49 protein-coding genes (1 of these 49 running past the window's edge) are annotated in these 57,671 nt (G+C 66.2%); 17 read left to right on the forward strand and 32 right to left on the reverse strand.

The features are described from left to right. Positions 1-106 precede the first annotated feature (106 nt). From HLH36_RS05125 to xdhA, 9 genes are all read right to left on the reverse strand, one after another. Complete coding sequence (locus tag HLH36_RS05125) at positions 107-1,405, reverse strand: allantoate amidohydrolase (protein WP_182985396.1); 1,299 nt, start codon at positions 1,403-1,405, stop codon at positions 107-109. Continuing rightward, a complete protein-coding gene (locus HLH36_RS05130) occupies positions 1,399-2,991 on the reverse strand; it encodes a gamma-glutamyltransferase family protein (RefSeq protein WP_182985397.1) in 1,593 nt (530 codons plus the stop codon). Before HLH36_RS05130 ends, HLH36_RS05125 begins: the two co-directional genes overlap by 7 nt. After that, on the reverse strand, positions 2,985-4,349 hold the full coding sequence (locus HLH36_RS05135; protein ID WP_182985737.1) for an AtzE family amidohydrolase: 1,365 nt from the start codon (positions 4,347-4,349) through the stop codon (positions 2,985-2,987). The genes HLH36_RS05130 and HLH36_RS05135 overlap by 7 nt, the downstream gene beginning before the upstream one ends. An 11-nt stretch (positions 4,350-4,360) precedes the next feature. Beyond that, entirely contained in the window at positions 4,361-4,579 is a 219-nt protein-coding gene (locus tag HLH36_RS05140) for a DUF4089 domain-containing protein (RefSeq protein ID WP_182985398.1), read from the reverse strand. A gap of 57 nt (positions 4,580-4,636) precedes the next feature. After that, positions 4,637-6,103, reverse strand: coding sequence for a SidA/IucD/PvdA family monooxygenase (locus HLH36_RS05145; protein ID WP_182985399.1), 1,467 nt, complete (start codon positions 6,101-6,103; stop codon positions 4,637-4,639). Between the two features lie 230 nt (positions 6,104-6,333). Beyond that, a complete protein-coding gene (locus HLH36_RS05150) occupies positions 6,334-7,305 on the reverse strand; it encodes a LysR substrate-binding domain-containing protein (protein ID WP_182985400.1) in 972 nt (323 codons plus the stop codon). A gap of 10 nt (positions 7,306-7,315) precedes the next feature. Continuing rightward, a complete protein-coding gene (xdhC, locus tag HLH36_RS05155; protein ID WP_182985401.1) occupies positions 7,316-8,149 on the reverse strand; it encodes a xanthine dehydrogenase accessory protein XdhC in 834 nt (277 codons plus the stop codon). A 14-nt stretch (positions 8,150-8,163) separates the two neighbouring features. Further along, positions 8,164-10,449 carry a xanthine dehydrogenase molybdopterin binding subunit gene (gene xdhB / locus HLH36_RS05160; protein ID WP_246376531.1) on the reverse strand — a complete coding sequence of 762 codons (2,286 nt, stop codon included), beginning with the start codon at positions 10,447-10,449 and terminating at the stop codon, positions 8,164-8,166. A gap of 133 nt (positions 10,450-10,582) precedes the next feature. Continuing rightward, entirely contained in the window at positions 10,583-12,058 is a 1,476-nt protein-coding gene (xdhA, locus tag HLH36_RS05165; RefSeq protein ID WP_182985402.1) for a xanthine dehydrogenase small subunit, read from the reverse strand. 361 nt (positions 12,059-12,419) lie between these two features. On the opposite strand from xdhA, the gene HLH36_RS05170 reads away from it, so the two are divergent. From HLH36_RS05170 to HLH36_RS05185, 4 genes are all read left to right on the forward strand, one after another. After that, positions 12,420-13,088 (forward strand): TetR/AcrR family transcriptional regulator, encoded by a 669-nt coding sequence (locus HLH36_RS05170; RefSeq protein WP_182985403.1) that lies wholly within the window; start codon positions 12,420-12,422, stop codon positions 13,086-13,088. 179 nt (positions 13,089-13,267) lie between these two features. After that, complete coding sequence (locus HLH36_RS05175) at positions 13,268-14,536, forward strand: M20 family metallo-hydrolase (protein WP_182985404.1); 1,269 nt, start codon at positions 13,268-13,270, stop codon at positions 14,534-14,536. 141 nt (positions 14,537-14,677) lie between these two features. Next, positions 14,678-15,991 carry an aspartate aminotransferase family protein gene (locus HLH36_RS05180; protein WP_182985405.1) on the forward strand — a complete coding sequence of 438 codons (1,314 nt, stop codon included), beginning with the start codon at positions 14,678-14,680 and terminating at the stop codon, positions 15,989-15,991. A 132-nt stretch (positions 15,992-16,123) separates the two neighbouring features. Beyond that, on the forward strand, positions 16,124-17,572 hold the full coding sequence (locus HLH36_RS05185; RefSeq protein ID WP_182985406.1) for an NCS1 family nucleobase:cation symporter-1: 1,449 nt from the start codon (positions 16,124-16,126) through the stop codon (positions 17,570-17,572). 16 nt (positions 17,573-17,588) lie between these two features. Here HLH36_RS05185 and HLH36_RS05190 read toward each other — a convergent pair whose 3' ends face one another. The 4 genes from HLH36_RS05190 to HLH36_RS05205 all read right to left on the reverse strand — a co-directional run bounded on the left by HLH36_RS05190 (position 17,589) and on the right by HLH36_RS05205 (position 23,080). Further along, positions 17,589-18,404, reverse strand: a complete 816-nt coding sequence (locus tag HLH36_RS05190) for a CDP-diacylglycerol diphosphatase (protein WP_182985407.1) — start codon at positions 18,402-18,404, stop codon at positions 17,589-17,591. Next, positions 18,401-19,891 carry a Ppx/GppA family phosphatase gene (locus HLH36_RS05195; protein ID WP_182985408.1) on the reverse strand — a complete coding sequence of 497 codons (1,491 nt, stop codon included), beginning with the start codon at positions 19,889-19,891 and terminating at the stop codon, positions 18,401-18,403. The genes HLH36_RS05190 and HLH36_RS05195 overlap by 4 nt, the downstream gene beginning before the upstream one ends. Before the next feature lie 66 nt (positions 19,892-19,957). Beyond that, complete coding sequence (locus HLH36_RS05200; RefSeq protein WP_246376533.1) at positions 19,958-22,102, reverse strand: RNA degradosome polyphosphate kinase; 2,145 nt, start codon at positions 22,100-22,102, stop codon at positions 19,958-19,960. 204 nt (positions 22,103-22,306) lie between these two features. Continuing rightward, complete coding sequence (locus HLH36_RS05205) at positions 22,307-23,080, reverse strand: P-loop NTPase family protein (protein WP_182985410.1); 774 nt, start codon at positions 23,078-23,080, stop codon at positions 22,307-22,309. Positions 23,081-23,208: 128 nt separating this feature from the next. On the opposite strand from HLH36_RS05205, the gene purM reads away from it, so the two are divergent. Both purM and purN read left to right on the forward strand, forming a co-directional pair. Further along, complete coding sequence (purM, locus tag HLH36_RS05210; RefSeq protein ID WP_182985411.1) at positions 23,209-24,300, forward strand: phosphoribosylformylglycinamidine cyclo-ligase; 1,092 nt, start codon at positions 23,209-23,211, stop codon at positions 24,298-24,300. Between the two features lie 6 nt (positions 24,301-24,306). After that, positions 24,307-24,945 carry a phosphoribosylglycinamide formyltransferase gene (gene purN / locus HLH36_RS05215; RefSeq protein WP_182985412.1) on the forward strand — a complete coding sequence of 213 codons (639 nt, stop codon included), beginning with the start codon at positions 24,307-24,309 and terminating at the stop codon, positions 24,943-24,945. A 42-nt stretch (positions 24,946-24,987) separates the two neighbouring features. Here the strand turns inward: purN and ndk are convergent, their stop codons facing one another. Then, entirely contained in the window at positions 24,988-25,410 is a 423-nt protein-coding gene (ndk, locus tag HLH36_RS05220) for a nucleoside-diphosphate kinase (protein WP_182965653.1), read from the reverse strand. Between the two features lie 171 nt (positions 25,411-25,581). Here ndk and HLH36_RS05225 point away from each other — a divergent pair, with 171 nt between their 5' ends. Together HLH36_RS05225 and HLH36_RS05230 are read left to right on the forward strand one after the other, a co-directional pair. Next, positions 25,582-27,465, forward strand: a complete 1,884-nt coding sequence (locus tag HLH36_RS05225) for an ATP-binding cassette domain-containing protein (RefSeq protein WP_182985413.1) — start codon at positions 25,582-25,584, stop codon at positions 27,463-27,465. A gap of 198 nt (positions 27,466-27,663) precedes the next feature. Continuing rightward, positions 27,664-28,797: an AI-2E family transporter gene (locus HLH36_RS05230; protein WP_182985414.1), complete on the forward strand. Its 1,134-nt coding sequence runs from the start codon at positions 27,664-27,666 to the stop codon at positions 28,795-28,797. Positions 28,798-28,812: 15 nt separating this feature from the next. Here the strand turns inward: HLH36_RS05230 and HLH36_RS05235 are convergent, their stop codons facing one another. From HLH36_RS05235 to HLH36_RS05250, 4 genes are read right to left on the reverse strand one after another with little or no spacing between them, the layout of a single operon-like run. Continuing rightward, on the reverse strand, positions 28,813-29,415 hold the full coding sequence (locus tag HLH36_RS05235) for an HAD-IA family hydrolase (protein ID WP_182985415.1): 603 nt from the start codon (positions 29,413-29,415) through the stop codon (positions 28,813-28,815). Further along, positions 29,412-29,894 carry a hypothetical protein gene (locus tag HLH36_RS05240; protein ID WP_182985416.1) on the reverse strand — a complete coding sequence of 161 codons (483 nt, stop codon included), beginning with the start codon at positions 29,892-29,894 and terminating at the stop codon, positions 29,412-29,414. The genes HLH36_RS05235 and HLH36_RS05240 overlap by 4 nt, the downstream gene beginning before the upstream one ends. A 17-nt stretch (positions 29,895-29,911) precedes the next feature. Then, positions 29,912-31,057, reverse strand: a complete 1,146-nt coding sequence (locus tag HLH36_RS05245; RefSeq protein ID WP_182985417.1) for a DegT/DnrJ/EryC1/StrS family aminotransferase — start codon at positions 31,055-31,057, stop codon at positions 29,912-29,914. Further along, complete coding sequence (locus HLH36_RS05250) at positions 31,054-33,045, reverse strand: polysaccharide biosynthesis protein (protein WP_246376493.1); 1,992 nt, start codon at positions 33,043-33,045, stop codon at positions 31,054-31,056. The genes HLH36_RS05245 and HLH36_RS05250 overlap by 4 nt, the downstream gene beginning before the upstream one ends. A gap of 73 nt (positions 33,046-33,118) precedes the next feature. Here HLH36_RS05250 and HLH36_RS05255 point away from each other — a divergent pair, with 73 nt between their 5' ends. Continuing rightward, the gene (locus HLH36_RS05255) at positions 33,119-34,135 is read left to right on the forward strand and encodes a glycosyltransferase family 4 protein (RefSeq protein ID WP_338030396.1); all 1,017 of its coding nucleotides are present in this window, start codon (positions 33,119-33,121) and stop codon (positions 34,133-34,135) included. 31 nt (positions 34,136-34,166) lie between these two features. On the opposite strand, the gene HLH36_RS05260 is transcribed toward HLH36_RS05255, so the two are convergent. From HLH36_RS05260 to HLH36_RS05270, 3 genes are all read right to left on the reverse strand, one after another. After that, positions 34,167-34,625, reverse strand: coding sequence for a hypothetical protein (locus HLH36_RS05260; RefSeq protein ID WP_408871853.1), 459 nt, complete (start codon positions 34,623-34,625; stop codon positions 34,167-34,169). A 198-nt stretch (positions 34,626-34,823) separates the two neighbouring features. Beyond that, entirely contained in the window at positions 34,824-35,231 is a 408-nt protein-coding gene (locus tag HLH36_RS05265; RefSeq protein ID WP_182985420.1) for a MarR family transcriptional regulator, read from the reverse strand. A 160-nt stretch (positions 35,232-35,391) separates the two neighbouring features. Then, positions 35,392-36,816 (reverse strand): leucyl aminopeptidase family protein, encoded by a 1,425-nt coding sequence (locus HLH36_RS05270; RefSeq protein WP_182985421.1) that lies wholly within the window; start codon positions 36,814-36,816, stop codon positions 35,392-35,394. A gap of 133 nt (positions 36,817-36,949) precedes the next feature. On the opposite strand from HLH36_RS05270, the gene HLH36_RS05275 reads away from it, so the two are divergent. The 3 genes from HLH36_RS05275 to fdxA all read left to right on the forward strand — a co-directional run bounded on the left by HLH36_RS05275 (position 36,950) and on the right by fdxA (position 40,417). After that, complete coding sequence (locus HLH36_RS05275; RefSeq protein ID WP_182985422.1) at positions 36,950-39,595, forward strand: helicase-related protein; 2,646 nt, start codon at positions 36,950-36,952, stop codon at positions 39,593-39,595. Further along, positions 39,592-39,909, forward strand: a complete 318-nt coding sequence (locus HLH36_RS05280) for an RNA-binding S4 domain-containing protein (protein ID WP_182985423.1) — start codon at positions 39,592-39,594, stop codon at positions 39,907-39,909. The genes HLH36_RS05275 and HLH36_RS05280 overlap by 4 nt, the downstream gene beginning before the upstream one ends. A 175-nt stretch (positions 39,910-40,084) precedes the next feature. After that, on the forward strand, positions 40,085-40,417 hold the full coding sequence (gene fdxA, locus HLH36_RS05285; protein ID WP_182985424.1) for a ferredoxin FdxA: 333 nt from the start codon (positions 40,085-40,087) through the stop codon (positions 40,415-40,417). A gap of 398 nt (positions 40,418-40,815) precedes the next feature. Here the strand turns inward: fdxA and HLH36_RS05290 are convergent, their stop codons facing one another. From HLH36_RS05290 to HLH36_RS05325, 8 genes are all read right to left on the reverse strand, one after another. Beyond that, the gene (locus tag HLH36_RS05290) at positions 40,816-41,340 is read right to left on the reverse strand and encodes a DUF5384 family protein (protein WP_182985425.1); all 525 of its coding nucleotides are present in this window, start codon (positions 41,338-41,340) and stop codon (positions 40,816-40,818) included. A gap of 14 nt (positions 41,341-41,354) precedes the next feature. Continuing rightward, a complete protein-coding gene (locus HLH36_RS05295) occupies positions 41,355-41,909 on the reverse strand; it encodes a hypothetical protein (protein WP_182985426.1) in 555 nt (184 codons plus the stop codon). A gap of 127 nt (positions 41,910-42,036) precedes the next feature. Then, the gene (locus tag HLH36_RS05300; protein ID WP_182985427.1) at positions 42,037-42,297 is read right to left on the reverse strand and encodes a hypothetical protein; all 261 of its coding nucleotides are present in this window, start codon (positions 42,295-42,297) and stop codon (positions 42,037-42,039) included. Positions 42,298-42,348: 51 nt separating this feature from the next. Continuing rightward, positions 42,349-42,681 (reverse strand): cytochrome o ubiquinol oxidase subunit IV, encoded by a 333-nt coding sequence (gene cyoD, locus HLH36_RS05305; protein ID WP_182985428.1) that lies wholly within the window; start codon positions 42,679-42,681, stop codon positions 42,349-42,351. After that, complete coding sequence (gene cyoC, locus HLH36_RS05310) at positions 42,681-43,286, reverse strand: cytochrome o ubiquinol oxidase subunit III (RefSeq protein ID WP_182965623.1); 606 nt, start codon at positions 43,284-43,286, stop codon at positions 42,681-42,683. The genes cyoD and cyoC overlap by 1 nt, the downstream gene beginning before the upstream one ends. Beyond that, entirely contained in the window at positions 43,286-45,280 is a 1,995-nt protein-coding gene (gene cyoB, locus HLH36_RS05315; RefSeq protein ID WP_182985429.1) for a cytochrome o ubiquinol oxidase subunit I, read from the reverse strand. The genes cyoC and cyoB overlap by 1 nt, the downstream gene beginning before the upstream one ends. 5 nt (positions 45,281-45,285) lie before the next feature. Further along, on the reverse strand, positions 45,286-46,209 hold the full coding sequence (gene cyoA / locus HLH36_RS05320) for a ubiquinol oxidase subunit II (protein ID WP_182985430.1): 924 nt from the start codon (positions 46,207-46,209) through the stop codon (positions 45,286-45,288). A gap of 659 nt (positions 46,210-46,868) precedes the next feature. Then, entirely contained in the window at positions 46,869-47,648 is a 780-nt protein-coding gene (locus HLH36_RS05325) for a Bax inhibitor-1/YccA family protein (protein ID WP_182985431.1), read from the reverse strand. 188 nt (positions 47,649-47,836) lie between these two features. Here HLH36_RS05325 and thpR point away from each other — a divergent pair, with 188 nt between their 5' ends. The 5 genes from thpR to HLH36_RS05350 all read left to right on the forward strand — a co-directional run bounded on the left by thpR (position 47,837) and on the right by HLH36_RS05350 (position 53,820). Further along, entirely contained in the window at positions 47,837-48,376 is a 540-nt protein-coding gene (gene thpR, locus HLH36_RS05330) for an RNA 2',3'-cyclic phosphodiesterase (protein WP_182985432.1), read from the forward strand. Positions 48,377-48,742: 366 nt separating this feature from the next. Further along, positions 48,743-50,950 (forward strand): PQQ-dependent dehydrogenase, methanol/ethanol family, encoded by a 2,208-nt coding sequence (locus tag HLH36_RS05335; RefSeq protein ID WP_182985433.1) that lies wholly within the window; start codon positions 48,743-48,745, stop codon positions 50,948-50,950. A 57-nt stretch (positions 50,951-51,007) separates the two neighbouring features. After that, the gene (locus HLH36_RS05340; protein ID WP_182985434.1) at positions 51,008-52,405 is read left to right on the forward strand and encodes a cytochrome c; all 1,398 of its coding nucleotides are present in this window, start codon (positions 51,008-51,010) and stop codon (positions 52,403-52,405) included. A gap of 90 nt (positions 52,406-52,495) precedes the next feature. Continuing rightward, positions 52,496-53,218: an NAD-dependent deacylase gene (locus tag HLH36_RS05345; protein WP_182985435.1), complete on the forward strand. Its 723-nt coding sequence runs from the start codon at positions 52,496-52,498 to the stop codon at positions 53,216-53,218. Further along, complete coding sequence (locus tag HLH36_RS05350) at positions 53,215-53,820, forward strand: uracil-DNA glycosylase family protein (RefSeq protein WP_182985436.1); 606 nt, start codon at positions 53,215-53,217, stop codon at positions 53,818-53,820. The genes HLH36_RS05345 and HLH36_RS05350 overlap by 4 nt, the downstream gene beginning before the upstream one ends. Before the next feature lies 1 nt (position 53,821). Here the strand turns inward: HLH36_RS05350 and HLH36_RS05355 are convergent, their stop codons facing one another. The 3 genes from HLH36_RS05355 to HLH36_RS05365 form a co-directional block, all read right to left on the reverse strand. After that, positions 53,822-54,553 (reverse strand): MarC family protein, encoded by a 732-nt coding sequence (locus tag HLH36_RS05355; protein WP_182985437.1) that lies wholly within the window; start codon positions 54,551-54,553, stop codon positions 53,822-53,824. 94 nt (positions 54,554-54,647) lie between these two features. Then, entirely contained in the window at positions 54,648-56,711 is a 2,064-nt protein-coding gene (locus HLH36_RS05360) for a lysylphosphatidylglycerol synthase domain-containing protein (protein ID WP_182985438.1), read from the reverse strand. A 42-nt stretch (positions 56,712-56,753) separates the two neighbouring features. Further along, a protein-coding gene (locus HLH36_RS05365) for a lysine--tRNA ligase (RefSeq protein WP_182985439.1) crosses the window boundary here: on the reverse strand, positions 56,754-57,671 show its 3' portion. 702 nt of this gene lie beyond the right edge of the window; only the last 918 of its 1,620 coding nucleotides appear in the window; its start codon lies off the right edge, out of view — the gene reads right to left on this strand; the stop codon is at positions 56,754-56,756.

Genomic DNA, 57,671 nt, shown 5'->3' on the forward strand with positions numbered 1-57,671 from the left:
TGACCCAGCATGTCCGCCGACATCGCCCGCAGCACCCGCGGAGGCACGTTCACCGGCCCAGGCCCCATCAACAGCCGCTGCGGCGGGTCGATCTGTCCAAACACCTCTATTTCTCCTCTTCCGTCAACACCGTCCCGGCATCTGACCATGTGTGTTCGAAACGAGTGACGAACGCCGTCATCGCCTCCAGCGCGGTCTGGACATCATCCACTTCCACCGCCTCGGCGGGATGGTGACTGACGCCGCCGCGACAGCGCAGGAACAGCATCGCGACGGGCGCCAGACGCGCCATCACCATCGCATCATGCCCCGCCCCGCTGACCAGAATGCGCGGCTCGGCGCCGGTAACATCCTGCACCGCTTCCGCCATCAACCGGCTCAATACGCTGTCGCATGGCGTCGCCGGCAGGTCCTGCTGCAACGTCAGGTCCAACCCCACGGTCCGACGGGCAGCGATATCCGCCAGCGCCACGCGGATTTCGTCCGCCGCGCGGTCACGCACCGCGCCCACGCCCGCACGGACATCGATGCTGAATGTCACGGCACCAGGCACCACATTCGGCACCCCCGGCCCCACCTCCATCCGCCCGACCGTCGCCACCAGGTCCTCAGGACCCATACCGCCGATCCGCTCCACCGCCAGCACCATCTCGGCGGCGGCAGCCAGCGCGTCACGGCGCAGGTGCATCGCCATGGTACCGGCATGACCCGCCACACCCGTCACCACGGCACGAAAGCGATACTGGGCCGCGATGGCGCTGACGACGCCCAACGCATGGCCCTCGGCCTCCAGCACCGGCCCCTGTTCGATATGGGCCTCGACATAGGCCAGAACGTCCTCCCGATGCCGGGCGGCATCGACGAAGCGCGCCAGTTCGAGCCCAAACCCATCCAGCGCCTCGGCCAGCCCAACGCCCGCCGCATCGGCCAGCGCCAGATCCTGGTCGCCCAGTACCCCCGCCACGGCGCGACTGGTCAGCATCGAGACCGGGAAGCGCGATCCTTCCTCATCCCCGAACCCGATCACCTCGATCGCGAAGGGAAAGCGATGGCCGCGTTCGGCAAACCACGCCACCGTTTCGATCCCCAGCATCACGCCCAGCATGCCGTCATAGCGCCCGCCATCACGCACGCTGTCGACATGCGATCCGATCAGCAGCGCCGGCGCGTCGGGATGCCGCCCTTCATAGCGGCCGACAATATTGCCGGCGGCGTCGACCCGCGCCGTCATCCCCGCTTCGGTCATCCACGCGGCGATCCGGTCCAGCGTCGCCGCATGTCCCGCGCCGAGATAGGGGCGAAACAGATGATCGTCGGCATCCGAATAGGGGGCGACGCCCAGATCATCGCACCGCGCAACCGCACGCAGGCCCGATGCCGTCTCGCGGGCGGGCATCCTCACCATGCCGCCACCATCCCGTCGCTGCGCGGATCGGTTGCCCCCTCGATCAGGCCCGACGGGTGCAGCACCAGCGCGCCCGCGTGCCCCATCGTCGAGGTAAAGGCCGGCATGGGTTCCAGCACATGTCCCGCCGCCGCCATCCGGGCGATCACGTCGGGCGCGAACCGGTCCTCGTATTTCAGGCTGGTGCTGCTCTCGCCCCAGGTGCGGCCCAGCAGCCAGCGCGGAGCCGTCACCGCCTGCTGCAACGGCACGCCATAGCGCGCATAGCGCGTGAAGACGGCCGCCTGGGTCTGGGGCTGCCCCTCGCCACCCATGGTACCATAGACCATGGTGCGCCCGTCGGCGAAGCGCGCGCCAGCCGGGTTGAGCGTATGGAACGGCTTGCGTCCCGGACGCAGCGCATTCCAGCCGTCCTCGGCCAGCCGGAAGCTGGCGCCGCGATTCTGCCACACGATGCCGCTGCGCGGCAGGACGACGCCCGACCCATATTCGAAATAGACACTCTGGATCATGCTGACCGCGATACCGTCAGCATCGACTGCGCCCATCCACACCGTATCGCCAGCCTGCGACGGATGCGGCCAGGGGGCCGCGATCTCGGGGTCTATGTCCAGCGCCATGCGATCCAGCGCCAGCGCGTCGTCCAGAACTTCCTGGGCCGCCACCGACATGAAGGCCGGATCGCCCACATGCGTATCGCGATAACGGAAAGCCTGTTTCGTCGCTTCAACCAGCCCGTGGAAATAATCGAACCCGTCCACCTCCTCGGCCCGCAGCCGGTCGAACAGCGCCAGGATCAGCAGCGATGCAACGCCCTGCGTCGGCGGCGCCATGTTGAACAGCCGCGCCCCCCCGATATCGACATGCAGCGGCGGCCGCGCCTGGGCATGGTGGGTATTCAGGTCCGCCAAATCCAGCGGGCTGCCCAACTGGCGCAGATCCTCGGCCAGATCCCGCGCCAGCGCCCCGCGATAGAACGAGTCCAGCCCATCCCCCGCCAGCCGGCGCAGCGTATGCGCCAGGGCCTGATTATGCAGGACATCGCCGGCACGCGGCGCATGGCCGCCCGGCAGGAAAACCTGACGGAAACCGGGGACCGCCGCCAGTTCGTCCATCTTGGCTGCCGTCAGCGCGGCACCGCCCTCGGTGATCGGCACCCCCTGTTCGGCATAATAGATCGCATCGCGCAGCAGCCGATGCAGACCCAGCCCCGGCTGCATCGCCTGGCTCCACTCCAGGGCAAGGTCCCAGCCGGACACGGTACCGGCAACCGTATTGGCCGCCAGCGGTCCGCGCCAGGGAATCGTGTCGCAGCCGGCGGCGCGATAGAATTCCAGGTCCGCGCGCCGCGCCGCCGCCCCGCACGCCTCGATCGTCTCGGTCCTGCCGTCCGGCCACATCACCAGCCAGAACGCATCGCCGCCGATACCAGTCATGTGCGGATAGACGACGGCCAGCGCCGCCGCCGTCGCCACGACCGCCTCGATCGCCGTACCACCGTCGCGCAGCACGTCCAGCCCGGCCTGACTGGCCAGATGATGGGGGGATGTCACCATCCCGCGCAAGGAACGGGGAGTGTTCAGCATGGCTTAACGTCCTTCGATGCGGGCAGCGGCACCCTGCCGACCAGCCCAGCTTGCGCCAGCGCGCCGGCAAGGGCGAACAACGCGGCCTCGCGCCCCGGTGCCGCGATCAGTTGCAGGCCCAGCGGCAGCCCGCCCGTCCCCAGCAGCGGCGCGCTGAGGATCGGCAACCCCGCCAGGCTGAGCGGCTGCGTATAGAGGCCCAGATTCGCCCGGGCGGAGACGAGCTGCCCATCCACCACGATCGTCGGCTGGTCGATCAGCGGCGCCTCGCCCACCGTCGCCGGAGCGATCAGCACATCCGCCGAACGGAACAGAGCATGGACCTGTTCACGGAACCAATTGCGGAAACGATGCGCCTGGACCAGCGTGGCGGATGGCAGCATCGCACCGGCGATCAGCCGGTCACGCGTCGCGGGATCATAGCGCAGCGCATGCCTGCGCAGGCGGGGCAGATGCAGCGTCCCCCCCTCCGCCGCCGTGATCAGGAACGACGCGGCGCGGGCCCGCGGGATTTCGGGCAGTTCCAGCGTCTCCAGCCCACCCAGATGCGCGGTCACCGCCTCGATGGCCTGCGCCATCGGCTCCGACAGGTTCGCCCCGAACCAGCCGCCCAGCCGCACCACCCGCAGGTCAGAGACCGCCGGCAGTTCCGGCATCGGGCTGCCCGCCATGACCTCATACGCCACGCGCAGGCCATCCAGCGTGCCGGCAAAGGGCCCCACCACGTCCAGGCTGGCGGCAAAGGGATAGGCCCCCTCGCGCGGCACACCGCCAAAAGTGGGTTTCAGCCCCCATATTCCGCACAGCGAGGCCGGCACGCGGATCGAGCCGTTGGTGTCCGACCCCAGGGTCAGCGGCAACAGCCCCGCCGCCACGGCGGCCGCCGACCCGCCCGACGAGCCACCGGCCAACCGCGACGGGTCATGCGGATTGCGGGTGATGCCGTAATGGGCGTTGTCGGTGGCGAACCCGTACGCGAATTCGTCCATGTTCAGGCTGGCAACCGGGATCGCGCCCGCCGCCCGCAGGCGCGCGACAACCGTGGCATCGTGCGTCGCGGGCGGCGATTCCCGCAACACCACCGACCCCGCCGTCGTGACCTCGCCGGCTATGTCGAACAGATCCTTCACCCCGAACGGCACGCCGGCCAGCGGCCCCGGATCATCGCCGGCGGCAATGCGGCGGTCGATCCGCTCGGCCTCAGCCACCGCGCGCGGCCCGAAGATGCGGGTCACGCTGTTGATGGATGTATCCCGCACCTCGATCGCGGCAATCGTGGCGGTCATCACGGAAACGGCGCTTCGCCGCCCCTGGCGGATGTCGGCGGCAATGGCCAGCGCGTCGGACAGATCGGTCATGGCGGGCGCGGTCATGGACGGTATTCGAAGGCCGGTTCGCACATATCCGGCAGGGCAAAGCCATGGACCAGGTCGGCATAGCGCCGCAGCAGCGACCGGTTGGCCACCACCCCCGGCAGGCACGATCCGTCGACGGTCAGGCCGATATCGCGGGCCGTCGCGATAATGATCGCCTCATCGGGCACTGCTTCCGGCACGCGCAATGCGCTGCCATCAGGATGTTCGCTCATGGGCTTGTCCTCCCTCCCTGGTCTGCCATGCCGCCACGCCGGCAGAGTCACGAGAGATCATGCATCCGGAGGATCGAGGCTGACCAGTTCCGGCGTGACATAATTCAGCAACTGATCGAGATGCCACGCACCATCGGCCACAAACAGGTCGCGCCCCAGCCCTCGCGCCAGCCGCTCCACCCCAAAGCGCATGCCGCTGATCGACGCCCCCGACAGGCCCATGCTGGGTGTCGCACTGAAGGTGAAATTATGGATGTTCGCCAGCATCGGCGCCAGCGGATCGGCCGCATCGCGCGGCAGGAACTGGTAGGAGTCGCCCAGATAGGGATGCGCCGCCAGCACGCTACTGTCCTCGCCCTCGGGCGGGGTAAAGCGATCGCGCCACAGCGCCACCGATCCGGCAAAGGATGCGGTTTCCGGTCGCAGCGCCATGTCGACGGCGAAGCCGGTGCCGATGATCACGAAATCGAACCGCATCTCGCCATCCGGAGTCTGAACGACGATTTCATCGCCCTCCATCCGCGCGCCCGTCCAGCCGCAGCCGGTATGATAGCTGAAGGTCGGGTGGCGGCGGCAGCGCCAGAACGTGTCCTGCGGCGGCGGCTGGTTCAGTTCGTAGATATGGCGCATGAACCGCCAGCGCAGCGTGTCGGACAGCGCGGAGAAATGCGCCAGGAACCCGGCATTCTCCATCCAGCGATATGGATTGACCGAGGGAATGACCCGCCGGCGCAGGCAGAGCGCGACCGAGGCCACCCCTTCCTCCAGTGCCGTCGCCGCATTGTCGAAGGCCGAAGCCCCCGCCCCCAGCACGCCGATCCGCTTGCCGCGCAGCGCGGCGAAATCGATGGGCTCCGACGTATGCGCATAGCGCGCGCGCGGTAGGGCCTGGCGGATGAATTCGGGCACATGCCACCGACCACCGCCATCGATGCCGGTGGCCAGCACCAGCTTGCGCGCCAGATGGCGATATTCCCGCCCTTCTGCGTCCCGTAAGGTCAGCCGCAGCAGCCCGTCTTCCCACTCTACATGTACGAACGACCGGTCATTCTCCACCGGCAGGTCGAGCACGGCACGATACCAGCCCAGATAGGCCTGCCAGTCGCCACGGGGGATCTTGTCCAGACTCTCCCAGGCACCCGCACCGTATCGGGCCTCGTACCAGGCACGCGGCGTCAGGTTGGGAATCCCCAGATCGGGGCCGGTCACATATTTCGGCGTCCGCAGCGTGATCATGCGGGCAAACGTCACCCATGGCCCCTCACCGCCGCGTGACGCGCGGTCGAAGATCCGGACGTTGGTAATATTGCCGCGCTTGAGCGCGAAAGCCGTGGCCAAGCCGCCCTGGCCGGCACCGATAATGGCCACATCCAGCACCGGTTCGCCGTCGCGCGTCAGGCGCGGCGTCCAGTCGTGGCGCGGATAGTCGATAACGGCCAGATCCCGCCTGACCCGGGCGTCGAGCGCCGCAAGCCGGTCTTCCGGCGTTACGCCCGGTCGATAATGATCGCTATCGACGGCCATCTTTGCCTCCTTCGCTGGTCCAACAGGTCCATCCCGGACGGCGTGGGTCCGTGTCCCCCGACACGGACCCGGGTTCCCCAACCCGCACCATCACGACACCGAAACTAACCGAATGAAAGGGTGTTCCGTCCAGTAGAATAAAATGACCAATCCGTTGCCAATCCAACAACGGACCGCGTTCACACACCAAACATAGATATCATTATAGTCTATTGTTTTTAAATAAATATCTACCTTATCGCCACAGGCTCGCACCGCCGAACATGCCCCTCTTCTTCCTGTTCCCGCAGCGCTTCTCGCACCTCGACAATCAACCGTTCCAGCGCCGGCGGCAGCCAGCGCGCCTCGCGGACATAGACACCCAGATCCGTCACGGCCCGGGGATCGTCCAGCGGCACATGCGCCAGCGCGCCCCGGCTGATATCGAATTCCAGTGCCAGGCGGGACTGAAAGGCCAGGCCCACACCGGCCGCGACCATGCGGTTCGTCAGTTCGATCGAACCCGTTTCCAGCACCACGTCCAGCCGGTCGCGCCAGGGATGCAGCATAGGTTCCATGACCTGATGCAGCGACAGCGATTCACTCGGCAGGATCAGGCGATAGCCCAGACACTCCTCGATCCGCACACTCTGCCGGCCCGCCAGGGGATGATCGGCCGGCATCACCACCCCCACCGGAAAGCGCGCCACCGCGACCCGACGCAGATCGTCCGGCGCATCCAGCGAGAAGGCAATGCCAAGATCGGTCGTGCCGCCGCTAAGCGCGGCCACGATCCGCGCGGGCGATCCGGTATCCGCCTGCAGGTCGATCCCCGGCCAGGTCCGCGTCATGCGCGTCAGCAGCCGCGCCATCAGGTCGCCGGCAATCCCCTCGACCGTCATCAGGCTGATGCGCCCGCCCCGCATGCCGGCCAGCGCCGCGATCTGCTCGTCGGTACGCACGGCATCCTGCATGACGGTGACGATATGCCGGGCCACGATCTCGCCCACGGCGGTCAGCACCATGCCGCCGGGCAGGCGATCGAACAGCGGAGCGCCGATTTCGTCCTCCATCTGGGCAATCTGCCGCGTCAGCGCCGAGGGCGTAACGTTCAGTTGCCGCGCCGCCTCGCGGATCGAGCCATGGTCGCGCACCGCGTTGAAATACAGGATACAGCGCGCATGCAGTCTCATCATGTGCTGGCTTCGGACCGGTCCCCTCATTTCCTGTTCCTCATGCATGCCGCTCCGGCATCGCATCATCGCCGTGCAGCAGGCGTTCGACAATTTCCGCCGCCACCAGCGCCGCGATAATTTCCGGCCGCTTGTCGCGAATGCCGCGATCCCCGATCGGACAGACCAGGGTCGCGATCCGGTCGGCCCCCAGCCCCACGGCGCGGAACCCGGCCTCAAACCCCCGCCGCTTCGTCTTCGACCCGATCAGCCCGACATAGCGGAAATCCCCCCGCTCCAATGCGGCGCCCACGATCAGCGCATCCAGCCTGTGGCTGGGGGTCAGGACCAGAATGCCGGAGCCCGCCGGCGCGGCGGCCAGCACGCCCTCCCAATCTTCGGTCATCCGCACCGCAACCCCTTCGGGCACCGATCCAAATTCCTCGGCGCGCGGATCGATCCACAGCAGGCGCACCGGCAGGGGCGCCAGCGCCCGGGCCAGCGCACGCCCGACATGCCCGGCCCCGAACAGCAGCAGATGCGGCTGCCCGGCCCGCGCGCGCTCCGCCTCCCGCACGATCGAATCCAGAAGCACCTCGTCCGCGCGCTCGATTCGCACGCGCACCCGGCCGCCGCAGCACTGGCCGAGTTCCGGCCCAAGCGGGATTTCCAGTTCCCCGCCCTCTCCGGTGCCGGCCAGCAGCGCCCGCGCCCGCGCCACGCAATCCCATTCCAGCCGCCCGCCACCAATCGTGCCGACCAGCGCGTCCGGCGCCACCAGCATGAAAGACCCTGCCTCGCGCGGGGTGGACCCCATGGCGGCCCGAATGCTGACACGGACAACAGGCCAGCCGGCCCGCCGCCATTCCGCCAGCACGGAGACGATGTCGTCCATGGTCTGGGCGACCGTCAGCCCATGGACGCCGTGCCGGTCCGGGCGGCGGCGCGGGCGCGCATCCGCTCGGCCGCGCGCAGGATCGCCTCGGGCGTTGCCGGCGCATCCAGCCCGGGGCAGGACCGATAGCCATCCAGACTGGCCAGCGCGTCGGAGATCGCGTGCAGCACCGCCACACCATGCACAAAGGGCGGCTCGCCTACCGCCTTGGAGCGGAAGATCGTCTCCTCGCGATTGGGCGCCCGCTCCAGCAGCGCGACATTGAAGAGACGCGGCCGATCGGAACAGGCCGGGATCTTGTAGGTGCTGGGGGCATGCGTGCGCAGCCGGCCCGTCTCGTCCCACACCAGTTCCTCGGTGGTCAGCCATCCGGCCCCCTGCACGAAGGCCCCTTCGACCTGCCCGATATCGATCGCCGGATTCAGCGATTGCCCGGCATCGTGCAGGATATCGACACGCTCGATCCGCATCTCGCCGGTCAGCAGGTCGATGGCGACCTCCGCGCAGGCGGCGCCGTAGGCGAAATAGAAGAACGGCCGCCCCCGTCCGGTGTCCGGGTTCCACGAGATCTTCGGCGTCTTGTAGAACCCGCTGGAGGACATCGACACGCGGGCGAAATAGGCGGCCTTCGTCAGGTCCGGAAAGGGCACGACCGTCTCGCCGACATGCACGCCGTCGGCCCGGAAATGGATATCGGCCGCCCCGACGCCCCACTGCGCGGCGGCGAAGGCGACCAGCCGCTCCTTGATCCTGCGCACCGCATCCAGCACCGCCATGCCGTTCAGGTCGGCGCCGCTGGAGGCGGCGGTGGCCGACGTATTGGGCACCTTGCCCGTGGTGGTGGCGGTGATGCGCACCCGGTCGGCCGTCAGGCCGAATTCCCGCATCGCGATCTGCACCATCTTGGTGTGCAGCCCCTGCCCCATCTCGGTGCCGCCATGGTTCACCTGCACCGACCCGTCGGTATAGACATGCACCAGCGCGCCCGCCTGATTGTAATGGGTGGCGGTAAAGGAAATGCCGAATTTCACCGGTGTCAGCGCGATGCCGCGCCTGATATGCGGGCTGCCCCCATTGGCGGCGCGGATCGCGGCACGCCGCGCCCGATAGGCACAGCTTTCCGCCAGCTCCGTCATGATCTCCGCCGCGATCGAATCCTCGACCGTCATGTGGTACGGCGTCAGGTCCCGCGTGCCGGTGCCGTAGACATTGCGCAGCCGCACATCCAGCGGGTCCAGCCCGGTGGCGAAGGCGATCTCCTCGATCACCCGTTCGGCCGCCACGATGCCCTGCGGGCCGCCGAAACCGCGATAGGCGGTATTGGACTGGGTATTAGTCTTCAGCGGTTCCGACCGCAGCCGCACATCGGGATAGTAATAGGCATTGTCGGCATGAAACAGCGCGCGATCGGTCACCGGGCCCGACAGATCGGCCGACCAGCCGCAGCGCGCGGCCAGCACCATGTCCACCGCCCGGATGCGGCCCTCATCGTCGAAGCCGACATCGTACTCCACGGCGAAATCATGCCGCTTGCCGGTCATCACCATGTCGTCGTCGCGATCCAGCCGCATCTTGGCCGCGCGTCCGGTCAGTTCGGCCGCCAGCGCCGCCAGGCAGGCCGGACCATTCGCCTGTGTCTCCTTGCCGCCGAACCCGCCGCCCATGCGCCGGATCTCGGTCGTCACCAGATTGCTCGGCCGGCCCAGCACATGCGCCACCATGTGCTGGGTCTCGGTCGGATGCTGGGTCGAGGACCAGACCCGCATCTCCCCCTCCTCGCCCGGCTGCGCCAATGCCGCCTGCCCTTCGAGGTAGAAATGCTCCTGCCCGCCCATCACGATGCGGCCCGACAGGCGGCGCGGCGAGGCCGCCAATCCCCGCTCCGCGTCCCCACGCCGCATCGTCAGCGGCCGCCAGACCATGGTGCTGCCCGCAGCGCGCGCCTGGTCGATATCCAGCACCGCCGGCAGGTCCTCATAGACAATCCGCGCCAGGCGCGCCGCCCGGCGCCCCTGCCCGCGCGTTTCGGCGACCACGGCAAAGATCGGCTGGCCGTGGAAGGACACGATGTCCGACGCCAGCAGCGGCTCGTCCTCCTTCCCCACCGGGCTGATCTGGTTGTGGCCGGGAATATCCGCCGCCGTCAGCACCCGCACCACGCCGGGCGCGGCTCGGACGGCGTCCAGATCCATCGACACGATCCGGGCATGGGCCCGTGTGCTCAGCCCCGGCACCACATGCAGCAAGCCCTTCGGCTCCGGCATGTCGTCGATATAGGCGGCGGAACCCGAGACATGCATCGCCGCACTCTCATGCCGCAGGCTCTGCGACGCCCCGCCGGCAACGACGCCTTCCAGACCCGTCCCCCGCCCGGCGCCCCCGGAAGCATCGCGGGCAAGCGGGCGGTCCATGTGCGCATCGGTAATCATCGGATCAGACATGGGCGGCCTCCATCCGGCCGGCCAGCCGGGTTTCGGGACGCGGGCCATCGGGGGCGGTTTCGGCGAATAGCCGGGTCAGCAGGTTCGCGGCCACCGTGCGGCGATACCAGTCACTGGCCCGCATGTCGGAAATCGGCGCGAAATCGGTTGCGATGGCCGCCCGCCCGGCTTCCAGCGCCATCTCGTCCCACGCCCGCCCGATCAGGGCCGCCTCGGTCGCGTGCGCACGTTTCGGGGTCGCCGCCATGCCGCCGAAGGCGATCCGCGCGGCGGTGATGACCCCATCGGCGTCCAGCGTCAGCGCAAACGCCCCCAGCACCGCCGAGATATCCTGGTCGAACCGTTTGGATATCTTGTAGGCGCGAAACAGCGTCCCCTCCGCCGGGCGGGGAATGCTCACAGCCTCGACGAACTCGCCCGGCTGGCGGTCCTGCCTGCCATAGGCGATGAAATACGCCTCCAGCGGAATGGCGCGTCTGATCCCGCCGCGCCGCAGGTGCAGCGTGGCCCCCGCCGCGATGAACACCGGCGGTCCATCGCCGATCGGCGAGCCGTTGGCGATGTTGCCGCACACCGTTCCCGCATTGCGCACCTGCGTCGAGCCGATGCGCCGCACCACCTCCCCCGCATCGGGCAGCAGCTCCGTCAGGGCGGCGCGGGCGTCCTCGTACGTCACGGCGGCGCCGATCCGCAATCCGTCCGGCGTGCGGTCCACTGTCCGCAGGTGGGGCACCCGGCCGATCGACACCACATGCGGCAGGGCGCGCAGCCCCTTGGTCACCCACAGCCCGACATCGGTGGCCCCCGCCACGATCGTCGCGTCCGGATCGGCCAGCAGGACGGCCGCCAGGGCGTCGGCATCCGCCGGGATGGTCACCCGTCCTTCCGCCCCCGTGATCTGGACCGTCTCATGATCGCGCAGAGCGGCCAGGCGGTCGGCGATGTCCCGCGCCCGCGCGTCGAACGCGTCGGGCCCCGCCGCCATCGCCTGCTTCATCGCCCGCACGATCGGGGCATAGCCGGTGCAGCGGCACAGATTGCCCGCCAGCGCGTCATCGATCGGCCCGTCCTCGGCCACAGCCCCCGGCGCCTTGCGGTAGGCCACCATCGACATCACGAATCCCGGCGTGCAAAAGCCGCATTGCGAGCCATGCAGGTCCACCATCGCCTGCTGCACCGGGTGCAGCGTGCCGTCCGGCGCGCGCAGATCCTCCACCGTGAACAATTGGGCGCCATCCAGCATCGCCGCAAACTGGATGCAGGCATTCACCGCCCGCCAGACCAGCGACGATCCTTCCAGCCGTACCACCAGCACCGTGCAGGCGCCGCAATCGCCTTCGTTGCAGCCCTCCTTGGTGCCGGTCCGGCCGTAATGCTCCCGCAGCCAGTCCAGCACGGTCAGGGTCGGCGGGACAGCCGACAGTTCACACAGCGTATCACCCAGATAGAAGCGGATATGGTCGCGCATCGTTCGGTTCCGTCGAGCAAGTGACATGCCCCGGCAGGGGCAGATGTCCTGGCTGCCCGCCCCCCATGCAGGACAGACAACCGGAACGCGGGGCCGGCCTACCTCCCCCGAGGCAATCCGATCCCGCTCAGTTTATGACCCGAAACCTTCGGGGAAAGAAACGGGCGAGCGTCAGGCCCGCGCGTGATGACGCACGATACGCCGGCGCATCGTCCCTCTCCCCATATGATCGGACCCAGGCATCACGCTGCCATGCATGGAGCATGCCAGCCGGTGGCCGGTTGGGGAATGGTGCTGCCTGTAACAATCCTCGTAACGTTTTCCGACTTGCGCGGCGCGCGCAAAGCCTAAACCTTGCAGCATGACTCGCTCCAGCGCCCTTTCCCCTGCCCTGACCCAGACCACCGTCCGGGAACGGTCGGCAGGTGCCCCCCGCCGCGCCAGCACCGGGCAGATCCTGCGTGCCGCCGAACGGGAATTCGGCCGGGACGGCTACAAGGGGGCGAGCATGTCCGCCATTGCCGCCGCGGCCGGCCTGCCCAAGGCCAACATCCATTATTATTTCGGCACCAAGGAGGATCTCTACCGCGCGGTGCTGGAAAACATCCTGGACAACTGGCTGGGGGACGCGACGGTCTGGATTCACCCCGGCGCCTCTCCCCGGGCGGCGCTGGACGGCTATGTCCGCGCGAAAATCGCCTTCTCGCGCGACCGGCCCGATGCCTCGCGCATTTTCGCGCACGAAGTCCTGCAGGGCGCACCGAATATCCAGACCTATTTCAACGGCGCGCTGCGCCAGCACGTCCAGACCCTGGAAGATGTCTTCCGCATCTGGCAGCGCAGCGGGCAGATGCGGCCGGTCAACGGCTCGCACCTCATGTTCTGCATCTGGGCCATGACCCAGACCTATGCCGACATGAGCGCGCAGATCGGCGCCGTGCTGGGCAGGGCCACGCTCGCACCGCACGATTACGACGACGCCGCGACCACGATCGTCGCACTCGTCCTGAACGGGATAGAAATGAATTAATATCAGCCCTTTGCTTATGTCAGCTTCGGAACATCCATAACGTCCCGCAACCGCATCGGCGGCAATATTCCGGACCTACGGTTATCTGACGACACGATCCGCCTGAAACCCGCCGCCCGCCGGATTCGGTCGGAGGCCCGCCGGCAACGCAGCACGGATCGCATTGCGGGAGAGCAGAAATGAGCAATTCGGGTGCCCTTCAGGCTGGCGGCAACATCATCGTCGACGGCACGGCGCTGTGGACCGACATCCTGGAAACCGCGCGGTTCGGCGGCACACCAAAAGGCGGCATCCGGCGCCTGGCCCTGACCGAGGAAGACCGGCAGGTGCGCGCATGGTTCGTCGCCGCCTGCACCGCCCTGGGCTGCACCGTCAGCCACGATTCGATGGGCAACCAGTTCGCCCGCCGGCCGGGGCGCGATGCCGACCTGCCGCCCATCACCATGGGCAGCCATCTCGACACCCAGCCCACCGGCGGCAAGTTCGACGGCATCGTGGGCGTGCTGGGCGGCCTGGCCGTCCTGCGCGCCCTGCACGCATCGGGGTTCGAGACCCGCCATCCGATCGAACTGATCAACTGGACCAACGAGGAAGGCGCGCGCTTCGCCCCTGCCATGCTGGCCTCGGGTGTATTCGCTGGCATCTTCACCGAGCAGGAGGCCCTGGACAGGACCGACCGCGACGGCATCCGCTTCGGCGACGCGCTGGCGACGATCGGCTATCGCGGCGCGGCACCGTGCGGCCAGCACCCGGTCGCGGCCTATTTCGAACTGCATATCGAACAGGGACCGATCCTGGAGGCCGAGGGCAAGACCATCGGCATCGTGACCGGCGTGCAGGGCATGCGGTGGTACGAGGTCACGCTGACAGGGCGCGACTCCCATGCCGGCACCACGCCCATGACCATGCGGGCCGACGCCCTGCTGGCGGCGGCGCGGATCATCGAGGCCGTCAGCACTGTCGCCCTGGCCCACGGGCCGGATGCCGTCGGCACGGTCGGGCTGATGGAAAACCGGCCGAACAGCCGCAATGTCGTCCCCGGCACGGTCTTCTTCAGCATCGACCTCCGCCATCCGGACGATACGACGGTCTCGGCGATGGAAACCGACCTGCGCGCACGCATCGAACACATCGTGGCCGCAGCCGGAATCGGGCTGGCGATGGAGCGGGTATGGGATTCGCCGGCGGTGCATTTCGACCCGGACTGTATCGCATCGGTCCGCGCGGCCACCGATTCCTTCGGCTATCCGGCCCGCGACATCGTCTCGGGCGCGGGGCATGATGCCGCCTATCTGGCCCGGGTCGCCCCCACGACCATGATCTTCGTCCCATGCGCCGGCGGACTGAGCCATAACGAGGCGGAAAGCGCCGAGCCCGCCGATGTCGCCGCCGGGGCCAACGTGCTGCTGCGCGCGGTGCTGGACGCCGACACCAGGCTGGATGCCTGACACGCCGGATCAGCGGGTCGCCGGGCAAAAAATCATCTAGCCCGGCGACGCGACCTGTTCCATCCTCCGATGGTTGCGAAGCCGTGACGGTCATCCTTTCGCCGGGCGGATACGCATCTTCGATCTCAGGAGCCTCGCGCGATGTCGCCTACCAATCACGACGCGTTCTGGATGCCGTTCACGGCCAACCGGCAATTCCGCCGGACGCCGCGCATGCTGGTCGCGGCCGATGGCATGTATTACACGTCCGAGGACGGGCGGAAGGTCATGGACGGCTGCGCCGGCCTGTGGTGCGTGAATGCGGGCCATAACCGCCCCCGCATCACCCAGGCGGTGCAGAAGACGATCGCGACGCTGGATTTCGCCCCGACCTTCCAGATGGGCCATCCGCTGGCCTTCCAGGCCGCCGATCGCATCGCAGCCCTGGCACCGGGCGACCTGAACCACGTCTTCTTCTGCAATTCCGGGTCCGAAGCCGCCGATACCGCGCTCAAGATCGCCATCGCCTATCACCGCGTGCGCGGCGAAGGGGCCCGCACCCGCCTGATCGGGCGCGAGCGCGGCTATCACGGCGTGGGCTTCGGCGGCATCTCGGTGGGCGGCATCTCCGGCAACCGCAAGCTGTACGGCTCGCTCCTGACCGGCGTCGACCACCTGCCGCACACGCTGGACCTGGAACGCAACGCCTTCAGCAAGGGCCTGCCGGCCTATGGCGCGGAACTGGCCGACAGTCTGGAACGGATCGTCGCCTTGCACGATCCCTCGACCATCGCCGCCGTGATGGTCGAACCCATGGCCGGGTCGACCGGCGTGCTGCCACCTCCCGTCGGCTATCTGAAGCGCCTGCGCGAGATCTGCGACAAATACGGCATCCTGCTGATCTTCGACGAGGTCATCACCGGTTTCGGCCGCATGGGCGGCACGCCCTTCGCGTCCGAGAAATTCGGCGTCCTGCCCGATATCCTGACCTGCGCGAAGGGCATCACCAACGGCACCATTCCGATGGGCGCCGCGATCGCGCGCGACCATGTCTACGAGGCCTTCATGAACGGCCCCGAAGCCGGGATCGAACTCCCGCACGGCTACACCTATTCCGGGCATCCGGTGGCCTGCGCGGCCTCCCTCGCAACCCTCGACACCTATGCCGAGGAAAATCTGTTCGAGCGCGCGGGCGACATCGCACCCTATTTCGAGGAAGCAGCCCACGCCCTGCGCGGCCTGCCCCACGTCATCGACATCCGCAATGTCGGCCTGGTCGCGGGCATCGAACTGAGCCCCCGCCCCGGCGCGCCGGGCGCGCGCGCGTACGAGATCTTCGACCGCGCGTTCCACAAGGGCGTGCTGCTGCGCTACACCGGCGACGTGCTGGCCGTCTCGCCGCCGCTGATCATCCAGAAATCGGAGATCGACCAGTTGTTCGGCACGATCGCCGACATTCTCCGCACGGTCGATTAAGAGACGGTCGGCAAGGCCGCCCTGCCGGGCGATCCGCCTCGCGCTCGCCCGGCAGACCGGCTTTCAGACCCTCCCCAGGCTCGATGCAATCCGCCACTCGCGGCGATCCGCACGACACGGCACGGAGCACGCATGCCAGACACCACGCCCGCCGGATACGATCCCGGCCTGTATAATGCGGACCTGGCACCAGTCCCGCCCGCGCGGCGGGACTGGACGTGGCTGAACATGGCCACGGTATGGATGGGCATGGTCCATAATATCGTGGTCTACGAGGCCGCTGCGGGACTGATGGCCCTGGGTTTTTCGGCGTGGGAATGCCTGGGCGTCGTGGCTGTCGCCTACATGGTCCTGTTCGTGGCCATGTGGTTCAACGCCCGGGCCGGGACGCAATACGGCATTCCGTTCTGTGTGCTGATCCGCTCCGCCTTCGGCCCGTCCGGCGCGCAGGTTCCGGTGCTGCTGCGCGGGTTCTGCGCGATCTTCTGGTTTTCGGTGCAATCCTACGCCGCTTCCCAGGCCGTCGATGCCATCCTCTCCACCCTTATCAGCGGCTGGAGTTCGCTGAACGTCTCCCTCCTCGGCATGCGGGTGCATATGTGGCTGGCCATGGCGCTGATCTGGGTGCTGCATGCCTGGATCGCCGGCCACGGCGTGCATCGCATCCGCAATTTCGAACTGATCGCCGGCCCGCTGGTCATTGCCATCGGCGCGCTCGCCACCATCTGGGCGCTGCGGGTCGGGCACGGGCTAGGCCCCCTGTTCGCCCAGCCCTCGCGGCTGCACGGCACCGCCTTCTGGTCCGCCTTCGCAATGGGCGTGACCGGCATGATCGGCATTTGGGCCACCTTCGCGGTCAATATCCCCGACCTGTCACGCTTCGTCAGGTCAGAGCGCGATCAGGTGATCGGCCAGGCGATCGGCCTCCCGGTCACGGCCCTGGTCTTCACCCCCATGGGCATCATCACCACCTCGGCCACCATGATCCTGTTCGGCCGGCCGATCTGGAATCCGGTCGAACTGCTGCTGACGCTCAATCACCCGGTGGTCACGGTTCTCGGCGGGGCAACGCTGGTCCTGGCCACGCTGTCGGTCAATGTCGTGGCCAACATCATGCCCGCCGCCTACGACCTGATGAACCTGATGCCACGCCGGCTGAATTTCGACCGCGCCTCGTCCCTGGTCCTGGTCCTGGGCGTATTCTTCATGCCCTGGCTGTGGTTCGACGATGCGGCAAGCATCTATCAGGTGCTGAACGTGGTCGGCGGCCTGCTGGGGCCCGTCACCGGAATCATGCTGGCCGATTTCTATCTGGTGCGCCGCCAGGCGCTGGACGTGGCCGCCCTCTATCGTCGCGGCGCCCGCTACGATGGCCGCGACGGTTGGAATCCCCCCGCGCTGACGGCCTTCGCGGCCGGCGGCGTCATGGCATCGGCCGGCCAGTTTCTGCCTGCCCTGGCCGCGTTGAACACATTGTCCTGGTTTGTCGGCGTCGCAGCCGGCGCCGTTGTCTATCTGGCGCTATCCCCCCGACAGGAAAATCCCCAGACCAGCGAGAGCATATCGCCCTCCGGCGCCTGACTCCCGCGCCGGACCCTTACGGGGGATAAGACGAATCCCGGATCGCATGCCCAGGCTCGAAATGCGCGATCCGGCAGCTATGGTCTTGAAGTTCCTCACCCGATGCCCGATCGCCCGATACCGGCTTGACCCGATCATCCAGCAGGATGAAGCCGGGACGGCCGCCGGGCCAGATCGTGCCCACCACGACGAGCGTATGCCCCCCCATCTCGCGCGCCGGATCGGCCAGGGACGCCGCCAGCCGCCGGAAGGGATAGGCACCGTCCAGATCCTGCCCGTCGATCCGGGTGGCACGATAGTGATGGCCCGCCAGATCCAGGGGGGTCCAGCCGGCACCGATATGGGGGCGTGCCCAGTGCAGCGCCACGCGGATTTCGGGCGCCAGGCAATCGACGTGAATATGCAGTTGGTTCTGCGAGCGCCCCTGTTGCGAGTTGATCGCCAGCGCCATCGTCTCGCGCGGCATGGTATGGCCCAACCGTGCGAGCGCGCGGTCGACCTGGTGCCAGGCCGCGCCGAAATAATCGGGCGCGTCGGGGCGCAGGATCGACGGGTCTTCCATGCCGGTGACCCGGTCGGTCGGAATCAGCAGATATTGCGCCGCCCCGTCGCGGTCCTTCAGCACCGCATAGCCCCGGCTGGGGTCCACCGCGGCACAGGGCGCGGGTGAATTCTCGCCAAGCTGGTTCGGCACGCAGCGCCCATGGACAATGTTCCACAGCACGTTCGGATCATGATCGGGCCGGGGTGGACCATTCGCCCGGGCAGTCGCCAGCAACACGCCCGCCGCCATGGCGGCGGGGACAAGGCACGCCAGTACACGACGCCTCATGCCGTGCCGGCCTCCTCGATCCGAGCGGGCAGCGCAAAGGCTTCGGCCAGCCGGTCCAGCCGGCGCCGCACACTTTCGCCGCGCACCACGCCACGTCCCCGCGCCAGATGCAGCGTCACCTCGTCGGGCGACAGCTTGATCCATGTCCCGTCGAGCAATTCCTCGGTGCTGCCGCAGACCGTATAGGCCAGCCGCAGCGCCAGCCCCAGGACGAGCGCCCGCTGGAAATCCTCGGCCGTCAGCAGCAGCCGCGACGGCTGCAGGAAATCATGGCCCAGTTCGGCTTCATAACGCACCGCCAGCGTCAGGGCGACGAAGGCCCGGGCCTGATGGTCGAACCCCACACCCTGCATGCGCAGCACCCGCAGATAAGTCTGCTCGGCCCGATATTCCGGATGATCGTAGGACCCGATATCGGACAGCAGGCACGCAGCCCGGCGCAGGCGCCGCTGGGGCGTGCTCTCGCCGGGAAAGAGCGGGGCCGTCCAGTTCATCAACTGGTCCGGCAGCGTCTCGCTGCGCCCCAGCCGGCGGCACATTTCCCGTGCCACCGCCTCCTGCGGGTCCAGCGCCGCGACCGACGCCGCGACCCGGCGCATATACCAGCCCTCGCGCAGCCCATCGACGCAGAAGATCACGCTGGACGGCTGCAGCCGCCGCAGCAGGCGGCGCAGTACGACGGCGGCAAACGGCACATCGTCCAGCCGCTTGCGCGGCGCGCCGGGCACCCGCTCCAGCGCGCGGCGCGGGGTGTTGACCACCCACTCGGTCATGTCCCGCGCGCCCTCACCCGAAAGGGTAAAGAGATGCACGATGTTCAGCGGATAATTGGTCCGCGCAATCTGCAGGCGCGCCAGCGCGCGGAAGGCCCCACCGACCAGATAGAGCGGCCGGCCCACCACATCGTCCAGCCAGCCGACCTGTCCGATATCGGCATCGGCGATGGTCCGCGCCTTCTGCAAATCGCCCTCGGCACGGTCATTCAGCCGGATCACCCCCAGCCGCAGGGTGCAGGCATCCAGCTTGCGCCCCGCCGACAGGCGGATCAGCTCCAGCGACCCGCCGCCGATATCGGCAACCAGCCCGTCAGCCTCGGGCAGGCCGCACAGCACGCCGGTCGCCGAATAATCAGCCTCTTCCTCGCCCGACAGAATGCGGATCGGCACGCCGGGCATGCGCGCGCGCAGGGCGGCGACAAATTCCGGGCCGTTGGTGGCATCGCGCACGGCGGCGGTGGCCAGGATCTCGAACGGGTCGGCATCCATGCCCCGCGCGATGGCATGGAACCGGTCCATGACCTGCATCGCCAGGCCCACGCCCTCCTCGTTCAGCCGCCCGGTGGCGTTCAGCCCCCGCCCCAGGCGCAGCACCGCCTTTTCATTGAAGATCGGAATCGGATTCCGCGAAATACCGTCGAACACGACCAGCCGGACGGAATTCGACCCCAGATCGACAACGGCCGAACGGCGATGCGGAACCCGGATCATCGGGCCCGGCACATGCGAACGGCGACCGGCGGAAGCTGCGTCATGCTGTAACCTTCACTGAAACCCTCAATCATCGAGAATCCGGTCCTGGTGCCGCGGCAGCGGCGTGCTGACCCGAATGGCGCTGTCCTGCGCGGCCAGCCCCCGCCCGGACAGCGAAGGATTGGTCATGAAGTAATCATGGGCCGAAAACGGCCTGGCGCCGGGTTCAAGCCGCCGCCACACGCCGTTCTGCTGCAGGACCCAGGATTGCAGATTATCCTTCAGGTCCGTGACCATGATCTGGTCCAGCACCTGCGCATGCACCGTGGGGTCGCGCATCGGTACCATGCTTTCCACCCGCCAGTCCATGTTCCGCACCATCCAGTCGGCCGACGAGATATAGATCTTCGCATAGCGCGAGGGCAGCCGGTGCCCGTCACCGAAGGCGAAGATCCGGGCATGTTCCAGAAACCGCCCCACGATCGACTTGACGCGGATATTCTCCGACAGCCCCGCCACCCCCGGCCGCAGGCAGCAGATCCCCCGCACCACGGCCATGATCCGCACCCCGGCGCACGATGCGCGATAGAGCCGATCGATCAGGTCCGGATCGACCAGCGAATTCATCTTCAGCCAGATCTGCCCGGGCCGCCCGGCCCGGACATGCTCGATCTCGGCCTGGATCAGCTCTTCCAGCGTGCGGCGGATCGTCACCGGCGAGAAGGCGATGGCCTCCATCCGCGCCGGCATCGCGTAGCCGGTCATGTAGTTGAACAGCCGCGCCGAATCCCGCGCCAGTTCCGGGTCGCAGGTAAAGAAGGACAGATCGGTATAGATCCGCGCCGTGATCGGATGATAATTCCCGGTGCCGAAATGGGCGTAGGACCGCAGCGTTCCGCCCTCGCGCCGCACGACCAGGCTGAGCTTGGCATGGGTCTTGAGGTCGGCGAAGCCGAACACGACCTGCGCGCCGGCGGCCTCCAGCGCACGGGCCAGGCGGATATTGGCTTCCTCGTCGAACCGGGCGCGCAGCTCCACCATCGCGGTGACCGATTTCCCGGCCTCGGCCGCCTCGATCAGCGCCTTGACGATCGGACTGTCGCGCGAGGTCCGGTACAGCGTCTGCTTGATCGCCACCACCGCCGGGTCCTGGGCCGCCTGCCGCAGAAACTGCACCACCACGTCGAAACTCTCGAATGGATGATGGACGATCATGTCCTTCGCGCGGATGGCAGCGAAGCAATCCCCACCGAAATCAAGCACCCGTTCCGGAAAGCGCGGCGTGTAGGGCGGAAACAGCAGTTCGGGCCGATCGTCCACGATCAATTGCTTCAGGTCCACCACGCCGATCAGCCCGGGCTGGATCTCGATCTCGTCGGGCGGCACGTTCAGGTCGTTGGCCACCGCCTGCCCCAGATCGGGCGGCATGCGGGTATCGATATCCAGATGGATCACCACGCCCCGGCGCCGGCGCTTCAGCGCGCTCTCGTAGGAGCGGACCAGATCCTCGGCCTCATCCTCGAATTCCACGTCGGTGTCGCGGATCACCCGCAGCACACCCCAATCGCCCGCCATCATGCCGGGGAACAGCCGGTCGATGCACAGCGCGATCATGTTTTCCAGCATGATGAACCGGGCAACACCCGGGGGCGACAGGCTGGCCGGCAGCCGGATGAACCGGTCGATCTGGGCCGGCAGCAGGATCATCGCGCTCATGACGAAGCGTCCGGTCTCCAGGCTCATCAGCCGCAGCGACAGCGCCAGTCCCATATGCGGGATAAAGGGCAGAGGATGCGCCGGGTCGATCGCCAGCGGCGTCAGGACGGGAAAGACCCGGTCCATGAAGCAGCCATCCAGCCATTCGCGGTCGGCCTCGGTCATGTGGTCCAGGCCGCAGACCACGATCCCGGCTTCGGCCAGCTGCTCGCGCAGATCCTTCCAGATCCGCTGCTGCTCGCGCAGCAGGCGCGCCGTGCGGGTGCGCACCGCCGCAAGCTGCTGCGCCGGGGTCAGCCCGTCGGGCGACATGCTCAGCAGCCCCTCGCGGACCTGCCCCACCAGGCCCGCGACACGGACCGAGTAGAACTCGTCGAGGTTCCCCGCGCTGATCGACAGGAAACGCAGCCGCTCCAGCAGCGGATTGCGCGGATTATCCGCTTCCTCGACCACGCGCTGGTTGAAATCGAGCCAGGAAAGCTCCCGATTGATGAACCGGGCGGACGAATGCATGTCGATCGGCGGCGGCGGCGTCTGCGCGGGTGGCGCCAGCCTCCGCCGTGTCACGGGCGCGGCCGCACGCTTGCCGGCTGTCCGTCCGGATGTCCGGCGCGAGGGCGTTTTCCCCGTCGGTCTGGTCAATCCAATCTCCTGCCACAAATCCGCCTTCGTTCGTCAAACTAGGCGGAAACACCCAGCGATGCCAACGCGTGAGGTTTAGGAAACGGGGCCATCCCCCGGCCGGTCGGACGCCATCTCCTCATGGTCCAGCAGGTCATGCAGCGCCGCCACGGCCAGCGCGCGGGTCACGCGCCGTCCCGCCGCCAGCCCGGCCTGATCCAGCCGGATCGCGGCATCGCGAATGGCCGAGGCCGTGCGCGGCAGGCGGCGCAGCAGCCATTCGGTCACCGGCTGGCTGACCACGATCTGCCGGTCCGCCAGATGACGCAGCAGCAGGATCCGCAGCAGCGTATCCTCGGGCTGGCGCAGTTCGATGGCCATCGTCGCGCGCAGCCTGCTCGCCAGGTCCGGCAGCACCACCGGCCAGCGTGCGGGCGGCAGGCGGGCCGCCATCACCAGCGCAATCCGCTGCTCGCGGGCCGCGTTCAGCAGATGCAATATCGCCTGCTGGTCCTCCGCGCGGTCCGCATCGTCCACCGCCACGGCGCGGAACATATTCGCCGGACCGTCCAGCAATTCGCCCAACGTCGCCCGCGTGACATCCGCGCCGCGCAGCAGAACGGCCCCATGCTCCTGCGCCCAGATCTCCAGCAGGTGGGTCTTGCCGGCACCGGCCGCGCCCCACAGCGCCAGCCTGTGCTCGGGCCACGGGTTCGCCCCCAGCAGCCAGGCCCGTGCCGCACCGTTCGACGCCGCCGCGACGAAATCCGTCCGGGCGAAACGGCTGCGATGCCCAAAGGGCAACGCAAGCTGGTCCGCCCCGCCTGCCGGCGCCCTTTCGCCCGGATTCTGCACCGCCTGTTCAACCACTGCTTTGCGTGCCGCCTTCGCCTGCCGTAAAGGAACCCTGAGCGTTTACCCTACCTCGCCCCATTCTTCGACCCCCGCCGTTACGACGGGGCGACGGACGGGGCGCGACGACGACGAAGGCCCCGCACATGACCTCCGCCCCCTCCTCTTCTTCGGCCCAGCCCGCCGCCGGCGCCACCTACCGCGACGCTGGCGTGGACATCGAAGCCGGCGACGCACTGGTCGATGCCATCAAGCCGGCGGCCAAGGCGACGGATCGCCCCGGCACCATGGGGGGCCTGGGCGGATTCGGGGCCCTGTTCGACCTGAAGGCCGCGGGTTTCAGCGATCCGGTCCTGGTCTCCTGCACCGACGGCGTGGGTACCAAGCTGATGATCGCCATCGAAAGCGGACTGCACGAAACCGTTGGCATCGACCTGGTGGCCATGTGCGTGAACGACCTGGTCGTCCAGGGCGCGGAGCCGCTCTTCTTCCTGGATTATTTCGCCACCGGCCGGCTGGCGGTCGAAGATGCCGCCAAGGTGGTGCGCGGCATCGCCCAGGGCTGCGCCGAATCGGGCTGCGCACTGGTGGGCGGCGAAACCGCCGAAATGCCGGGCATGTACGCCCCCGGCCATTATGACCTGGCCGGCTTCTCGGTCGGTGCCGCCGAGCGTTCGGCGCTGCTGCCCGCCGGCATCGCCGCCGGCGACACGCTGATCGGACTTACCGCCAGCGGCGTGCATTCCAATGGCTTCTCGCTGGTCCGCTCCATCGTCGCGCGCAGCGGCCTGGCATGGAACGCCCCCTGCCCCTTCGCCGAAGGCCAGACCCTGGCCGAGGCGCTGATGACGCCCACGCGCCTCTATGTAAAGCCGGTGCTCGCCCTGCATCGGCAGGGCCTGATCCAGGGCGCCGCGCACATCACCGGCGGCGGCCTGCCGGGCAATCTGCCGCGCGTGCTGCCGGCGGGCCTGACGGCGGTGATCGACGGCGATGCCTGGCAGATCCCTCCGGTCTTCCGCTGGCTGGCGCAGACCGGCCAGGTCGATGCCGACGAGATGCTGAAAGTGTTCAATTGCGGCATCGGCATGGTGCTGGTCGCCCGCGACGCCGACGCCGCATTGGCCGCCCTGCGCGCGGCGGGCGAAACCCCGGTCGTGATCGGCCGGCTGGACGCCTCCGCTCCCGACGCCCCGGCCGGCCTGCGCTTCACCACCCGCCCCGATTTCACCGGCTAAACATCCGTGAGCGAAACCTCATCGGACGATCGCTGTCCGATCGCGATCCTGATCAGCGGGCGCGGCAGCAACATGCGCGCGCTGATCGATGCCTGCGCCGCGCCGGATTTCCCGGCACGCATCGTCATGGTCCTCAGCAACAAGCCCGATGCCCCCGGCCTGGATATCGCCCGCGCCGCGGGCCTGCGGGCCGAGGCCGTCGATCATCGCCCGTTCGGCAAGGATCGCGCGGCGCATGAACGCGCGGTCGACACCATGCTGCGCGAGGCCGGCGTGGAACTGGTCTGCCTGGCCGGCTACATGCGGCTGCTGACACCCTTCCTGACCGAATCCTGGGCCGGACGGATGCTCAACATCCACCCCAGCCTGCTGCCAGCCTTCCCCGGCCTGCACACGCATGAGCGCGCGCTGGAAGCCGGCGTGAAGCTGCATGGCTGCACGGTGCATCTGGTGACGGAAGTGATGGATGACGGCCCGATCCTGGGCCAGGCTGCCGTGCCGGTCCATGCCGACGACACGCCCGAAGACCTTGCCGCACGCGTGCTGGAACAGGAACATCGCCTGTATCCGGCCGCCCTGCACAGGCTCCTGCGGCCCGAAACGTCGCCATCGGCCGAGGATGGCGGATCGCTGCTGGTCGTCTGACCAGCCGATGGCGGGCACCCGAGGGTGCCCGCCCACTGCCGATCAGGGCAGGATTTCGGTCTGTGCGAAGAAGAACGCGATCTCGTTGTTCGCGTTTTCCAGGCTGTCCGAACCATGGACCGAATTCGCTTCGATGCTCTCGGCGAACTCGGCGCGCACGGTGCCGGGGGCAGCCTTCTTCGGGTCGGTGGCGCCCATGACGTCACGATGCTTCAGGACGGCGTTCTCGCCTTCCAGAACCTGCACCACGACCGGGCCGGAGATCATGAACGACACCAGGTCGTTATAGAACGGACGCTCCTTGTGGACGGCGTAGAACGCGCCGGCGACCGCTTCGGTCAGCTGGACGCGCTTCTGCGCCACGATCCGCAGGCCGGCCTCTTCGAACACGGCATTGATCTTGCCGGTCAGGTTGCGCCGGGTCGCGTCCGGCTTGATGATCGACAGGGTACGTTCGGTCGCCATGGGATGGCTCCTTCTTCTTGGTCGCATTGCATGACCGGGACCCCCTGCCCATCCGGACCGGCGCCCCTCACGCGCGCCATCTAGAGCATATTGGGCAGGACTGGTAGGTACAGCATCACGAATCCTGCCCGCCTCGCCGGGCAAGCCGCCAAATTTCCGGAGCCTGCCCCCGTGAGTCTGCTCGTCATCTCCGACCTGACCCTTCGCATCGCGGGGCGCACCCTGCTGGACGGAGCGTCGCTGAGCGTCGATCCGGGGCGCAAGATCGGCCTGGTCGGGCGCAACGGCGCCGGCAAATCCACCCTGCTGGCCGCCATCGCCGGCGACATCGCACCCGATGGCGGCACCATCACCCTGTCCTCGCGCGCCCGCATGGCCCGCATCCGGCAGGAAGCCCCCTCCGGCGACGCCAACCTGCTGGACACCGTGCTGGCCGGCGACCTCGAACGTACGACCCTGCTGGCCGAATCCGAACGGACGACCGACCCGGCGCGACTGGCCGACATTCACGAGCGCCTGCGCGCCATCGGCGCCGACAGCGCGCCTTCACGCGCCGCCACCATCCTGTCGGGGCTGGGGTTCGACGCCGCCGCCCAGGCCCGTCCGGTCTCGGATTTCTCGGGTGGCTGGCGGATGCGCGTGGCGCTGGCCACCGCCCTGTTCCTCAACCCCGACCTGCTGCTGCTGGACGAACCGACCAACCATCTGGATCTGGAAGCCACCATCTGGCTGGAAAGCTGGCTGGCCCGCTTCTCCGGCGCGGCGCTGATCGTCAGCCACGATCGCGGATTGCTGGACCGCTCTGTCGACGCCATCGCCCATCTCGACCAGCGCCGCCTGTCGCTGACCCCCGGCGGCTATGACGAGTTCGTCCGCATCCGCACCGAGCAGGCCCTGCAACAGGCCCGCGCCGCCGAGCGGATCGCCGCCCAGCGCGCCCACATGCAATCCTTCGTCGACCGCTTCCGCGCCAAGGCCACCAAGGCCCGGCAGGCCCAGGCCCGCGTGAAGGCGCTGGAAAAACTGCCGGTGATCGAAGCGGTGGTCGAGGATACGCCCACCCGCTTCGCCTTCCCCGAACCCACTCCCCTGCCGCCGCCGATGCTGACGCTGGACCGCGTGTCGGTGGGCTATGACGGCAAACCGATCCTCTCGAACCTGTCGCTGCGGCTGGACATGGAAGACCGGATCGCCCTGCTGGGGGCGAACGGCAACGGCAAATCGACCTTCGCCAAGCTGATCGCCGGCCGCCTGGCGCCGCTGTCGGGAACGGCCAACCACAATCCGCGCCTGCGGGTCGGTTATTTCGCCCAGCACCAGGCCGAGGAACTGGTGCCCGACGAAACACCCGTCGCCCACATGGCCCGCGCCATGCCCAAGGCCCCGCCCACGGCCGTACGCGCCCAGCTTGCCCGTTTCGGACTGGATGCCGACCGCGCGGACACCGTGACCCGCGACCTGTCAGGCGGCGAAAAGGCCCGGCTGCTGCTGGCGCTGGCCACCCGGGACGCCCCTCATCTGCTGATCCTGGACGAACCGACCAACCATCTGGACCTGGACGCGCGCGAGGCGCTGATCCGCGCCCTGGCCGAATTCGAAGGCGCGGTGCTGCTGATCAGCCACGATCCGCATCTGGTCGAACTGGTGGCCGACCGGTTGTGGCTGGTGGGCGACGGCACCGTCCGCCCCTTCGACGGCGACATGGCCGAATATCGCGTCTGGCTGTCCGAACGCGCCCGCGCGGCCAGCCGGCCGGCAACGACTCCCACCGCACCGAAGCGCGAAGACCGTCGCGACCGCGCCGAAGCCCGCAAGGCCGTAGCCCCCCTGCGGAAAAAGGCGCGCGACGCCGAAGCACGTATCGGCAAGCTGACGGCGGAACGCGCCCGGCTGGAAACCCGCCTGGCCGACCCGGCGCTCTACGCCACCGGCAGCGCGGAGGACGTGACGGCGATCAACACCCGCCTCGCCGCCATCGGGCGCGAAGAAGCGGCGGCCGAGGAAGAATGGCTGCTGGCCGAGGCCGCGATCGAGGAAGCCTCCGCCCAGGACTGATCGGACACCAAATGCCCGACCGGGCCGTCCGGTCCCGTTTCTCCGGGGTGGCATCCCCCTGGTATCCTTTCATTCACGGGAACGTTGCCACTATGCCTTCTACTCCGTAGGCGCGCGCCCTTGCGGCCTCCGCCGGCATCGACGCGCGCGGACGGATATGCGAACCAATCCTCCTGCCGACCACAAAGCGGAAACGCCATGCCCCCCACCGCCGTGACCGACTCCAAGCCAGCCGCCTCGACCGAGAAGCGCGAACCCCGGCACGAAACGCCTCCCACCGATCCGCGTGCCATCCAACTGGCCAAGATCCACGCCCTGCTCCAGAAGACGATCCTGCTGACAGCCGTGATCCTGTCGATCTGGCTGCTCGGTCCCGTGCTGATGGTCGTCTTCGCCGCGACATTGCTGGCGGTCATCCTTCACAACCTGGCGCTGCTGGCCCAGCGATGGATCAGGTTGCCCTACTGGCTGGCGCTCACCCTGGTCGTCGTGATCCTGCTATCCGCCTTCGCCGGCCTGATCTGGAGCAGCGGCCCCACAATCGCCGAACAGGCGACACGCCTGCGCGTGGCACTGACCACGCAGGCCTATGCCGTGCGGGCGCAACTGGGCACCAGCGAGTTCGGGCGCACGCTGCTGGACTATCTGCCGCAGGCGCTGGGCGGCACCCAGACCGGCGGCAGCGGCGGCGAAGGCATGGGGTCACGCATCGCCGGGTCGATGACCGGCGTCCTCTCCTCGGCGTTCGGCGCCGTCGGCACGCTGGCGGTGATCCTGATCGCCGGCCTGTATTTCGCCCTGTCTCCCGCGCTGTATGTCAACGGCCTGCTGCGCCTGTTCCCCACGACACACCGCCCGACGGCGCGGGAATTGCTGCTGGTGGCAGGGCGCACATTATGGGCCTGGACCACCGGCCAGGCGCTGGACATGTTCGTCGTCGGCCTGCTGTCCGCGCTTGGCCTGTGGTTCATCGGCGTGCCGCTGGCGCTGGCGCTGGGCGTCGTCGCCGGCCTGGCGAATTTCATCCCCTATATCGGCGCGTTCATCGGCGCGATCCCCGCCATCCTGCTGGGCCTGTCGGTCGGCACGCGCGAGGGGCTGATGGTGCTGGGGCTCTATACCGCCATCCAGTTCTTCGAGGGCAACGTCATGGCGCCGCTGATCCAGCGCCACGCGGTGCAGATGCCGCCCGGCGTGACCATCCTGTCGCAGACCGTGTTCGGCACCATTCTCGGCCTGCCGGGGCTGATCCTGGCCTCGCCGCTGACGGCGGCCCTGCTGGCCGTGATGGACCGCGCCAGCCCGCCGCTCGACGAGTCCGACCGGGTCTGAACCCGGTCGGCAGATTCACATCTGGTCGGTAGCGGGCCGGATATACGGGCGGATATCCACCCCCTGCATGCCGGCATGACCGGCCGCCGCCAGCCCCTCGGCGCTATCCTCCAGCACCAGGCAGCCATCGGGCGCGGCGCCGAGCCGGCGCGCGGCCTCCAGAAACAGGTCGGGAGCCGGCTTGGGGCGCGCCACATCGTCGATCGTCACGACCGTATCGAACAGGTCCAGCAATCCCGTACGGGTCAGCGACGCACGCACGATCTCGCGCGATCCGCTGGACGCCACCGCCATCGGCAGCGTGCCCCGATACCGGCGGGCCAGGTCCGCCACCACGGCGATTTCCCGCAGGTCGGCCATGGCCGACAGCACATTCCGCCGGGCGGCACGGACAATGGCGGCCCGATCCAGCGGCCGCCCCAGCTCCGCCTCCATCAGGTCCAGCACCATGTGTTCCGACAGCCCACCCCGGCCATGAAACCATTCCGGCGCCACCTCATGCGCCGCCTCCGACTGCAGGGCGGCCAGCCACGCCCGCAGATAGAGCGGCAACGTATCGACCAGCGTACCGTCGCAATCGAAGATCAGCGCCGTCGCTTGCGCCGGGACGGCAATCACGGAAAGGCGGTCCGCTCATAGGGATGCTGGTCCACAAGCTGGCGCAGCGGCGCGAAATCGCCTTCGGAGAACTGATGAACGCGGATCACGGCACCCGGCCGATCCTCCAGGAACACCGTATCGTTCCAGTCGGCGGCGCTGATGCCGGTCCACAGCGTCATGCTGTAGGGGACGGGCTTGCCGTCCGGTCCAGCCGGCCGGTTTGCCGTCAGGGTGATGGTGGCATCGCCCGACGAAGGCGGCGTCTGTCCCAGCGGCCCCCACACGGCGCGATGATGTTGCAGCCAGTCATTGAGCGTATGGATCTCCGCCGCCGACAGCGCACGCTGCTGGCGCATCGGCCCCACGCTGATCACCCCCGAACTCATCTCGGGGATTGTCAGCGGCTTGAAATTCGGCATCGCGAAGGACCACAGCACGGCCGTTGTCCCGACCGTGACCCCCAGGAATCCCAGAAGCAGCGCTGTTTCCCGTCTCATGCCAATGTCTTTCTCGTTTATCCGCGAACAGCCGCGACAATGCGCGCGACTTCCGCATCCGTCAGTTCGGGGTGAATGGGCAGGGCGAGAATACGGCAAGCCAGATCTTCGGCAACAGGCAACGCCGTTCCATCATGGTGGCCCTGATATGCGGGCTGAAGGTGGAGCGGGCGCGGATAATAGATGGCCGAGGGCACGCCATACGCCTTCAGCCGATCCTGCAAGGCCGCGCGGGCGGCCTCGCTTTCGGCCAGCACGGCATAGACCGCCCACGCGCTCTGCGCGTCCGCCACCCGTGCCGGCGTGACGACGGCCCCCTCCAGGCCCAGATCATAGGCCCGCGCGATCGCCTCGCGCCGCGCCAACTCGTCGTCGAACCCTTCCAGCTTCGCCAGCAGGATCGCCGCCTGGATTGTATCGAGCCGCCCGTTCATGCCCGTACGCAGCACTTCGTACCGCGTCTTGCCTTCGCCATGGGTGCGCAGCGAGCGGTACAGCTCCGCCCGCTCCGGGTCGTCGGTCAGGATCGCACCGCCATCGCCATAGCCGCCCAGCGGCTTGGATGGAAAGAAGGACAGGGTCGTCGCCGTGGCCTCGCGCCCCAGCTTGCGGCCCGACAGCGCCCCGCCGAACGACTGGGCGCAATCATCCATCAGGAACAGCCCCTCGCGCTCCGCGATCGCCCGCAATTCGGGCCAGGGCGCCGGCTGGCCGAACAGATCGACCCCCACGATCGCCCGCGGGCGCAACCGCCCGGCGGCGCGCACTTGCGCAATCCGCTGTTCCAGACTGGCCGGGTCGATCTGGAAGGTGCGGGGATCGACATCGACGAACACCGGCGTCGCATTCAGCAACAGCGGCACCTCCGCCGTCGCCGTATAGGTAAAGGCCGGCAGGAAGACGGCATCCCCCGGCCCGATACCCTCGGCCATCATCACGATCTGGATCGCATCGGTGCCGGACGACACGCCGACGCATTCGCCCGCGCCGGCATAGGCCGCCAGGGCTTGCTCCAGTTCCGCCACTTCCGGCCCCATCACGAATCGGCAATGGGCCAATACCGTGTCGATTCGCCGCCGGATCGCATCGCCCAGCCGCGCCTGCTGCGCCGGCAGGTCGAGAAACGCGATGGGCGCAAGGCTGTCGGAAAACGGGGCAGTCATGGATGTATCGTCCTTTCGGCGTCGGTCGGTTCCGATGTCGGTTCCGCCATCGTATCGTGCAGATCGCCTGTCGGGTTATGGGCGAATTCGGGAACGAGACCCTTGATCAGCGCAAGGACCGAGGACGCATCGCCACTGTGGCAGGTCGCCGCCAGCCGGTCGATGACCTGCCCCACCGCATGACGGTCCACGATGCGCGGCGTCGCCATGCGCAGGCCCGGATGGTCGGTTGCGGCCGGGGCCTCGCGCCCATGGAACAATTCCTCGAACAGTTTTTCGCCGGGACGCAGGCCGGTGAAATGGATCGGCACGTCGATCTGCGGACGCAGCCCGGCCAGACGGATCATCTGCCGCGCCAGATCGACGATCTTGACCGGCTTGCCCATGTCCAGCACGAAAATCCCGCCATTGCGCAGCAGCGTGTCCGTCCCGCTTCCGGCCTGGTCGCGGATCGTGCCGCGCACGCTGGCCTGCAGGACCAGCCCCACGGCCTCGGACACCGTCATGAAATAACGCTGCATATCCGGATGGGTCACGGTCAGCGGACCGCCCCGCTCCAACTGGCGGCGAAACAGCGGCACGACCGATCCCGTCGACCCCAGCACATTGCCGAATCGCACGGTCACGCAGCGCATGGCATTGCCGCCCCCGCTTCGGGCCTCGACATCCAGCGCCTGGCAATACATCTCGGCCGCGCGCTTGGACGCCCCCATCAGGCTGGACGGGTTCACCGCCTTGTCGGTCGAGACCATGACCAGGGCAAGCGCCCCGTTGCGCGCCGCCGCATCGGCCACCACGCGGGTTCCGATCACGTTGGTCAGCACGCCCTCGCACGGATTGGCTTCCACCATCGGCACATGCTTCAGGGCCGCGGCGTGAAAGACCAGTTCCGGCCGATAGAGGGCACAGATCTCCTCCATCCGGTCGCGATCACGGATATCGGCCAGGATCGCCTCGCGCCGGATGGCAGGCGCCCGCTCGGACAGTTCGAGGTCGATCTGCCACAGGGCAAACTCCCCATGATCCAGCAACAGCAGATGCCCGGGCGCATATCCCGCGATCTGCCGGGCCAGTTCCGACCCGATCGATCCCCCGGCCCCCGTCACCAGGATCGTGCGCCCGCCCAGCAGGGCCGCCATCCCCTCCCGGTCCAGGTCCACCTGCGGCCGGTTCAGCAGGTCCTCGATCGCGATCGGCCGCAGTTCCAGGCGCGCGGCCGGGGTCAGTTCGGTCAGGTCCGGCGCCCGCTGGACGGACAGGCCCCGCTGCTCGGCCGATGTCAGGACCCGCGCCAGTTCCTCACCCCGGAATTCGGCATCGGTCACAATCAGCAGGTCGGGCCAGTCCCTCCCGCCACGGGCGCGGTCCAGGATATCGTCCATGGTCCGCACATGGCCCAGAATGGGCACGCCATGGATTCTGCGCCCCGTCTGCCGCCGCCCCCCGGTCATGATGCCCGCAACCCGGAACGCCGCATGCGGCGCGCGCTCGATGGCGCGGATGAACAGGTCGGCGGACTGATCGGACCCGATCAGCACCACCTGGCAGGACGGATACCGCCGCGTCGCATGCCGGCAGGACAGGCGGTAGACGATCCGCAACCCGCCCAGCGACACCAGCAGCACCAGGGCATGGATGAACGGAAAGGCCGGGGTGGGAATCGGAAAGCCGGTGGCATAGAGGCCCAGCGAGAACAGGAGGGCGCTCGCCGCCGACGCCCCGGCGATCCCCAGCAGGTCATCCACCCCGGAAAAACGCCAATATTGCTGCTGGACGCGGAATGGCAGGCTGCTGAGCACCAGCGTGATCGCGCCACCCGCGATGAACCACAGCGGATGCAGCAGGCCGCCACCAGGGTCGGCCAGCCAGCGGGCCAGCGGAGCCGAGAGCGCGGCAAGCCCTCCATCCAGCATCACGTTGACGGCGATTCGGTTGACCGGACGCCGCCAGTCGGCGGGCTCGTCGGGGTCAGGACGTTGCGAAGCCATTATCCCAACCATATAGCCCAGCCCATTCCATGCTAGAAGGAGCCATGACGACAAAACATCGCGGCAGCCGGTCGTGATCGCCCTCTTCCCGTTCCTGCTGTTCGCCACCTGGATCACCGCCGGCCTCGCCGTCGCGGCGACGATCCGCCTGGGCGTCATGGACCATCCGGGACATCGCAGTTCCCACACAAGGCCCACGCCCAAGGGCGGGGGCATCGGCATCGTGGGGGCATTCATATTGGCGGTGCCCGTCGGGCGCGTGCTCCATGGCATGACGCCGCTGGACCTGCCCGTCGCCGCCCTGCTGGCCGCGACACTCCTGCTGGGCGCGATTTCCTGGCTGGACGATGTCTATCAATGGTCCCCCCTCGTCAAACTGGGGGCGCAGATCGCGGCGGCTGTCATGGTGGCCATGACATTGCCGATTCCCCCAGGCCTTCCCGCCATCCTGCCCACGCCCCTGGCCTTTCCAGCCTGGTGGGTCCTGGCGGTCTCGGCCCTGGTTTTCACGACCAATGCGGTCAACTTCATGGACGGGCTGAACGGGCTGGTATCGGGGTCCGTCATGCTGGCCTGCCTCGTCCTCGGTGCCCTGGCGACAGGCACGCCCCTCGGGACCATGGCCCTTCTGCTGGCGGCGGCGCTGGCAGGCTTCCTGCCGTTCAATTTCCCATCGGCCCGCATCTTCATGGGCGATGTCGGCAGCCAGCCCTGCGGGCTGCTGGTGGGCGCGTTCGCGCTGACCTGCGCAAGCCACCCGGGCATGACCGCATGGTACGTGGTTCCCATGCTGCTGGGCGGATTGATCTACGATGTCCTGTATACGCTTGTCCGCCGCTGGCGGAACGGTGCCCGCCTGATGGAAGGCCATCGCGAACATCTCTACCAGCGTGCAACGCAGAGCGGCCTCTCGCCGGTTGCCGTCACCCTTGTCCACTGGTCATTCGTCCTGTGGGGAGGAATGGCGGCATACGCCGTGCTTCACGGCATCATGGGGGTGGCGGCAGGCCTGATGGCCGTCCTGCTGCCGCAACTGCTCTGGAGCGCCTTCGTCGAACGACGCATGAAGCAGCCGACCCGCACCGCCTGAACGATGACCCGGATCGGCTGCGGCAGACCCGTCAGCGGGTCAGCGTCAGTTCCAGCCCCTGGGCGGCGCCCGCCAGCCGCGCACCCTGCGAGATCGTGTCGATCTTGATCGTCACGCCATTGCCGTTATGCAGCAGGCTGCCACCCACACCGCTGCCCAGCGTAGCCTCGCCATTGCCGGCCACGTAGGTACCGTCGAAATCGTGCAGGTGCTTCAGGTTATAGACGGTGCCGGTGCCTTCGACCTTCGAATATCCGACCGCGGCGATCGACCCGCCCTTGATGGTGAAATGATAGGTATGGTGGCCGTAGGTCAGCGTTCCCGTGCCCCACGTCCAGCCAATGCCGACATCGGCGGATTTGGCAACCAGCCGGATACGCCCGACAGGCGTACCCAGTTCGTCGGCGGCACGGGCAGTCACCGGGCCAGAAAGGGACGTCGTCAGAAACGGAACGGCGAGAGCGGCCACGGCAACGATACGCGATGCCATATGCATGATCTTTCTCCTTCGGTCTGTCCCGATCGGCTGAATCGACGTGCATGGGGAATCGGCACCCTATGGGCGCGCGCAGGCACGCCATGGGCGGACCATCGGTCACGCCTGGCTATCGGCCCGCTCGTCCGATCGGTCTGTCGTCTTCCAGAATGGAAATGACGGCTGCCCGGACGGGCAGCCGTCCCGGCGAATTCAGCCGGCGGCGCGGCGCGGCGCGCGCTCTTCGCGCACGATCTTGGCCGTGCGCCCGGTCGCCGGCACGCCAGCGGCCTCACCCATGATCGAGCGCAGTTCGCGCAGATAGGCCGAGCCCTTCAGCGTGCGCTGCACCAGCACCGAACGGCGATCCATCGGGTCCACCTTGCGGCGGGCCAGATCCAGTTCGCCGAGCCGGTCGAGCGCACGGGTGATGGCGGGCTTGGACACGTTCAGCGCCGCCGCGAGGCCACGGACAGTATGCGCCCCTTCCTCGAGATAGCAGGTGAGGAAGACGCCAAGCTGGCGGGCCGACAGATCGGGCCCGTCCCGGCGCACCATCGCAACGACGGTGTCGCGCAGCGTGTTGACCAACTGGTCGGTGGTCGATGAGTTCTGAGCCATAGTGAAAAAGCCTTTCCCGAGGAGGTCGGCAACGCCCCCAAAAAGTTTTGCCGCCAGCGTTCCCGCTCAGGGCCGACGGTCATTCCAGAACCGTATATAGTTTCAGAATGCGGCAGATATAAGCCCAGGGAACGGGAATAGTTCGATCCTTGTCATTATTTCACGATTGCGATTTGTCCCTTACATGAAGGATCGGCAACAAAGCTGCGTACACAGCCCGCAAAACCGGGATTTCCCCTCCTTCCGGCCGGCCGGAACGGTAATGATCGTTCCATGCATACAGATCGATATGTGCCCAGCGCACGCCTGTTTTGATGAATTTTTTTAAAAAGAGAGCCGCCGTAAGCGATCCGGCCATGGGTTTTGCCGACACATTGTTCATATCGGCCACCGGACTCCGCAGCCACGAGGCATAATCATCCCATAGCGGCAGGCGCCACAGCGGATCGCCGCACCCCTCTCCGGCCTCCAGGATCGCCTGCGCGACCCGATCGTCATTGCTGAACAGCGCCGGCAGGTCGGGCCCCAGCGCCACCCGGGCCGCGCCCGTCAGGGTGGCGGCGTCGATCAGCAGATCCGGGTCGGCATCGCCGGCCTCGGTCAGCAGGTCGCACAGCACCAGCCGGCCTTCCGCATCCGTATTGCCGATCTCCACCGTCTGCCCGGATCGCGTGACCACGACATCCGACGGGCGCATGGCGGTGCCCGAGATGCTGTTTTCGACGCATCCCAGGCGAAGCTCCAGGCGGATGGGCAGGTCCCGCACCATCACCAGCCGGGCCAGGGCCAGCATGACGGCAGCCCCGCCCATGTCCTTCTTCATGCGCAGCATCCCCGCCGCCGGCTTGATGTCATAGCCGCCGGTGTCGAAGCACACGCCCTTGCCGACCAGTGACAGCAACGGTGCCTTCGGGCCGGCCCGGCTGCCCTCCCAGCGGGCGACGACCACTTTCGGGGCGCGCGCCGACCCGGCCCCGACATGGGCCACGGTCGGATAGACCCGCGCCAGCTTCCGCCCCTTCACGATCTCCAGCCGTGCGCCCAGCGGCTCCAGCATGCCGCAGGCGGCATCGGCCAGTTCGGCCGGCCCCATCAGGTTGGGGGGCGCGTTGATCAGGTCCCGCCCCAGCCGAATCGCATGCGCGACCTCCGCCCCCGCCGCACCACCCGCCGGCACGACCAGGCGCGCAATGTCCCGGCCTGGCGAGGCCGCACGGCCGAACGCGGGCATGCGATAGGCCCCGAGGCAGAATCCCAGGACCGCCGTGTCCGGGGCAATGCCATCAGGCAGCACGATCTTCCACGCCCCCGCCGGCAGGCTGCCCGCCAGCGTGCCGAACTGAAACGGGTCGGCCCCCGCCCGTACGCCCAGCACCGCCGCGGCCACACCATCCTTGCCCGGCACCAGCCCCAGTTCCCCGATCTGCCCCCGAAAACCCGACTCGCGAAGGAAGGCAGCACCCGACTCACCGACTCGTTCCACCAGGGTCCCGAGATCGGCCTGGGTGATCGCGTGGATCACACGGACGCCACTGCCTCGCCCCCGTGTGGACGGCAACAGGCAGGGGAATTCTTCAATGGACATCAGCGGCCTCCGCGATCCGAACACCGCCAGCGTGCGTCCTGCCCGCGGGCAACGCAACCGGTCAGTACCTTATTCTACAATCGTGACGCGGGTTTTGCTTGCAATCCGCCCGGGGTCATCTGAGCATGGCACCATGATGGGTGCATCCCCGGGGGCCGGGTCCCCCAGTGCCGCGCGACACGCTCTCCATCCTGCGAATGCCAGGAGAATCAGGGCCGTCCTCGGCCCGACCAATACGGGCAAGACCCACCTGGCCATCGAGCGCCTGCTGGCCCATTCCAGCGGCATCATCGGCTTCCCCCTGCGCCTGCTGGCCCGCGAGAATTACGAGCGCATGGTCGCCGCGAAAGGCGCCGGCGCGGTCGCGCTGATCACGGGCGAGGAAAAGATCGTCCCACCAAACGCCCGCTGGTTCTCCTGCACCGTCGAGGCCATGCCTTTGGACCAGCGCGCGGAATTCGTCGCAGTCGACGAAATCCAGCTCTGCGCCGATCCCGACCGGGGCCATATCTTTACCGACCGGCTGCTGCATGCGCGCGGCATGGTGGAAACCATGTTCCTGGGGGCGGAAACAATCCGCCCGCTGCTGCGCCGTCTGGTGCCGGGGATCGAAATCGACACCCGCCCCCGCCTCTCCAGCCTCACGCATCTGGGTGCCTGCAAGCTGACACGCCTGCCCCCCCGCTCCGCGATCGTCGCCTTCTCGGCAACCGAAGTCTATGCGATCGCCGAGCTGATCCGGCGCCGGCGCGGAGGATGCGCCGTCGTCATGGGGCAGCTCTCCCCGCGCACCCGCAACGCCCAGGTCGCGCTGTATCAGGAACGCGAGGTCGATTACCTGGTCGCGACCGACGCCATCGGCATGGGCCTGAACATGGACGTCAACCATGTCGCCTTCGCCGGCCTGTCGAAATTCGACGGCATGCGGGCCCGGCGGCTCTTCCCCGCCGAAATCGCCCAGATCGCCGGCCGGGCCGGACGCGGCATGCGCGACGGTACCTTCGGCACCGCCGGCACCTGCCCCCCTTTGTCGGAGGAGGTGGTCGAGGCGGTCGAAACCCACCGTTTCGATCCGATCGAGCGCCTGTTCTGGCGCAACAGCGATCTGGATTTCTCCAATCCCGAGGCCCTGCTGGCCAGCCTGAGCCGCCCCCCGCCCTTGGTGGGACTGACCGCCGGCAACGAGGCGACCGACGTGCTGACCCTCAGCAGCCTGGCGGCAGTGCCGGACATCCGCAACCTCGTCCGCTCGTCACGCGCCACCCGGCTGTTGTGGGAGGCCTGCCAGATCCCCGATTTCCGCAAGCTGGGCGACGAGAGCCACACCAGGCTCTGCGCGCGGATCTTCACCCATGTCATGCGCGACCAGCATGTGCCCGAATCCTGGATGGAGGCGCAGATCGGGGGCTTCACCCGGATCGACGGCGATATCGATTCCCTCATGCACCGCCTCTCGGGCATCCGCGTCTGTGCCTATATCGCCGCCCGCCGGGACTGGGTGCGCAACGCCCCCCACTGGCAGGAACGCACCCGCGCGGTCGAGGACCAGTTGTCGGACGCGCTGCACGAGCGGCTGACCGCACGCTTCGTCGATCGCCGCGCCGCCTCCCTGATCCGCCGCCTGGACGAATCCGCCGAGGAAGATCTGCTCTCCGCCGTCACCGCCCAGGGCGAGGTCGTGGTGGAAGGCCATCCGGTGGGACGGGTGGCGGGCCTGGACCTGGTGGCGGATTCCGCCTCCGCCCTGCCCGACCAGCGCCTGCTGCTGCGCGCCGCCCGCCGCGCCCTGCGGACCGAGATCCCCCGACGCGTCCAGGCGCTCACGCAGGCGCCGGACGACGCCTTCGCGTTTTCGGCCGATGGACGCTTCGTCGAATGGGATGGCGGCATGGTCGCGCGCCTGCGCGGCGGCGACCATCTGCTCCGGCCGCGCATCGACGTCATGGACAATTCCTTTCTCGACGGCGCGCAGAAGGAACGCATCCGGGCCCACCTGGCACAATGGCTGGACCGCCAGGTGCGCGAGGCGATGGCCCCCCTGTTCGCCGCCCGCGCCGCCGTGGAGGCGGACCCGACGTTGCGCGGCATCCTGCACCGGCTGGAAGAACAGGGCGGCGTTGTGGCCGACAGCCTGTCCGTGCCCCCTGCCCTCCGTGCCCGCCTCAAGGATTTGGGCGTGCGCATCGGCCGGCATGCGGTGCTGATGCCCGCCCTGCTGCGGCCCCATGCCATGCGCCTGCGGGCGATCCTGCTGGCCGCGCGCACCGGGCGAAAACTGCCCGACCTTCCGCCCCCCGGCGCGGTCTCGGTCCCCGCCGACGGCCCGCATGACGGCATCCTGGCGCAGCTAGGATGGATCGCCGCCGGCCCGGTGCGCCTGCGCCTCGATATTGCCGAGAAACTGTCCGGCGAACTGCGCTGGCGGGCCCGCAACGGCCCGGTGCCCCTGCCCGACGGATTGCCGTCGCGCCTGGGTGTCCGGCCGGAAATGGTGGCGGCCATCCTCAAGGCCCTGGATATTCCCGTCCGCGCCGCCCGCCCGCTGGGCGCCAGCGAATACGGCCCGGCCGCCCCGGCCATGCTGGCGGTGACGCAGGATGCACGACGCCGCCAACGGCACCGGACGGCTCCCGCCCCCCATGACGGTCCACCTCGCCCGTCCGGAAAGGCGAAGGGCCAGGCAGCAAAACCCACCCGCCCCATCTCCCCTCGGGCTGCGCATGCCGTCCCGGAGGGCCCGTTCGCGGCACTGGCCGTGCTGAAATCCCCACGCCGATGAGCCGCGAGCGCATCGCCCCGGATGAAGCCGTGACACAGAGGCTCGATAGCTGGCTATGGTGCGCGCGCTTTGCCCGCAGCCGGCCCGACTGCGCCCGCATGGCCCAGGCCGGTCTGGTGCGGATCAACCGGCAGCGGACCGAAAAGGCCCATGCGCTGGTGCGCCCGGGCGATATCCTGACCTTGCCGCCCCCGACCGGCGACGGCGTGATGGTGCTGCGGATCGTGTCGCTGGCACAGCGGCGCGGCCCGGCAACGGTGGCCCGCCTGCTCTACGAGATCGTGCCGGAGCGGGCCCTGTCGCCCGTGGACTGACCATCGCCGCGCCCCGACAGGCCGGCATGGCGTCTTTGACTTGCCATGGCTTCAAAAGACTTTCATACCAACGCCCATCATAGGCGAGGCTCCCGTTGGCGGCACCTCGCAGGCCCCAAGGCTGATGATGTCGTCGATCGACGTCATCGCAGCTACAGATAATCGGAGATGAACGATGACCTACGTGGTCACCGAAAACTGCATTCGCTGCAAGTTCATGGACTGTGTCGAGGTGTGCCCGGTCGATTGCTTCTATGCCGGCGAGAACTTCCTGGTCATCAATCCCGACGAGTGCATCGATTGCGGCGTGTGCGAACCGGAATGCCCGGCTGAAGCCATCGTTCCCGACAGCGACGACCGCGCTGCCGCCTGGGCCGAGATCAATGCCAGCTATTCCGCCAAATGGCCCAACATCACGCGCAAGGGCACTCCCCCCGCCGACGCCGAGGAATGGAAGGATAAGCCCGGCAAGAAGGACCTGCTGTCGCCGGAGCCGCACAAGGACTGATATCCAGGATTATGGTCTCTGACCGGTAGAGATCAGACGGTACTGCGAGGCAGATTCAGCTTTTCGGCGACATCCCGTGCGATGAAGAGCGAATTTGCCTCAAGATGCAGCTACTGTTCCTGCTCACGACCAACTCGACCGATGCATCCACCCACTGCCCCATGCTGCATATCAGCAGGCGGTACTCGCGATTATTCTTGTCTCTCGCTGCGTGCGGCCGTGGAATGCGATGGCCCGACCTCTGGGCCTCGTCACTATGATCGACAAGACCGACACATTGTACGATCTCGGATGCGAATAAAAAGCCCGTTCAGATAATCCCACCTGAACGGGTTGAATGTTAATCAGAACTGCAAAATAGAGCGACGCCCACAAACCCGGGTGCATCGGATCATGGGCTAATGGAACCAGCCCGATTCCTTCTTCACGGCAGCCTGACCCTCCAATTCGGCTTTGGCGCCGTTTTTCTCCATCAGCACCTTCGCACCCTGCGAAACATTCCTGTTCGCATCAGCCTGGGATCGCGTCAGATCAGCCGCGGCGTCCTTCTGCTTCAGCGTGCTGTCGATGATGTCGTTCTCACGAGAGACATCCGTCTTTTTCGCCTGAAGATCCAGTTCCCGGCTCTGGAGGTCCAGTTCCCGCAGTTTGTCCGCGTAGGCCTCATCCTTGGCCTCACGCGCCTCCAACTTGGCGCGCCGAGCAGCCGCGACGGCTTCAGCTTGACGCCGAGCCTGCTGAGCCCTAGCGGCCTGGGCCTGCTCCTGGTGCCGCAATTCCGCCTGCTGCGCTGCCCATGCCTGACGTGCCGCCGCCTCATTTTGATCCTGTGCGGCGGAAACCGCATTAATCTGGTCGGTAAGGCTCTGCGCGAAAACGGAACACGGCAAGGCAAGAAACGCGAGTAAGGCAACCCGTTTCATTACATTTCCTCAGATCATGATTTCTGCGGCGGAGGGCACTCATGGTTGGGCTGAACGCGAGTTTCGGTTGGGCTCCCTTGAATCATGACAGCCTTGCCCGGCACGTATTCACACAAACGTCCGACTTGAGCGGAGCTGAAGGTCTGATTGCCGTCCTGATAGGTAATCGAAACGCCATCGACCAGAATCTGCCCGGGAACGAGAGACCCGGCGGCCGCGCCGACACCACCGCCACCGAGGCCGCCCAGCACCCCAGCTGTGGTCGAATGCGCTACACCCGCGCCGAGGCCGGCACCAAGACCGGCGCCCAATAGTCCCCCCACGATCTGCGCAGTACGTTGGTTTTGCGCATTGCTGACCTGGACCCGGGCAGGCATTACAGCAAGAATATTGATCACATGAGCCAACTGCCGTTGGTTGACTTGAGCAGCATTGTAAGTGTCGGCTCTGTTCTCGTCACCAGGCGTCGCGCACGCGGACAGGACCAATGGCGCAACCAAAGCACAAGAAACCAAAATTCTTGAATTTTTCATATATATCTCTCTCATCGCATCCGGGAATGCCGGCATTCGAAAGAAATCATTCCCAAATAGCGATTATGCATCTTTGTTTCATTTTGTAAAGAAGGCAAAAATGGGGCAAAATTGCGTTATTAACGTGCACTCAAACAGAGAGTCATACAAAAAAGAATAATCACTAAATCGTGTAAGAAATGACGAGCGGCATCGGTTCTGATCCTTTGTGATGCGAGAACCTCATAGATGATGGCGGCAGCGAAGTTTGCCGGACCGGATTGGTCCGCCGTTTATCCGTGCGGCCAGCATGCAACCGCTTCTCAGCGGGCAACCCCAGATTCGCTCGCGCCGCCACCCACTTGGCCTCGTTCGAGCTGAATCCAACACTTCCGGCACGGACATGAAAAAGGCCGGTGAGGGAAACCTCACCGGCCTTTTTCATGTCTGGCATCCAGCCGGTCCGGGTGCCTTGCGGCACCCGGGATGGCGGATATCAGCGCGACATCATGTTGATCGAGGTGTCATGCATGATGAACAGCGTGCCGACGATCAGGACAAAGACCGTCAGGACGGTGAAGACAAACGCCATCACATTCCAGCGCTGCTCCGACGACGTGTTCATATGCAGGAAGAACACCAGATGAACCACGATCTGCACCGCAGCCAGGATCGCAATGGCAGCAATCGTCCCGGAGGGCGAGAAACTGTGTGCCATCACGACACCGAAGGCGGCAACCGTCAGCAGGACAGAGATGACGAACCCGGTAAGGTAAGACCCTACACTTCCGTGGCTCGCTCCCGAATGGTCCGTATGCGCGTCAGCCATCAGATCACACTCATCAGATAGACAAAGGTGAAGACACAGATCCAGACGATATCCAGAAAGTGCCAGAACAGGCTGAGGCAGGTCAGCTTGTTCGTCATGCGCTCGGACAGGACGGTCTTCCCACCCGTCTGGACGATCAGAACCGCCATCCACAGCAGGCCGCAGGTCACGTGCAGACCATGGGTCCCGACCAAGGTGAAGAAGGCCGACAGGAACGCGCTGCGATCCGGTCCGTTGCCTTCCGCAACCATGTGCGAGAACTCGCGGAGCTCCATGAACAGGAAGCCCAGGCCTAGGATGAAGGTCACCCCGAGCCAGCCCCGCAGCGCGCCCAGCTTGTTCTGGTGCGCGCTGATCATCCCGAAACCGTAGGTGATCGAGCTCAGCAGCAGCAGCGCCGTCTCGATCCCGACCCCGTTCAGATCGAAGATATCCTTGCCGGTGGGACCACCGGCAAACTGGTTGCGCATCACAGCGAACACCGCGAACAGCGTCCCGAAGATGATGCAGTCGGTCATCAGATACAGCCAGAACCCGAACACCACGGGAGATTCGTGGTGTTCCTCGTGGGCATGGGCCGCATCAGCAGTGATATCGTGCGCCATTATTCCGCCGCCTGTGCCGCCAGAAGGTTACGGGTATGCTCGTTCTCGATACGGGCAACCTCGGACGCCGGCACATAATAGTCGACATCGTTGTTGCTGCTCCGTGCGATCACGGTCGCGATGACACCGATCAGGCCAACGGCCGCCAGCCACCAGATCCACCAGACCGCGGCGAAGCCGAGGATCAGGCTGAACATGCCGACGAAGAAGCCCGCGGCGGTGTTCTTCGGCATATGGATCGGCTGGTAGTTCGAGCCGGCGGCACGGGTATCGATGCCGGCCTCCTTGTCGTGGGCGAACGCATCCAGGTCATGCACCACCGGAACAACCGCGAAGTTGTAGAACGGCGGGGGCGAGGAGGTCGACCATTCCAGCGTGCGCGCATTCCACGGATCGCCCGTCAGATCGCGGTTTTCGGCCAGGTTGCGGTCACGGATCGAGACATAGAGCTGCGTCAGCTGGCAGACGATGCCCAGGGCGATCATCACGGCGCCGGCTTCGGCAACCAGCAGCCACGGATACCATTCCGGATTGTCATAATGGTTCATACGACGGGTCATGCCCTCGAAGCCCAGGACATAGAGCGGCATGAACGCGAAGTAGAAGCCAACGAACCACAGCCAGAACGCCCGCTTGCCCCACGCTTCGTTCAGCTTGAAGCCGAAGGCCTTGGGGAACCAGAAGTTCATCGCTGCGACATAGCCGAAATACACACCACCGATGATGACGTTGTGGAAGTGGGCGATAACGAACAGCGAGTTGTGCAGCACGAAGTCGGCAGCCGGGATGGCCAGCATGACGCCGGTCATGCCACCGATAGTGAAGGTGATCATGAAGCCGATCACCCAGTACATGGTCGCGTGGAACTCGACGCGGCCCTTATACATGGTGAACAGCCAGTTGAAGATCTTCACGCCCGTCGGGATCGCGATGATCATCGTCATGATTCCGAAGAATGCATTGACGTTGGCGCCGGCACCCATGGTGAAGAAGTGATGCAGCCACACGAGCATCGACAGGACCATGATCGAACAGGTCGCATAGACCATGGTGTTGTAGCCGAACAGCGGCTTGCGCGAGAAGGTCTGCGTGATTTCCGAGAACGCGCCGAACGCCGGCAGAACCAGAATGTAGACTTCCGGATGCCCCCAGCCCCAGATGACGCTCAGATAGAGCATCTGGTTGCCGCCACCGTCATTGGTGAAGAAGTGCATGCCCAGGTAACGGTCCAGGCCGAGCAGGCCCAGGGCCACGGTCAGGATCGGGAAGGACAGCATGATCAGCACGCTGGTGCAGAAGATGGTCCAGGTGAACACCGGCATCTTCATGAACGTCATGCCCGGGGCACGCATCTTCACGATGGTGGTGAAGAAGTTCACACCGGTCAGCAATGTGCCGACGCCCGAAAGCTGAACCGCCCAGATATAGTAATCGACACCGACACCCGGACTGAACTGCTGCTCGGACAGGGGCGGATACGCCAGCCAGCCGCACTGCGAGAACTCACCGATGAACAGCGAAATGTTAATCAGCACGAAGCTGATCGTCGTCATCCAGAAGCTGAGCGAGTTCAGGAAGGGGAAGGCCACGTCGCGCGCGCCGATCTGCAGCGGCACGATCACGTTCATCAACCCGGTCATGAACGCCATCGCCATGAAGAAGATCATGATGGTGCCGTGAGCCGAGAAGATCTGGTCGTAGTGATGCGGTGGCAGGTAGCCCGGGTTGCCGGCATAGGCCAGCGCGAGCTGCGAGCGCATCATGATGGCGTCCGCGAAGCCACGGAACAGGGCAACCAGCGCCAGCACGATATACATCACGCCCAGACGCTTATGGTCGACCGAGGTCAGCCACTCTTTCCAGAGATAGCCCCACTTGCCGTAATAGGTGATGAGCCCAAGCACCGCCAGACCGGCGATCGCGGCACCGGCAAAGGTACCAACAAGGATAGGCACATCGATCGGAATGTCCGACCAGCTTAATTTTCCTAACATCGGTCCTATTCCTTCATATTCATGTCGGACATCGCGGACTGCACATGCAACATCTTGCCCGTGCTCTTATCCATGACCATGCCATTGTTGTACTTGGCTACGATTTGGTCGAACAGGCCGGGTTCCGCATGCGAGAAATACTCGACCGGGTTCGCCTCGCTGGGCGCGGCCAGCTTGGGATAGTTCGAATTGTCGAGCTGCTCGGACGCTGCCTTCACCTTCTGGACCCAGGCGGCGTAATCGTCGTTGCTCATCGCCAGCGCGCGGAAGCGCATGTCGGAGAAGCCGCGGCCGCTGAAGTTCGCGGACTCGCCGAGATAGTTGCCGGCAGTATTGGCCACCAGGTGCAGCTGCGTCTGCATGCCGGCCATGGCATAGATCTGGGAACCAAGCTGCGGAATGAAGAACGAGTTCATCACCGCGTCAGAGGTGATCCGGAAGTCGACCGGCGTATTCACCGGAAAGGCCACCTGATTGACCGTGGCAATCCCCTCGTCGGGGTAGATGAACAGCCACTTCCAGTCCAGCGCGACGACCTCGACGTGAATCGGCTTCACGTTGGCTTCTTCTTCGAGCGGACGGTAGGGGTCCAGAGAATGACAGGTCTGGTAGGTCAGCACTGCCAGGAAAAGAATGATCAGGGACGGAACCACCCAGATCACGACTTCGATCTTGTTCGAGTGCGACCATTTCGGCAGGTATTCGGCACTCGTGTTCGACTGGCGGTACTGCCACGCGAACAGCAGCGTCAGAACGATGACCGGCACGACCACAAGCAGCATCGCATAGGTCGAGGTCAGGATCAGGCTCTTCTCCTGGACACCCACGGTACCCTTCGGGTCGAACAGTGCCCAGTCACATCCCGCCAAGAGGAACGCTGAGGACAAACACAATAAACTCGATAATCTTGGCAAGATTTTTTTCTTCATCTCACGCCTCGTTGGTTTCGACATCACCCTTGCTCATATGCTCGCTTCGTTCACGGGCCCCCAAAGCAACAACGGCCATGTTTCACGTCTGCCGCGAATCCCGGTGCGGGTCTCTCGCCGTTTGTTACATCCGTTGATATCAAACCGCCGTCTGCCTCTCCTCTCGGAAGGAGGGCTTCGCCGGATCGATCCCGTCATGATCAGCCGCTGGCTTCCTGGCCTTGATCCTGATCAAGGATCGGAACGGTCAAGACTCTTTTCCATCCCGCAGGGCCGAACTGGCACCTCATGTGCCGCCGCGTGCCTCGAGCATCCTGTCTGCGCAGCTATCCTTTCGTTCATAGTTCTCTTACCGCCTTATCCGACTGGATGGACCTCACAAGCAAGTCTTCACATAATGTTTCAGATTATTTCGAATACGCCAAGGTGTCCAAATTAAATCGTTTTATTTCAATATGGTAATCTGGTGTGCCTAACATCACATACACGTCATCGCACTCTTTCCGTGGAAGAATAAGTCTTATTTTAGCCGAATTTCCACGGCGTTCGCGTGCCCGGTCCGTTTTTCTCCCATCTTCGACCACGAGATAAAAAAAAGCCCCGCCGTGAGGCGGGGCCTGATTTCCGGCCAAGACATCAAAAGGCGGATTCGCGCGCCCTCAATTATCCTGGTTGCTGCGCACACCCATGAACTGCAGCAGGAACTGGAAGAGGTTGATGAAGTTCAGATACAGCGCCAGAGCATCATAGACCGCGCGCTTGGCCGCCCCATCCGGCCCGTCATAATAGGCAACCTGCTGATAGGTCATCTTGATCCGCTGGGTGTCGAAGGCGGTCAGGCCGATAAAGATGAACACGCCGACGACGCTGTACAGCATATAGACCATCGAGCTGTGCAGGAACATGTTCACCAGCCCCGCGATCACCAGCCCGAACAGGCCCATGATCAGGAACGAGCCGAAACGCGTCAGGTCGGTCTTCGTGACATATCCCCAGATCGACATCGCCGAGAACGTGCCGGCCGTGACGAAGAAGACGCGCACCACCGATACCCCGGTGAAGGTCAGCAGAATACTCGACAGGCTGGCGCCCATCACGGCACAGAACGCCCAGAACAGCATCTGCACCGTCTGCCGCGACAGGCGATTCACCCCCAGCGACATGACCAGCACAAAGCCCAGCGGCGCGATCATCGCCAGCATGCCCAATCCGGTCGGCCGCACGGCCACCCCGTTGGGCGTCATCACGGCGGCGAAGAACGCGGCGCGCAGGCTGGTATTGGCGACCAGATAGGCGACAAGCCCGGTCAGTACCAGGCCCGAAGCCATCCAGTTATAGACCCGGAGCATATAGGCCCGCAGCCCCTGGTCGATGACTCCGGCGCCGACCCCGGTGCCAGCGGGTCGGGACATTGTTCGAAAATCCGGGCTGAAAGCCATGACATCCTTCCTTTGTCCGGGCAATTCCGGACGCAACATGTCAGAGATGTGGGAGGAGCGGGCGATATTTCAAGGAAAATCATCTCGCTTCCGGATGACTTTTCTGAAAAAGAGCCGCTCCCACGACGACCGGTATATTATAAGGCAAAGGACGGAATCGCGAAAACCTTGCCGCACGAGGCACGACAGTGAGACTCTTCATCGCTCTCGACGTCGGATCGCCGCTCCGCGAAGCGATCGCGGCCATGCGTGGCAGCCTCGCCGGCGTCCGGTGGGTCGATCCCGCCACCTATCATGTCACGCTCCGCTTCATCGGCGAGGTCTCCGGCCGCGACCGGCTGGAGGATATCGACATGGCCCTGTCGGCGATGCGTGCCCCCGCCGTTCGCCTGCAGCCCACCGCGCCAGGCATTTTCGAGCAGGATGGCGGCCGGCAGACCCTGTGGATCGGGATCGAGCGTAGCGCGGCACTGCTGCACCTGCATCGCAAGGTGGATACGGCTATGCGCCGCGCCGGCCTGCCGGTCGAACGAAGGCGCTTTGTGCCCCATGTCACGATCGGCACGATCGCGACCCCATCGCCGGACATGCTGGCCCCCTGGCTGGCACGATGCTCCACCCTCCCCCTCCAGCCGGTCGACGTCCCGCGCCTGACCCTCTTCCGGTCCCTGCGGGGTCCGGACGAGCCGATTTACGAGAATCTCGCCGAATACGATCTGGCGGGATGAGGGAAGTGCGCAGTGCGAATCGTCTCCCCTCACAAAACTATGAACGCAACCTATTCGCGTAACGCATATATTTAATTACATTAATGCATATTAATATTTCGCCCACTGACCAAACATATATCACGCATACCTGATATGGGCGATAAAAAATGGCATGAAATCAATATAATGAGCCATATCATGCTGTTGCCTGGCAGGGTCCGAAAAGGCTGCTCGACCCTTCATGTCTCAGTCCCCTTCCCCCGAGAACACAAAATCGTCAGAAGACTGAATTTTCAGCCTCAGTATGGTCGCACCGGAACTGATTTTCCCCGGTCCGGGACCGGGGCGTCAGGTTGTTTTTCTATTGTCACGAGGACATCGGACATGATGCGAGCTGCTTTCCGGAAAGGGCGTTCTCTGCGAGGAACGCTTGCCGCCGGAACGATATGCGCCGTCACTCTGTGCGGCTACGCCGCCGTTGCGGCTGACCCAGCTTCAAGCGATACCGGAGAGGCGATCATCCATGCCGATGACCATCCGGGCGACTGGATGACATACGGTCGTACCTATTCCGAGCAGCGCTACAGCCCGCTCGACCAGATCAACCGCTCCAACGTCGGCAACCTGAAGCTGGCCTGGTATTACGATCTGGACACCAATCGCGGCCAGGAAGGCACGCCGCTGGTAGTCGACGGCGTCATGTACGCGACGACGAACTGGAGCAAGATGAAGGCCCTCGATGCGGCCACGGGCAAGCTGCTGTGGGCCTATGACCCGCGCGTGCCCGGCAACATCGCCGACAAGGGCTGCTGCGACACCGTCAACCGCGGTGCGGCGTACTGGAACGGCAAGGTCTATTTCGGCACCTTCGACGGCCGCCTGATCGCGCTGGACGCCAAGACCGGCAAGCTGGTCTGGAGCGTCAACACCATCCCGACCGACGCGGCACTGGGTCAGCAGCGCTCCTATACGGTCGACGGTGCGCCGCGCATCGCCAAGGGACGCGTCATCATCGGCAATGGTGGTGCGGAATTCGGGGCCCGTGGCTTCGTATCGGCCTTCGATGCCGAGACCGGCAAGCTCGACTGGCGCTTCTTCACCGTGCCCAATCCCGAGAACAAGCCGGACAACGCGGCCTCGGACAGCGTGCTGATGAACAAGGCCTACCAGACCTGGAGCCCGACCGGCGCATGGACCAAGCAGGGCGGCGGCGGCACCGTATGGGATTCGATCGTCTATGACCCGGTGACCGATCTGGTCTATCTGGGCGTGGGCAACGGCTCGCCGTGGAATTATAAGTTCCGCTCCGAGGGCAAGGGCGACAATTTCTTCCTGGGCAGCATCGTCGCGATCAAGCCCGAAACCGGCGAATATGTCTGGCATTTCCAGGAAACGCCGATGGACCAGTGGGATTATACCTCGGTCCAGCAGATCATGACCCTGGATCTGCCGATCAACGGCCAGATGCGTCACGTCATCGTCCACGCGCCCAAGAACGGCTTCTTCTACGTTCTCGACGCCAAGACCGGCGAATTCCTGTCGGGCAAGAACTATGTCTACGTGAACTGGGCCAGCGGCCTGGACCCGAAGACCGGCCGTCCGATCTATAATCCGGAAGCCCTGTGGACCCTGAACGGCAAGGATTGGTACGGCATCCCGGGCGACCTGGGCGGCCATAATTTCGCGGCGATGGCCTTCAGCCCCCGCACCGGCCTGGTCTACATCCCCGCACAGCAGGTTCCCTTCCTGTATTCGAACCAGGTCGGCGGCTTCAAGGCCCATCCCGATAGCTGGAATCTCGGCCTGGACATGAACAAGGTCGGCATTCTCGACAAGCAGGACGCCAAGAACGCCTTCATCAAGGACCTGAAGGGCTGGATCATCGCCTGGGACCCGCTCAAGCAGCAGGAAGCCTTCCGCGTCGACCACAAGGGGCCGTGGAACGGCGGCATCGTGGCCACCGGCGGCGACCTTCTGTTCCAGGGCCTGGCGAACGGCGAATTCCACGCCTACGACGCCACCAACGGCAACGACCTGTTCAGCTTCGCCGCCCAAAGCGGCATCATCGCCCCGCCGGTCACCTATCTGGCGAACGGCAAGCAGTATGTCGCGGTCGAAGTGGGCTGGGGCGGCATCTATCCGTTCTTCCTGGGCGGTCTCGCCCGCACCAGCGGCTGGACCGTCAACCATTCCCGCGTCATCGCCTTCTCGCTCGACGGCAACGCCAAGCTGCCGCCGCAGAACGACAAGGGCTTCCTGCCAGTCAAGCCACCCGCCGAGTTCGACCAGAAGCGGACCGATAACGGCTATTTTGAATTCCAGACCTATTGCGCGGCCTGCCATGGCGACAATGGCGAAGCCGGCGGCGTTCTGCCCGACCTGCGCTGGTCCGGCGCGATCCGCCACCAGGACGCGTTCTACAACGTGGTCGGTCGCGGTGCGCTGACGGCCTACGGCATGGACCGCTTCGATTCCTCGATGTCCCCTGCGCAGATCGAGGACATCCGGCAGTTCCTGCTGAAACGCGCCAATGAAACCTACCAGAGGGAGGTTGATGCCCGGAAGAACGCGGAAGGCATTCCCGCTCAATGAGAGGCTTCCGCTCGATCTTCCGTTTTTCCCGCATCAACGCGACGCATGGTGAACAGAATGCTCAACAGGCTTAAAGTTGCGATCGGCACTGCGGCGTTCAGCCTCCTTGCCACTGCCGCAATGGCTCAGGCGCCGGATCAGGCGCTGATCGACAAGGGTGCGTATGTCGCCCGCCTGGGTGACTGCGTGGCCTGTCATACCGCCCTCCACGGGCAGGCCTATGCCGGCGGTCTTGAGATCAAGAGCCCGATCGGGACGATCTACTCGACCAACATCACGCCCGATTCCACCGGTATCGGCGGCTATAGTTTCGAGGAATTCGACCAGGCGGTCCGCCACGGCATCCGCAAGGACGGCTCGACGCTCTACCCGGCCATGCCCTATCCGGCCTTCTCGCGCATGACGCAGGACGACATGCGCGCGCTCTATGCGTATTTCATGCATGGCGTGAAGCCGGTGGCACAGCCCAACAAGGCCAACGAGATTTCGTGGCCCATGTCCATGCGCTGGCCGCTGGCGATCTGGCGGACCCTGTTCGCCCCGGCGCCGGCCGATTTCAAGCCGGCAGCCGGCACCGATCCCGTGGTGGCGCGCGGTGAATATCTGGTCACTGGTCCGGGCCATTGCGGCGCCTGCCATACACCGCGCGGCTTCGCGATGCAGGAAAAGGCGCTCGATGCCAGCGGCGGCGCGGTCTTCCTGGCCGGCGGTGCGCCGATCGACAATTGGGTGGCCCCGAGCCTGCGGAACGACCCGGTGGTCGGCATCGGCAGTTGGTCCGAGGACGATCTGTACTATTTCCTGAAGACGGGCCGTATCGACCATTCCGCCGTGTTCGGCGGCATGGCCGACGTGGTGGGCTGGAGCACCCAGTACTTCACCGACGACGACCTGCACGCGATGGCGAAATACCTGAAGAGCCTGCCGCCGGTTCCCCCGTCGCAGGGCAGCTACACGTATGACGCCTCGACCGCCGACATGCTGAACGCGGGCAAGACCACCTCGTCGCCAGGCGCGGACGTCTATCTGCGTGAATGCGCCATCTGCCACCGCAACGATGGCGGCGGCGTGGCCCGCATGTTCCCGCCGCTGGCCGGCAACCCGGTGGTGGTGACGGAAAACCCGACCTCGCTGGTCAACGTGGTCGTGCATGGTGGCGTGCTGCCGCCGACCAACTGGGCACCGTCGGCCGTGGCTATGCCGGGCTATGGCAAGACCCTGTCGGCCCAGCAGATCGCGGATGTGGTCAACTTCATCCGTACCGGATGGGGCAACCACGCCCCGGCGAACGTGACGGCGGCCGATGTCGCCAAGCTGCGTGACACCGGTGCCGCGGTCTCCGGTGTCGGCTTCGGTGCGCCGAGCAGCAGTTGGCTGCTTCTGCACCCGCAGCCTTACGGCACAGGCTGGACCTTCGCTCCGCAGACCCACTCGGGGGTGGATCAGGCGCAGTAATCGCGCCCGACCAGCCGGCATTCCTTTCAGCCGCCGCGGGGCCTCCCCGCGGCGGTTTTCTTATGCGCCGCGATCGGGCATAGAGAAAGAATGACCCAGGCTCATCCAGCAGAGCGCATCGTCGTCCTGACCGGCGCCGGCATCAGCCGGGAATCCGGCCTGGAGACGTTTCGTGATGCCGACGGCCTGTGGAGCCGGCATGACATCAACGATGTCTGCACCCCGGAAGGGTTCCAGCGGGATCCGATGCTGGTCAGCCGCTTCTATAACGGGCGACGCGCGGAACTGGCGCATGTCGAACCCAACGCCGCCCATCGGGCGCTGGCGGAGCTGGAACAGGCCGCACGCGACGGGCGCTGGCATGGCGAGCTCCTGATCGTCACCCAGAATATCGACGACCTGCACGAACGTGCGGGCAGCCGCAATGTCGTGCATATGCATGGCGAATTGCGGCGCCTCCGCTGCATGTCCTGCGGCGCGACACCCGAATGGCTGGATGACTGCCAGCCCCAGACCCCGTGCCCGGCCTGCCGCCATCCCACCCTGCGGCCCGATATTGTCTGGTTCGGAGAAATTCCGCTGCACATGGAGCGTATCCAGGCGGCCCTGTCCGCCTGCGACCGCTTCGTGACCATCGGCACATCCGGCACCGTCTATCCGGCAGCCGGCTTCGTGGCCGAGGTCCGCGACCATGCCGACACGCTGGACATCAACCTGGAAGCCCCCGCCATCCCTGCCCTCTTCGATCGTACACTGGTGGGGCCGGCGACCCGGATGGTCCCCCAATGGGTGGCTGAAATCCTGGGCTCATGACCGGACAGAACGAGGCAGCAGACGATCTGGCCTCCCTGGTTGCACAGATACGGGCGTGCCGGGTCTGCGCCGACAACCTGCCGCTGGGGCCACGGCCGGTCCTCCATGTCTCGACCACCGCCCGCCTGCTGATCGCCAGCCAGGCTCCAGGTACGCGGGTTCATGAAACCGGGATCTCGTTCAATGACGCGTCTGGCGACCGGCTGCGGGGCTGGCTGGGCATGGATCGCGAGACCTTCTACGATTCCAGCCGCATCGCTATCCTGCCGATGGGCCTGTGCTATCCGGGGCGCCTGCCCAAGGGCGGCGACCGGCCCCCTCGGCCGGAATGCGCCCCGCTGTGGCGGGCACGGCTGCTGGCCTGCATGCCCGATATCACTCTGACCCTGCTGGTCGGGTCCTATGCCCAGGCGGCAGTTCTGGGGCCCGGCCGGGTGGAAGACCGGGTGCGCGATTTCCGCGCCTATCTTCCCCGCTATTTCCCGCTGCCGCATCCCTCGTGGCGTACCGGGGCCTGGGAACGCCGCACGCCATGGTTCGCGGCAGAGGTGCTGCCCGCATTGCGTGCCGCCATCAGCCCCCTGCTGGCGGAACCCAAATAGCTCAGGACGCCGCCGCAGCGTGCATGATGGTGACAACCAGCCCCTCGATTCCGGCCGAGAGGATCTGCACGCCGATGCACAACAGGATCAGCGCGGCCAGGCGCGAGACGATCCGCGCACCGGTCACACCCAGCATCACGACCAGCCGTTCGGCATAGGCGTAGGCAAGCCAGACCGTGGCAGCCACCGCAATCGCGGCGACCGAAACAGCCAGGTAGAAGATGAGCCACGCCGGGGATGCCGGCCGCGAGGCGCTCAGGGCAATGGCAACGGCGATCGAACCAGGACCGACCGTGAACGGCATGGTCATCGGGAAGAAGGCCATCTCCATCCAGCTCGGAGCGGCGACGGTTCGCCCGCCCTGCATGGCCTGCTTTTCCTTGCGCGCGGCAGCTTCCTCAGGTGCCTGGAGCAATGACCAGGCGCGAACGGCGACCACCAGCCCGCCGGCGATGCGCAGCGAATCCACCGTGATGCCGAAGAAGGCGAGGATCGCACTGCCAGCCCAGATCGAAGCAACCAGGAGCCCCGCCGAATAGAACGCGACCGTCCGGGCCAGCGCCAGGGATTCGCTCCGCTCCCGCCCCGCCGTCACCTGCGAGAAGATCAGGGAGGCACCAATCGGGTTGACGATCGAAAACAGGGCGGGAAACGCCAGCAGGAACGTATTGCTGAAGACCGACAGCGCGTCCTTCAAGCCGAGGGAAGGAATGGCATGAAGAGCTGGGGACATCGGAACGCATTCCAGGGAGCGATCGTGCGGCAATGCCCGACCAGTCGCCGCCAGTCGAAAGCCGTCTATCGTCTTTCGCAGACCGGCCCGCCAGTCAAGCCCCATCCAGCCGGAGTGAGGGTGCGGCGCCAGCGGTCTGCATGACGGAAATGACATGCTGCACGCTCTGCGGCACGCAGCACAGATACAGATCGTCTGCGGTCTCTTCCACCAGCGGCCAGGATGTCAGGCCCAGATCATTGTAGACATCCAGCATCGAGGCCCCAACCTGCCAGAATGCCGGCTGCCGGCGCTCCTGTACCGCCAGGTCACGCAACCACCAGATGGCCGAGGCGCAATCGGCCGATTCCCCGGCGGGATCACCCAGGCCAATCAGGAAATTCTCCGTCCGCAGGAACGGCAGCAGGGCCAGGCCGGATTCGCCGGGGATCAGCCCGGCTGGCTGGATCGGTCCCAGATCGTCCGCCGCATGATCCAGCGCGCGATATTCGGCCTCGCCTGCGTTATCCCAGGGCAACACCACGATCCGGCCCGGGCGAACCAGCCGCCCGATCATGACCAGGCCGAGCACGACGGCCAGCCCCATGACCCATTGCGCGACGCCGTGCGAGGCCGTGAACAGCATCACTTCCCACCAGCTTCCCCCGACCTCGTCCTGCGGCCCCGAACAAACCAGCACCAGCACGCAGCCGATCAGCAGCACCAGCGACAGTCCGGTACGAAACGACAGCGGTTCGCTCAGGATCCGCGCATGCCGATAATAGGAACTGCGGAACGGTGCGATCAGGACCGCCACCAGCCCCAGAATGCCCGGCACGGCCAGCGACGCCCCACGCAGCAGGGTCAGCGCGGCCGCCCCGACCAGCAGGCCCAATGTCAGTTTCCATGCCAGGGTCACGCGCTGCGACAGGCCCACGGCCAGGCCGATCAGCGCCACCCCGATCAGCGAGAGAAGATAGTCGCCCGCCACGCCCACCAGATGATGCAGCCCGCCGGCATTGCTCCAGGATGCGGGATCGAGGATCGTCAGCGCGATCAGCAGCGCGCCGCAGATCGAAACCGCCCCCGTCGCCACGACCACCGAGAAATCGGCCTCGCTCTCGCGGATCACATGGCTGGGCCGGATCTCTCGCGGCCCGCGGCGGGGCGCACGGGGCGCCGCCTTGCGCGCCAGGACGGCATCGCCGCGCAGGAACAGTTCATGCCCTGCAAACATCAGTCCCGCCAGGAAGAGCGGGATGATGTAATAGAACAGCCGAAAGACCAGAATGGTGCTGACGATCTGCGACGGCGGCAGATAGGCCCCCAGTGCGAGCATCATCGCACCATCGAACACCCCCAGCCCACCGGGCACGCTGGCCACCAGCCCGGCGGTGTAGGACGCGATATAGATGGCCAGGAACACGCCATAGCCCAGCCCGCTTCCCGCCGGCAGGAAGATGTAGGCAATCCCGGCCGTGGCGGCGACCTCGGCGGCCGCGACCACCATCTGGGCGAACGCCATCGCCGGCCGGGGCAGCACGATGGTCCAACGGCAGATCCGCACCTGCGTCAGCCACAGCCCCAGCATGATATAGACCGCCACCCCCGCCCACAGCAGCAACCCGATCCCCGACAGGACCAGATGCGGCAGATGCGCCCCGATGACGGGAACCGCGCCGGGCTCCAGCAGCAGCACCGCACCGATCAGCGCCCCCGCCCCCAGCAGATAGGTCGCGGAACAGAAGGCAATGATCTGCGCGATATCGAACGACCCCAGCCCCCAGTTGCCATACAGCCGAAAGCGCACCGCCGCCCCGGAAATCGCGGCAAAGCCCAGATTGTGCGAGAGGACATAAGAACAGAACGACGCGAAGGCCGCCCTGCGGAACGATAGCCGGCGACCGACCTGCAAGACCGCCAGGCAATCGTAAAAGGACAGGATGAAATAGGACAGGATCGTGCAGCCGATCCCCAGCATCATGGTCGTGGCCGGTATCGTCCCCAGGGCCGCGCGGATGTCATCCCAATGCAGGTCCCGCACCTCGTGCTGGACCACGACGATCGCGGCGATCATCAGGCCCAGCCCGACGACATGCGGCAGGTGCCGCAACAGGCGTCGCCAGCCGGATGTCGGAGGTGCCGGCTCCTCCGGCGGCAGGGAGCAATTCAGAACCATGAGAGAGCGAACCCGGCCATGGCGGAACTCATCGCCGGTGCGTCAGCCGGCGACGACAGACGCGGTCCCCGCCGACGCCCGAAGCAGCGCCGCCTCGATCAGCGCCACGGTTTCCGCCACTCCGTACAGTCCGATGAAAATGCCGAATCGCGGCCCTTCCGTCTGGCCCAGCAGAACCTCGTACAGGCAGCCGAACCAGGTACGCAGCGGTTCGAACCCATGGCGCTTGCCGATCTCGAAGACCAGGTTCTGCAGCGTATCGGGGTCCGCGGTCCCGGCATCCAGCCCGCGCAGCATCTCCGCCAGATCCGCCAACGCCGCACGCTCCCGCGCGTCGGGCTCGCGATAGGTCTTCGAAGGACGCACGAAATCCGCGTAATAGACGATCGCGTGGTCCACCAGTCGCGCCAGCATCGGGCAGGTCTCGGGCGAGGCCGCCTCGTCATAGCGGTGGATGAACTTCCACAGCACATCGGGCGTATCGGCATTCGCGGCGCTGGCCAGATTGAGCAGCATGGCGAAGGTCAGCGGGCTGCCCGCGCTGTCGTCGATCTTCCCGGCATGGATGAACCAGGCCGGGTTGGACAGCAGCGCCGCATCATCTCCCTGCGTCCGGGCACGTGTGACATTGGCCAGATATTCGTCCGCCGCCTTGGGAATGACGTCGAAGAACAGACGCTTCGCCCGCTGGGGCGCGTTGAACATATACTGGCCCAGGCTCTCGGACGGGGCATAGCGCAGCCATTCCTCGACCGAGATGCCATTACCCTTGGACTTGGAGATCTTCTGGCCGTTCTCGTCCAGGAACAACTCGTATGTCAGGCCGGCGGGCGGCTCGCCGCCCAGGATGCGGCAGATCTTGCCCGACAGTTTCACACTGTCGATCAGATCCTTGCCCGACATCTCGTAATCCACGCCCAGCGCAAACCAGCGCATGGCCCAGTCGGCCTTCCATTGCAT

This window comes from Gluconacetobacter aggeris (assembly GCF_014174395.1).
GTDB classification, from domain to species: Bacteria; Pseudomonadota; Alphaproteobacteria; order Acetobacterales; family Acetobacteraceae; genus Gluconacetobacter; species Gluconacetobacter aggeris.

Excerpts from the sequence above, each read along its gene's own strand:
- xdhA (WP_182985402.1), bottom strand. The coding sequence starts at position 12,058 with ATGCGCGACCATATCCGCTTCTATCTGGGTGATACGCTGTGTGAACTG.
- HLH36_RS05350 (WP_182985436.1), top strand. The coding sequence starts at position 53,215 with ATGACCGGACAGAACGAGGCAGCAGACGATCTGGCCTCCCTGGTTGCA.
- HLH36_RS05290 (WP_182985425.1), bottom strand. The coding sequence starts at position 41,340 with ATGAAACGGGTTGCCTTACTCGCGTTTCTTGCCTTGCCGTGTTCCGTT.
- HLH36_RS05325 (WP_182985431.1), bottom strand. The coding sequence starts at position 47,648 with ATGGCTTTCAGCCCGGATTTTCGAACAATGTCCCGACCCGCTGGCACC.
- HLH36_RS05140 (WP_182985398.1), bottom strand. The coding sequence starts at position 4,579 with ATGAGCGAACATCCTGATGGCAGCGCATTGCGCGTGCCGGAAGCAGTG.
- HLH36_RS05135 (WP_182985737.1), bottom strand. The coding sequence starts at position 4,349 with ATGACCGATCTGTCCGACGCGCTGGCCATTGCCGCCGACATCCGCCAG.
- HLH36_RS05200 (WP_246376533.1), bottom strand. The coding sequence starts at position 22,102 with ATGCATTCGTCCGCCCGGTTCATCAATCGGGAGCTTTCCTGGCTCGAT.
- HLH36_RS05130 (WP_182985397.1), bottom strand. The coding sequence starts at position 2,991 with ATGCTGAACACTCCCCGTTCCTTGCGCGGGATGGTGACATCCCCCCAT.
- HLH36_RS05245 (WP_182985417.1), bottom strand. The coding sequence starts at position 31,057 with ATGACTGCCCCGTTTTCCGACAGCCTTGCGCCCATCGCGTTTCTCGAC.
- HLH36_RS05195 (WP_182985408.1), bottom strand. The coding sequence starts at position 19,891 with ATGATCCGGGTTCCGCATCGCCGTTCGGCCGTTGTCGATCTGGGGTCG.
- cyoA (WP_182985430.1), bottom strand. The coding sequence starts at position 46,209 with ATGAAGAAAAAAATCTTGCCAAGATTATCGAGTTTATTGTGTTTGTCC.
- HLH36_RS05360 (WP_182985438.1), bottom strand. The coding sequence starts at position 56,711 with ATGGTTCTGAATTGCTCCCTGCCGCCGGAGGAGCCGGCACCTCCGACA.
- HLH36_RS05250 (WP_246376493.1), bottom strand. The coding sequence starts at position 33,045 with ATGGCTTCGCAACGTCCTGACCCCGACGAGCCCGCCGACTGGCGGCGT.
- HLH36_RS05125 (WP_182985396.1), bottom strand. The coding sequence starts at position 1,405 with ATGGTGAGGATGCCCGCCCGCGAGACGGCATCGGGCCTGCGTGCGGTT.
- fdxA (WP_182985424.1), top strand. The coding sequence starts at position 40,085 with ATGACCTACGTGGTCACCGAAAACTGCATTCGCTGCAAGTTCATGGAC.
- HLH36_RS05180 (WP_182985405.1), top strand. The coding sequence starts at position 14,678 with ATGTCGCCTACCAATCACGACGCGTTCTGGATGCCGTTCACGGCCAAC.
- xdhC (WP_182985401.1), bottom strand. The coding sequence starts at position 8,149 with ATGGACGACATCGTCTCCGTGCTGGCGGAATGGCGGCGGGCCGGCTGG.
- cyoC (WP_182965623.1), bottom strand. The coding sequence starts at position 43,286 with ATGGCGCACGATATCACTGCTGATGCGGCCCATGCCCACGAGGAACAC.
- HLH36_RS05275 (WP_182985422.1), top strand. The coding sequence starts at position 36,950 with ATGATGGGTGCATCCCCGGGGGCCGGGTCCCCCAGTGCCGCGCGACAC.
- HLH36_RS05280 (WP_182985423.1), top strand. The coding sequence starts at position 39,592 with ATGAGCCGCGAGCGCATCGCCCCGGATGAAGCCGTGACACAGAGGCTC.
- HLH36_RS05145 (WP_182985399.1), bottom strand. The coding sequence starts at position 6,103 with ATGGCCGTCGATAGCGATCATTATCGACCGGGCGTAACGCCGGAAGAC.
- HLH36_RS05355 (WP_182985437.1), bottom strand. The coding sequence starts at position 54,553 with ATGTCCCCAGCTCTTCATGCCATTCCTTCCCTCGGCTTGAAGGACGCG.
- HLH36_RS05185 (WP_182985406.1), top strand. The coding sequence starts at position 16,124 with ATGCCAGACACCACGCCCGCCGGATACGATCCCGGCCTGTATAATGCG.
- HLH36_RS05270 (WP_182985421.1), bottom strand. The coding sequence starts at position 36,816 with ATGTCCATTGAAGAATTCCCCTGCCTGTTGCCGTCCACACGGGGGCGA.
- ndk (WP_182965653.1), bottom strand. The coding sequence starts at position 25,410 with ATGGCGACCGAACGTACCCTGTCGATCATCAAGCCGGACGCGACCCGG.
- HLH36_RS05300 (WP_182985427.1), bottom strand. The coding sequence starts at position 42,297 with ATGAAAAAGGCCGGTGAGGTTTCCCTCACCGGCCTTTTTCATGTCCGT.
- HLH36_RS05295 (WP_182985426.1), bottom strand. The coding sequence starts at position 41,909 with ATGCCGGCATTCCCGGATGCGATGAGAGAGATATATATGAAAAATTCA.
- HLH36_RS05345 (WP_182985435.1), top strand. The coding sequence starts at position 52,496 with ATGACCCAGGCTCATCCAGCAGAGCGCATCGTCGTCCTGACCGGCGCC.
- HLH36_RS05265 (WP_182985420.1), bottom strand. The coding sequence starts at position 35,231 with ATGGCTCAGAACTCATCGACCACCGACCAGTTGGTCAACACGCTGCGC.
- cyoD (WP_182985428.1), bottom strand. The coding sequence starts at position 42,681 with ATGGCTGACGCGCATACGGACCATTCGGGAGCGAGCCACGGAAGTGTA.
- HLH36_RS05175 (WP_182985404.1), top strand. The coding sequence starts at position 13,268 with ATGAGCAATTCGGGTGCCCTTCAGGCTGGCGGCAACATCATCGTCGAC.
- HLH36_RS05150 (WP_182985400.1), bottom strand. The coding sequence starts at position 7,305 with ATGAGGGGACCGGTCCGAAGCCAGCACATGATGAGACTGCATGCGCGC.
- HLH36_RS05340 (WP_182985434.1), top strand. The coding sequence starts at position 51,008 with ATGCTCAACAGGCTTAAAGTTGCGATCGGCACTGCGGCGTTCAGCCTC.
- purM (WP_182985411.1), top strand. The coding sequence starts at position 23,209 with ATGACCTCCGCCCCCTCCTCTTCTTCGGCCCAGCCCGCCGCCGGCGCC.
- cyoB (WP_182985429.1), bottom strand. The coding sequence starts at position 45,280 with ATGTTAGGAAAATTAAGCTGGTCGGACATTCCGATCGATGTGCCTATC.
- HLH36_RS05170 (WP_182985403.1), top strand. The coding sequence starts at position 12,420 with ATGACTCGCTCCAGCGCCCTTTCCCCTGCCCTGACCCAGACCACCGTC.
- HLH36_RS05335 (WP_182985433.1), top strand. The coding sequence starts at position 48,743 with ATGATGCGAGCTGCTTTCCGGAAAGGGCGTTCTCTGCGAGGAACGCTT.
- HLH36_RS05190 (WP_182985407.1), bottom strand. The coding sequence starts at position 18,404 with ATGAGGCGTCGTGTACTGGCGTGCCTTGTCCCCGCCGCCATGGCGGCG.
- HLH36_RS05230 (WP_182985414.1), top strand. The coding sequence starts at position 27,664 with ATGCCCCCCACCGCCGTGACCGACTCCAAGCCAGCCGCCTCGACCGAG.
- HLH36_RS05240 (WP_182985416.1), bottom strand. The coding sequence starts at position 29,894 with ATGAGACGGGAAACAGCGCTGCTTCTGGGATTCCTGGGGGTCACGGTC.
- HLH36_RS05260 (WP_408871853.1), bottom strand. The coding sequence starts at position 34,625 with ATGGCATCGCGTATCGTTGCCGTGGCCGCTCTCGCCGTTCCGTTTCTG.
- xdhB (WP_246376531.1), bottom strand. The coding sequence starts at position 10,449 with ATGCATGTCTCGGGTTCCGCCGCCTATATCGACGACATGCCGGAGCCG.